64 protein-coding genes and 1 riboswitch (1 of these 65 running past the window's edge) are annotated in these 57284 nt (G+C 38.0%); of the genes, 25 read left to right on the plus strand and 39 right to left on the minus strand.

Annotated elements, in window-relative coordinates:
- Positions 1-322: 322 nt before the first annotated feature.
- From AC4PG0_RS12560 to yugI, 4 genes are all read right to left on the minus strand, one after another.
- Positions 323-1081: a DeoR/GlpR family DNA-binding transcription regulator gene (locus AC4PG0_RS12560; protein WP_003722392.1), complete on the minus strand. Its 759-nt coding sequence runs from the start codon at positions 1079-1081 to the stop codon at positions 323-325.
- Between the two features lie 106 nt (positions 1082-1187).
- Positions 1188-2540: a glucose-6-phosphate isomerase gene (locus AC4PG0_RS12565; protein ID WP_187989126.1), complete on the minus strand. Its 1353-nt coding sequence runs from the start codon at positions 2538-2540 to the stop codon at positions 1188-1190.
- Between the two features lie 102 nt (positions 2541-2642).
- Complete coding sequence (locus tag AC4PG0_RS12570; protein WP_003763729.1) at positions 2643-3050, minus strand: NUDIX hydrolase; 408 nt, start codon at positions 3048-3050, stop codon at positions 2643-2645.
- A gap of 148 nt (positions 3051-3198) precedes the next feature.
- Positions 3199-3552 carry a S1 domain-containing post-transcriptional regulator GSP13 gene (gene yugI, locus AC4PG0_RS12575; RefSeq protein ID WP_003763730.1) on the minus strand — a complete coding sequence of 118 codons (354 nt, stop codon included), beginning with the start codon at positions 3550-3552 and terminating at the stop codon, positions 3199-3201.
- A gap of 153 nt (positions 3553-3705) precedes the next feature.
- Here yugI and AC4PG0_RS12580 point away from each other — a divergent pair, with 153 nt between their 5' ends.
- The 3 genes from AC4PG0_RS12580 to AC4PG0_RS12590 all read left to right on the plus strand — a co-directional run bounded on the left by AC4PG0_RS12580 (position 3706) and on the right by AC4PG0_RS12590 (position 6794).
- Positions 3706-4872: a MalY/PatB family protein gene (locus AC4PG0_RS12580; protein WP_185590637.1), complete on the plus strand. Its 1167-nt coding sequence runs from the start codon at positions 3706-3708 to the stop codon at positions 4870-4872.
- A 138-nt stretch (positions 4873-5010) separates the two neighbouring features.
- On the plus strand, positions 5011-6114 hold the full coding sequence (locus AC4PG0_RS12585) for an ABC transporter permease (RefSeq protein WP_010991210.1): 1104 nt from the start codon (positions 5011-5013) through the stop codon (positions 6112-6114).
- Positions 6114-6794, plus strand: a complete 681-nt coding sequence (locus AC4PG0_RS12590; protein WP_003763734.1) for an ABC transporter ATP-binding protein — start codon at positions 6114-6116, stop codon at positions 6792-6794. Before AC4PG0_RS12585 ends, AC4PG0_RS12590 begins: the two co-directional genes overlap by 1 nt.
- Positions 6795-6836: 42 nt before the next feature.
- Here AC4PG0_RS12590 and AC4PG0_RS12595 read toward each other — a convergent pair whose 3' ends face one another.
- The gene (locus AC4PG0_RS12595) at positions 6837-7151 is read right to left on the minus strand and encodes a PTS sugar transporter subunit IIB (RefSeq protein ID WP_492167754.1); all 315 of its coding nucleotides are present in this window, start codon (positions 7149-7151) and stop codon (positions 6837-6839) included.
- Between the two features lie 243 nt (positions 7152-7394).
- Between AC4PG0_RS12595 and AC4PG0_RS12600 the strand changes: the two genes are divergently transcribed.
- A complete protein-coding gene (locus tag AC4PG0_RS12600) occupies positions 7395-8756 on the plus strand; it encodes an aspartate kinase (protein WP_003763737.1) in 1362 nt (453 codons plus the stop codon).
- 45 nt (positions 8757-8801) lie between these two features.
- Here AC4PG0_RS12600 and AC4PG0_RS12605 read toward each other — a convergent pair whose 3' ends face one another.
- A complete protein-coding gene (locus AC4PG0_RS12605; RefSeq protein WP_492167783.1) occupies positions 8802-9197 on the minus strand; it encodes a hypothetical protein in 396 nt (131 codons plus the stop codon).
- Between the two features lie 156 nt (positions 9198-9353).
- Here AC4PG0_RS12605 and AC4PG0_RS12610 point away from each other — a divergent pair, with 156 nt between their 5' ends.
- On the plus strand, positions 9354-11075 hold the full coding sequence (locus tag AC4PG0_RS12610; RefSeq protein WP_203574803.1) for an ABC transporter substrate-binding protein: 1722 nt from the start codon (positions 9354-9356) through the stop codon (positions 11073-11075).
- Positions 11076-11115: 40 nt separating this feature from the next.
- On the opposite strand, the gene AC4PG0_RS12615 is transcribed toward AC4PG0_RS12610, so the two are convergent.
- Entirely contained in the window at positions 11116-11700 is a 585-nt protein-coding gene (locus tag AC4PG0_RS12615; RefSeq protein ID WP_003726864.1) for a peptidylprolyl isomerase, read from the minus strand.
- Between the two features lie 162 nt (positions 11701-11862).
- Between AC4PG0_RS12615 and AC4PG0_RS12620 the strand changes: the two genes are divergently transcribed.
- The 8 genes from AC4PG0_RS12620 (at position 11863) to mnhG (ending at position 19476) form a co-directional block, all read left to right on the plus strand.
- Positions 11863-13143: a lmo2377 family MFS transporter gene (locus tag AC4PG0_RS12620; RefSeq protein ID WP_481277488.1), complete on the plus strand. Its 1281-nt coding sequence runs from the start codon at positions 11863-11865 to the stop codon at positions 13141-13143.
- Positions 13144-13487: 344 nt separating this feature from the next.
- Positions 13488-15896, plus strand: coding sequence for a Na+/H+ antiporter subunit A (locus tag AC4PG0_RS12625; protein WP_070752536.1), 2409 nt, complete (start codon positions 13488-13490; stop codon positions 15894-15896).
- On the plus strand, positions 15880-16305 hold the full coding sequence (locus tag AC4PG0_RS12630; RefSeq protein ID WP_003769105.1) for a Na(+)/H(+) antiporter subunit B: 426 nt from the start codon (positions 15880-15882) through the stop codon (positions 16303-16305). Before AC4PG0_RS12625 ends, AC4PG0_RS12630 begins: the two co-directional genes overlap by 17 nt.
- Positions 16305-16652, plus strand: coding sequence for a Na(+)/H(+) antiporter subunit C (locus AC4PG0_RS12635; RefSeq protein ID WP_003763750.1), 348 nt, complete (start codon positions 16305-16307; stop codon positions 16650-16652). Before AC4PG0_RS12630 ends, AC4PG0_RS12635 begins: the two co-directional genes overlap by 1 nt.
- Complete coding sequence (locus tag AC4PG0_RS12640; RefSeq protein WP_492167784.1) at positions 16645-18129, plus strand: Na+/H+ antiporter subunit D; 1485 nt, start codon at positions 16645-16647, stop codon at positions 18127-18129. Before AC4PG0_RS12635 ends, AC4PG0_RS12640 begins: the two co-directional genes overlap by 8 nt.
- A gap of 6 nt (positions 18130-18135) precedes the next feature.
- On the plus strand, positions 18136-18615 hold the full coding sequence (locus AC4PG0_RS12645) for a Na+/H+ antiporter subunit E (RefSeq protein WP_003768160.1): 480 nt from the start codon (positions 18136-18138) through the stop codon (positions 18613-18615).
- Complete coding sequence (locus AC4PG0_RS12650; protein ID WP_003722409.1) at positions 18612-18899, plus strand: Na(+)/H(+) antiporter subunit F1; 288 nt, start codon at positions 18612-18614, stop codon at positions 18897-18899. The genes AC4PG0_RS12645 and AC4PG0_RS12650 overlap by 4 nt, the downstream gene beginning before the upstream one ends.
- Positions 18883-19476, plus strand: a complete 594-nt coding sequence (mnhG, locus tag AC4PG0_RS12655) for a monovalent cation/H(+) antiporter subunit G (protein ID WP_010991214.1) — start codon at positions 18883-18885, stop codon at positions 19474-19476. The genes AC4PG0_RS12650 and mnhG overlap by 17 nt, the downstream gene beginning before the upstream one ends.
- Before the next feature lie 44 nt (positions 19477-19520).
- On the opposite strand, the gene menI is transcribed toward mnhG, so the two are convergent.
- Entirely contained in the window at positions 19521-19892 is a 372-nt protein-coding gene (gene menI / locus AC4PG0_RS12660) for a 1,4-dihydroxy-2-naphthoyl-CoA hydrolase MenI (protein ID WP_003763757.1), read from the minus strand.
- Positions 19893-20019: 127 nt separating this feature from the next.
- Here menI and AC4PG0_RS12665 point away from each other — a divergent pair, with 127 nt between their 5' ends.
- Positions 20020-20493 carry a divergent PAP2 family protein gene (locus AC4PG0_RS12665; RefSeq protein WP_003763760.1) on the plus strand — a complete coding sequence of 158 codons (474 nt, stop codon included), beginning with the start codon at positions 20020-20022 and terminating at the stop codon, positions 20491-20493.
- A gap of 33 nt (positions 20494-20526) precedes the next feature.
- On the opposite strand, the gene AC4PG0_RS12670 is transcribed toward AC4PG0_RS12665, so the two are convergent.
- Positions 20527-21345 (minus strand): YwqG family protein, encoded by an 819-nt coding sequence (locus tag AC4PG0_RS12670; RefSeq protein ID WP_194321728.1) that lies wholly within the window; start codon positions 21343-21345, stop codon positions 20527-20529.
- An 84-nt stretch (positions 21346-21429) separates the two neighbouring features.
- Positions 21430-22641: an NAD(P)/FAD-dependent oxidoreductase gene (locus AC4PG0_RS12675; RefSeq protein ID WP_003769108.1), complete on the minus strand. Its 1212-nt coding sequence runs from the start codon at positions 22639-22641 to the stop codon at positions 21430-21432.
- A 450-nt stretch (positions 22642-23091) separates the two neighbouring features.
- Between AC4PG0_RS12675 and AC4PG0_RS12680 the strand changes: the two genes are divergently transcribed.
- Positions 23092-24087: an NAD(P)/FAD-dependent oxidoreductase gene (locus AC4PG0_RS12680; protein ID WP_003763767.1), complete on the plus strand. Its 996-nt coding sequence runs from the start codon at positions 23092-23094 to the stop codon at positions 24085-24087.
- Between the two features lie 87 nt (positions 24088-24174).
- Positions 24175-24804 (plus strand): SDR family oxidoreductase, encoded by a 630-nt coding sequence (locus tag AC4PG0_RS12685; RefSeq protein ID WP_010991218.1) that lies wholly within the window; start codon positions 24175-24177, stop codon positions 24802-24804.
- A gap of 45 nt (positions 24805-24849) precedes the next feature.
- Here the strand turns inward: AC4PG0_RS12685 and AC4PG0_RS12690 are convergent, their stop codons facing one another.
- The 3 genes from AC4PG0_RS12690 to AC4PG0_RS12700 all read right to left on the minus strand — a co-directional run bounded on the left by AC4PG0_RS12690 (position 24850) and on the right by AC4PG0_RS12700 (position 25854).
- Positions 24850-25083: a YuzB family protein gene (locus tag AC4PG0_RS12690; protein WP_270908524.1), complete on the minus strand. Its 234-nt coding sequence runs from the start codon at positions 25081-25083 to the stop codon at positions 24850-24852.
- A 21-nt stretch (positions 25084-25104) separates the two neighbouring features.
- Positions 25105-25431, minus strand: coding sequence for a YuzD family protein (locus AC4PG0_RS12695; RefSeq protein ID WP_003768177.1), 327 nt, complete (start codon positions 25429-25431; stop codon positions 25105-25107).
- 240 nt (positions 25432-25671) lie between these two features.
- Positions 25672-25854, minus strand: a complete 183-nt coding sequence (locus AC4PG0_RS12700) for a hypothetical protein (protein WP_077904849.1) — start codon at positions 25852-25854, stop codon at positions 25672-25674.
- A gap of 592 nt (positions 25855-26446) precedes the next feature.
- Here AC4PG0_RS12700 and AC4PG0_RS12705 point away from each other — a divergent pair.
- The 3 genes from AC4PG0_RS12705 (at position 26447) to AC4PG0_RS12715 (ending at position 30294) form a co-directional block, all read left to right on the plus strand.
- Entirely contained in the window at positions 26447-29269 is a 2823-nt protein-coding gene (locus tag AC4PG0_RS12705) for a MucBP domain-containing protein (protein WP_492167755.1), read from the plus strand.
- Between the two features lie 173 nt (positions 29270-29442).
- Positions 29443-29679, plus strand: coding sequence for a NifU family protein (locus AC4PG0_RS12710; RefSeq protein ID WP_003763779.1), 237 nt, complete (start codon positions 29443-29445; stop codon positions 29677-29679).
- A 114-nt stretch (positions 29680-29793) separates the two neighbouring features.
- Entirely contained in the window at positions 29794-30294 is a 501-nt protein-coding gene (locus AC4PG0_RS12715) for a phosphatidylglycerophosphatase A family protein (RefSeq protein WP_003769113.1), read from the plus strand.
- 23 nt (positions 30295-30317) lie between these two features.
- Here AC4PG0_RS12715 and AC4PG0_RS12720 read toward each other — a convergent pair whose 3' ends face one another.
- Genes AC4PG0_RS12720 through AC4PG0_RS12740 form a run of 5 tightly spaced genes read right to left on the minus strand, consistent with a single transcriptional unit; the run spans position 30318 to position 34607 of the window.
- Entirely contained in the window at positions 30318-31628 is a 1311-nt protein-coding gene (locus tag AC4PG0_RS12720) for a hemolysin family protein (RefSeq protein ID WP_003769115.1), read from the minus strand.
- Between the two features lie 35 nt (positions 31629-31663).
- On the minus strand, positions 31664-32107 hold the full coding sequence (locus AC4PG0_RS12725) for a GNAT family N-acetyltransferase (protein ID WP_003763788.1): 444 nt from the start codon (positions 32105-32107) through the stop codon (positions 31664-31666).
- A 49-nt stretch (positions 32108-32156) separates the two neighbouring features.
- Positions 32157-32924: a TIGR01457 family HAD-type hydrolase gene (locus AC4PG0_RS12730; protein WP_160464758.1), complete on the minus strand. Its 768-nt coding sequence runs from the start codon at positions 32922-32924 to the stop codon at positions 32157-32159.
- A gap of 19 nt (positions 32925-32943) precedes the next feature.
- Positions 32944-33219 (minus strand): YutD family protein, encoded by a 276-nt coding sequence (locus tag AC4PG0_RS12735; RefSeq protein ID WP_003722426.1) that lies wholly within the window; start codon positions 33217-33219, stop codon positions 32944-32946.
- Positions 33216-34607 carry a bifunctional metallophosphatase/5'-nucleotidase gene (locus AC4PG0_RS12740; RefSeq protein WP_492167756.1) on the minus strand — a complete coding sequence of 464 codons (1392 nt, stop codon included), beginning with the start codon at positions 34605-34607 and terminating at the stop codon, positions 33216-33218. The genes AC4PG0_RS12735 and AC4PG0_RS12740 overlap by 4 nt, the downstream gene beginning before the upstream one ends.
- A 132-nt stretch (positions 34608-34739) precedes the next feature.
- Between AC4PG0_RS12740 and AC4PG0_RS12745 the strand changes: the two genes are divergently transcribed.
- Positions 34740-35579 carry a sulfite exporter TauE/SafE family protein gene (locus AC4PG0_RS12745; RefSeq protein ID WP_003722428.1) on the plus strand — a complete coding sequence of 280 codons (840 nt, stop codon included), beginning with the start codon at positions 34740-34742 and terminating at the stop codon, positions 35577-35579.
- Positions 35580-35945, plus strand: coding sequence for a DUF1634 domain-containing protein (locus AC4PG0_RS12750; RefSeq protein ID WP_003763796.1), 366 nt, complete (start codon positions 35580-35582; stop codon positions 35943-35945). It begins immediately after the preceding gene.
- Positions 35946-35976: 31 nt separating this feature from the next.
- Here AC4PG0_RS12750 and AC4PG0_RS12755 read toward each other — a convergent pair whose 3' ends face one another.
- Positions 35977-36819, minus strand: coding sequence for a DUF72 domain-containing protein (locus AC4PG0_RS12755; RefSeq protein ID WP_070752519.1), 843 nt, complete (start codon positions 36817-36819; stop codon positions 35977-35979).
- 136 nt (positions 36820-36955) lie between these two features.
- On the opposite strand from AC4PG0_RS12755, the gene AC4PG0_RS12760 reads away from it, so the two are divergent.
- Positions 36956-37144, plus strand: coding sequence for a peptide ABC transporter permease (locus AC4PG0_RS12760; protein WP_194318591.1), 189 nt, complete (start codon positions 36956-36958; stop codon positions 37142-37144).
- A 50-nt stretch (positions 37145-37194) separates the two neighbouring features.
- Here the strand turns inward: AC4PG0_RS12760 and sufB are convergent, their stop codons facing one another.
- From sufB to sufC, 5 genes are read right to left on the minus strand one after another with little or no spacing between them, the layout of a single operon-like run.
- The gene (sufB, locus tag AC4PG0_RS12765; protein ID WP_003722438.1) at positions 37195-38589 is read right to left on the minus strand and encodes a Fe-S cluster assembly protein SufB; all 1395 of its coding nucleotides are present in this window, start codon (positions 38587-38589) and stop codon (positions 37195-37197) included.
- Positions 38590-38611: 22 nt separating this feature from the next.
- Positions 38612-39055 carry a Fe-S cluster assembly sulfur transfer protein SufU gene (sufU, locus tag AC4PG0_RS12770; RefSeq protein WP_003763799.1) on the minus strand — a complete coding sequence of 148 codons (444 nt, stop codon included), beginning with the start codon at positions 39053-39055 and terminating at the stop codon, positions 38612-38614.
- Positions 39052-40278, minus strand: coding sequence for a cysteine desulfurase (locus tag AC4PG0_RS12775; RefSeq protein WP_492167757.1), 1227 nt, complete (start codon positions 40276-40278; stop codon positions 39052-39054). Before AC4PG0_RS12775 ends, sufU begins: the two co-directional genes overlap by 4 nt.
- On the minus strand, positions 40279-41580 hold the full coding sequence (sufD, locus tag AC4PG0_RS12780; protein WP_492167758.1) for a Fe-S cluster assembly protein SufD: 1302 nt from the start codon (positions 41578-41580) through the stop codon (positions 40279-40281).
- Between the two features lie 18 nt (positions 41581-41598).
- Positions 41599-42384, minus strand: a complete 786-nt coding sequence (gene sufC, locus AC4PG0_RS12785; RefSeq protein ID WP_003768207.1) for a Fe-S cluster assembly ATPase SufC — start codon at positions 42382-42384, stop codon at positions 41599-41601.
- A 339-nt stretch (positions 42385-42723) separates the two neighbouring features.
- Here sufC and AC4PG0_RS12790 point away from each other — a divergent pair, with 339 nt between their 5' ends.
- Positions 42724-43800 (plus strand): Lmo2079 family surface lipoprotein, encoded by a 1077-nt coding sequence (locus tag AC4PG0_RS12790; protein ID WP_010991227.1) that lies wholly within the window; start codon positions 42724-42726, stop codon positions 43798-43800.
- Between the two features lie 40 nt (positions 43801-43840).
- On the opposite strand, the gene AC4PG0_RS12795 is transcribed toward AC4PG0_RS12790, so the two are convergent.
- The 15 genes from AC4PG0_RS12795 to AC4PG0_RS12865 all read right to left on the minus strand — a co-directional run bounded on the left by AC4PG0_RS12795 (position 43841) and on the right by AC4PG0_RS12865 (position 56604).
- Positions 43841-44671, minus strand: coding sequence for a MetQ/NlpA family ABC transporter substrate-binding protein (locus AC4PG0_RS12795; RefSeq protein WP_003763809.1), 831 nt, complete (start codon positions 44669-44671; stop codon positions 43841-43843).
- A 64-nt stretch (positions 44672-44735) separates the two neighbouring features.
- Positions 44736-45410, minus strand: coding sequence for a methionine ABC transporter permease (locus AC4PG0_RS12800; protein ID WP_003763810.1), 675 nt, complete (start codon positions 45408-45410; stop codon positions 44736-44738).
- The gene (locus AC4PG0_RS12805) at positions 45407-46429 is read right to left on the minus strand and encodes a methionine ABC transporter ATP-binding protein (protein WP_003769138.1); all 1023 of its coding nucleotides are present in this window, start codon (positions 46427-46429) and stop codon (positions 45407-45409) included. Before AC4PG0_RS12805 ends, AC4PG0_RS12800 begins: the two co-directional genes overlap by 4 nt.
- Before the next feature lie 89 nt (positions 46430-46518).
- A riboswitch (SAM riboswitch) is annotated at positions 46519-46637 on the minus strand.
- A 108-nt stretch (positions 46638-46745) separates the two neighbouring features.
- Positions 46746-46934 carry a hypothetical protein gene (locus tag AC4PG0_RS12810; RefSeq protein WP_033533612.1) on the minus strand — a complete coding sequence of 63 codons (189 nt, stop codon included), beginning with the start codon at positions 46932-46934 and terminating at the stop codon, positions 46746-46748.
- A gap of 78 nt (positions 46935-47012) precedes the next feature.
- The gene (gene cesK, locus AC4PG0_RS12815; protein ID WP_010991229.1) at positions 47013-48155 is read right to left on the minus strand and encodes a histidine kinase CesK; all 1143 of its coding nucleotides are present in this window, start codon (positions 48153-48155) and stop codon (positions 47013-47015) included.
- Positions 48145-48840 carry a response regulator CesR gene (gene cesR / locus AC4PG0_RS12820; protein WP_003763814.1) on the minus strand — a complete coding sequence of 232 codons (696 nt, stop codon included), beginning with the start codon at positions 48838-48840 and terminating at the stop codon, positions 48145-48147. The genes cesK and cesR overlap by 11 nt, the downstream gene beginning before the upstream one ends.
- 75 nt (positions 48841-48915) lie before the next feature.
- Positions 48916-49791 (minus strand): cation diffusion facilitator family transporter, encoded by an 876-nt coding sequence (locus tag AC4PG0_RS12825; RefSeq protein WP_003768219.1) that lies wholly within the window; start codon positions 49789-49791, stop codon positions 48916-48918.
- A gap of 192 nt (positions 49792-49983) precedes the next feature.
- Positions 49984-50292, minus strand: coding sequence for a thioredoxin family protein (locus AC4PG0_RS12830; protein WP_033533614.1), 309 nt, complete (start codon positions 50290-50292; stop codon positions 49984-49986).
- Between the two features lie 60 nt (positions 50293-50352).
- Complete coding sequence (gcvH, locus tag AC4PG0_RS12835) at positions 50353-50730, minus strand: glycine cleavage system protein GcvH (RefSeq protein ID WP_003769150.1); 378 nt, start codon at positions 50728-50730, stop codon at positions 50353-50355.
- A 39-nt stretch (positions 50731-50769) separates the two neighbouring features.
- Positions 50770-51123, minus strand: coding sequence for an arsenate reductase family protein (locus AC4PG0_RS12840; RefSeq protein ID WP_003763821.1), 354 nt, complete (start codon positions 51121-51123; stop codon positions 50770-50772).
- A 155-nt stretch (positions 51124-51278) separates the two neighbouring features.
- Complete coding sequence (gene rodA, locus AC4PG0_RS12845; RefSeq protein ID WP_003769152.1) at positions 51279-52454, minus strand: rod shape-determining protein RodA; 1176 nt, start codon at positions 52452-52454, stop codon at positions 51279-51281.
- Positions 52455-52524: 70 nt separating this feature from the next.
- The gene (rodA, locus tag AC4PG0_RS12850) at positions 52525-53694 is read right to left on the minus strand and encodes a rod shape-determining protein RodA (protein WP_010991233.1); all 1170 of its coding nucleotides are present in this window, start codon (positions 53692-53694) and stop codon (positions 52525-52527) included.
- Between the two features lie 140 nt (positions 53695-53834).
- Entirely contained in the window at positions 53835-54626 is a 792-nt protein-coding gene (locus AC4PG0_RS12855) for an ABC transporter ATP-binding protein (RefSeq protein WP_010991234.1), read from the minus strand.
- Positions 54623-55633 carry a FecCD family ABC transporter permease gene (locus AC4PG0_RS12860; RefSeq protein ID WP_492167759.1) on the minus strand — a complete coding sequence of 337 codons (1011 nt, stop codon included), beginning with the start codon at positions 55631-55633 and terminating at the stop codon, positions 54623-54625. The genes AC4PG0_RS12855 and AC4PG0_RS12860 overlap by 4 nt, the downstream gene beginning before the upstream one ends.
- A complete protein-coding gene (locus tag AC4PG0_RS12865; protein ID WP_070023934.1) occupies positions 55633-56604 on the minus strand; it encodes an ABC transporter substrate-binding protein in 972 nt (323 codons plus the stop codon). Before AC4PG0_RS12865 ends, AC4PG0_RS12860 begins: the two co-directional genes overlap by 1 nt.
- A 155-nt stretch (positions 56605-56759) precedes the next feature.
- Between AC4PG0_RS12865 and AC4PG0_RS12870 the strand changes: the two genes are divergently transcribed.
- A complete protein-coding gene (locus tag AC4PG0_RS12870) occupies positions 56760-56924 on the plus strand; it encodes a hypothetical protein (protein ID WP_003763827.1) in 165 nt (54 codons plus the stop codon).
- A gap of 132 nt (positions 56925-57056) precedes the next feature.
- Positions 57057-57284, plus strand: the 5' end (the start) of a protein-coding gene (locus AC4PG0_RS12875; protein WP_010991236.1) for an alpha/beta hydrolase. 531 nt of this gene lie beyond the right edge of the window; the window shows 228 of its 759 coding nt (coding positions 1-228); the start codon lies at positions 57057-57059; its stop codon lies beyond the right edge, outside the window.

Below are 57284 nucleotides of genomic sequence, written 5' to 3' on the forward strand. Positions count from 1 at the left end.
GATTCCTTGCGTCAAATTGACTTCGCTAGCAATTAAATTACTAGTTTGTTTTTGTTGAAAACAGCTTTCTGTTTTCTGCCCTGCGATTACCAGTGAGACTTTACGTCTCATTGCTTTTCGTCTTCTTTTTTGTTCAGTTTTCAAAGGTCAGTTTCTTTTGCTGCTAAAGCGTTTGTCCGTATCAGCAACGTTTATAAATATACCAAGATTTTTGCCTTTCGTCAATACTTTTTACAAAGTTTTTTAAATAAAGATGAAAAAAGATTAATTTAGTGTATAAATTGATGTTAGGACAATGTTTTTTAGTCAAAACTAAAAGGCTTTAAGTTGTATAAATTTGCATTCCTTTTTCTTCAAATTGTTCTTTCAAGACTGGATCTATTTCTTTTCCAGTGATGATAGAAGATATTTCATCTAGGGCTGCGTATTTGTACAGGGAGATCCGACCGAACTTGGTGTGATCTGTTACTAGGATGACTTCATCGGCTGAGTGGAGCATTTGTTGCTTAGCTGGGATTAAGTATTCGTCGTAGTGCATTAATCCCTTATCAATATCAAGTGCTGGTGTGGTTACGAAGGCTTTATGTACGTGAATACTCTGTAAGGTTCCGCTCGTTATCATACCGTTAAGAATGAATGTTTCCGGATAAATGACTCCACCTGTCACGATTACTTTGGACGGGGAAAAGCGCATTATGGAAGCTACGTTAATATCATTTGTTATTACGGTTAATTTGGAGCGGTCTTTTAATGCTGTTGCGATATGGCCGGTCGTTGTTCCTGCGTCTAGGATAATTGTATCCCCGTCTTTAACCATTGTTGCTGCTAATGTGGCGATGCGTTGTTTTTCTTCATAGCGCACTTCACTACGTTTTTTCCAGTTAGGTTCAGAAACTACTTTTTCTTCTATCATAACTCCGCCATGGGTTCTTTTTAGTTTTTTGTCTTTTTCAAGTGATGTTAAATCGCGGCGAATGGTTGCTTCGTGAACTTCAAAATGTTTAGCTAGTTCGCTAACGGTTGCTATTTTTCGGCTTTTGACATATTGGACAATGGCGCGTTTTCGTTCGATAGATAGCACTTCTTCCCCTCCTTTTGTTTAACTATATGGTAACTCCAATGGAAGAAAATCGCAAACAAACAAAAAAACCTTGGAGCGGATTGGCCCCAAGGTTTGGAAATGAAAATTAATCGTTTAAGCGTTTTTCTAGTTCTGCTTTTTTGTCTTCGAAGCCTGGTTTGCCAAGTAATGCGAACATGTTGGCTTTATATGCTTCTACTCCTGGTTGGTCAAATGGATTTACGCCATTTAGGTAACCACTGATTGCTACAGCTTTTTCAAAGAAGTATACTAGGTAGCCGAAAGTATAGGCATCTAGTTCTGGTACTTCTACAACAAAGTTTGGAACTTCGCCGTCTGTATGTGCTAAAAGAGTTCCTTCGAATGCTTTTGTATTAACGAAATCAACTGTTTCGCCAGCAAGGTAATTTAAGCCATCTAAATCTACTTCTTCTTTATTGATAGTTAAATTGTGGCGTGGTTTGTCCACTTTGATAACTGTTTCAAAAAGGTTACGACGGCCGTCTTGGATATATTGACCGATAGAATGCAAATCTGTAGAGAAGTTAGCGCTCGATGGGTAAATTCCTTTTTTGTCTTTACCTTCACTTTCGCCGAATAATTGTTTCCACCATTCGTTGAAATATTGTAAACCTGGTTCGTAGCTGATTAGAAGTTCAGTTACTTTTCCTTTACGATAAAGAACATTACGAGCTGCTGCATATTGGTAAGCAATGTTATTTTTAAGCTCTGGTTTGTCGAAATCTTTGCTTGCTGTTGCTGCTCCGTTCATAAGCGCATCAATATCTACGCCACTCACTGCGATTGGAAGTAAACCTACTGCAGTTAAAACAGAGAAACGTCCACCAACGTCATCTGGAACTACAAATGTTTCGTAGCCTTCGTTGTCAGCTAATGTTTTTAGCGCGCCTTTTGCTTTATCAGTTGTAGCATAAATGCGTTTTTTCGCGCCTTCTTCGCCGTATTTTTTGATTAGAAGTTCTTTGAAAACACGGAAAGCGATTGCTGGCTCTGTAGTTGTTCCGGATTTAGAAATAACGTTAACAGAGAAGTCGCGGTCGCCAACTACTTCGATTAAGTCATGTAAGTAAGAGGAACTAATGCTATTTCCTGCAAAGAATACTTGAGGTGTTTTACGAGCACCTTTTTCAAGTACGTTATAGAAGGAATGATTTAAAGTTTCGATTGCAGCACGTGCCCCGAGGTAAGAACCACCGATACCGATAACGATTAATACGTCAGAATCGCTGTGGATTTTTTCTGTTGCTTTTTTGATACGAGCAAATTCTTCTTTGTCGTAATCTGTTGGTAAGTTAATCCAACCAAGCGCGTCACTACCAGCACCTGTACCATTATGTAATGAATCATGAGCTGCTTTTACTGCTGGTTCAAGATAATCAAGTTCGCGTTCTTCAAAAAAACGGAGCGCTTTGGAATAATCAAATTTAATATGTGTCATTGTTTTCCCTCCAAATTTTAAAAAAGTTTCTTTATTAACTTTATATCAATCAATGCTTTTTAGCAAGGATAGACCTTGTGAAATTTAAGCCTTTTTGAAAAATTAGGTATAGTTTTCATATAAGACTCCCTCGCTTCTGACTAGTTCATTTAAAGATAATTGGTCTATAGGTAATAGATCGTCAGCAAGTGGAATTGGTATCCATTTTACTCGGAAGACATTGTCGTCGTTTGAAAAAGTCGCCATCTCACCAACTGGTTTTGCTCGAAAAACAAATGTACAAACGTGTTCCCATGTAGCACGGCGCTCTTTGCAATGTAAAATTGACTCTATTTCTATATCAATATTTGTTTGTTCTTTTACTTTACTTGCGAGTGCTTCTTCCATCGTTTGGTCTGTTTCGACATGTCCTCCTGGAAAAGTCCAAGCTAAATTGCGGTTTCTAACTATTAATATCTCATCTTTCTTCTCGTTGTATACAAATGCTTGCACATGAATAGATCTTTTCACGTAAATCCCCCTTTTTGACTATTTTATACAATTGAATAAATTGAAAATTACTACTAACTATTCCCTTTTTCTAAAATTTTAGTCAATTAAATTTATCAGCCTAGCATTTTATCCCGAAAAGGGCATTATACCAAGCTGATGGAGATTTTTATTTATCTGCTTTTTTAATCCATTCTTCTAATTTATCTCGTAATGTGTTGAAACCTTCATCATTTTCACCAGATGATACGGTTTTTTTCTTAGCTGGTTGTTCTTTTGGTGCTTCTTCAGTCGCTCTAATAGAAAGACTGATTTTGTTTTTTTCTTCATCAATGTCGAGTATTTTTACTTTTACCTCTTGGCCAACTTCTAGAAAATCATGGATATCTTTTACAAAACCATGTGTTATTTCTGAAATATGAACTAAGCCTTGTGTAGAATTATCTAATGCTACAAATGCACCGTAGCTTTGAATTCCGGCAATTTTCCCAGAAACTACTTCTCCCACCTTGAATGTACTCATCCTCATTCCACCTACTTTCAACCTTACAATATTTTATAAATTATAACACTTAGGCGAAACTTTAACAATTATTCTAAATCCTTGTATGGTAAGCTTTAAAGGTGAAATTTATGCTATAATTGAGTCGAATTAAAGAGAAGGAGCGTGACATAATTGAGTCAATTTGATGAAGTCATTCCGCGGATTGGAACTAATTCAGAAAAGTGGGATGGGGCAGAAGAATTATTTGGCAGAAAAGATATTATTCCAATGTGGGTAGCTGACATGGATTTCCGTGCGCCGCAGCCAGTACTCGATGCATTCCAGCGTCAAATCGATCACGGGATTTTTGGTTATTCAACAAAATCAGCGGCACTTGTCGAAGCTGTTATTGATTGGAACAAAGAGCAACACCAATTTGAAATTGATCCGAGCACTTTGTTTTTCAACGGGGCTGTTGTTCCAACTATTTCGCTAGCAATTCGTTCGTTAACAAGTGAAGGTGACGCTGTTCTAATGGTTTCGCCGATTTATCCGCCATTTTTCAACGTAACCAAAGCTACAGAACGAAAAGTAGTTATGTCCCCGCTCATATATGAAAACCACCAATATCGAATGGATTTTAATGATTTGGAAAAACGGATGAAAGAAGAAAATGTAAAATTATTCCTTCTATGTAATCCGCAAAACCCTGGTGGTCGTTGTTTCACGAAAGAAGAACTAGTGGAACTTGCTAATCTGTGTGAAAAATACCAAATTCCGATTGTTTCAGATGAAATTCACGCTGATTTAGTGATGAAAAATCATAAACATGTACCAATGATGGTTGCTGCGCCATTTTATAAAGATCAAATTATCACTTTGATGGCTGCTACAAAAACATTTAATTTAGCTGCTATTAAAGCTTCCTACTATATTATTACGAATAAAGACTACCAAGCAAAATTCGCCGCGGAGCAAAAATATGCTACAACTAATGGGCTTAATGTTTTTGGGATTGTTGGTACTGAAGCTGCCTACCGGGATGGCGCTGCTTGGTTAAACGAACTAAAAGAATATATTTATCGTAATTATGAATATGTAAAGGATGCAATCGAAAAAGAAGTACCAGAAGTTGGCGTAACGGACTTAGAGGCAACTTACTTGATGTGGCTTGATTGCCGCGCGCTTCCTAAAGATGAGAAAACGATTTATACTGATTTAATCGAAGCCGGCGTTGGTGTTCAGATGGGTTCTGGATTTGGTCATTCCGGTAAAGGTTTTGTCCGTCTCAATATTGCTTGTCCAAAAGAAACTTTAGAAAAAGGTGTAAAACTTCTGATTCAAGGCTTAAAAAAATAGCTTATTCTGGGAAACTAAGTAGCAAATACTTAGTTTCTTTTTTTAGGAAATTGAATATAGCTTTGGTATACTATTCTTTGGAAAGTGAAATAGTGTTCATTTTCCGTTTACATAAATTTAAAGGAGTTGGTATAACCGATGTTTTTAGGGCTTCGTGAATTAGTTTATTCTAAGTTGCGCTATATTTTAGTAACAGGCATCATGGTCTTAATTATGTTACTATCACTTATTTTATCTGGGCTGGCAAACGGGCTTGCTTATGATAATGCTTCATCTGTAGCAGATAACGGGGTTCCATATTATGTTCTCAGCAAAGACGCCCAAGACAAATTATCTAGATCTCAGTTCCCAGAATCCAAACTCGCTGACGTGAAAAAAGATGCGAACGTGAAGGATGCTGCGGTTCTCGGACAATCTATGCAAACGTTAAAACGGGAAAGTGACGATAAAAAGTTTAGTGTAGCACTTTTCGGTATTCAACCAGATAGCTTTCTCGCTCCAAAAATTTCTGATGGAGCTAACATACAAGTAACAAAACCTGACGAAATCGTCGTCGATTCTTCCTTGAAATCAGACGGAATCAAAATTGGCGATGTTTTAATGGATGATATTTTAAATAGAGAATTAACGGTTGTCGGCTTTACAGAAAATCAAAAGTATAGCCATGCTCCCGTTGTTTATATTAATATCGCAACTTGGCAAGAGATTAACCCTGTTTTATATCACCAAAAAATCCCACAAACAAGTACTATTGCGATTAAAACAGACAACCCTGATAAAGGTGTAACACTCTCGGATAAAGATTTAACGACAATCGATCACAAAGAGTTTTTAAATCAAATTCCAGGTTATTCCGCGGAACAAATGACGCTTAACATGATGATTTTCTTCCTAATCATTATTGGCGGATTTATTTTAACAGCATTCTTCTATGTAATGACGCTCCAAAAAACAACGCAATTTGGTATTTTGAAAGCACTTGGAACGAAAACTAGTTACTTAGTGAAGAGCATTATTACTCAAGTGGTGATTATTTCGATTATTAGTATTTTAATTAGTGTCGGTGTAACATTGCTGCTTCCAAGTATTATGCCAGCAGCTATGCCGTTTAGATTGAGTCCAATGACGATTGCGCTTTATAGTGGCTTATTCTTCTTAGTTGCTCTATTTGGTGCTCTTTTATCACTTAGACGAATTGCTAAAGTAGATGCATTAGATGCTATTCGAGGAGGTGATGAATAATGGAAACTCTATTATCTTTTGAAAATGTATACAAAGATTACCCGTCTGGCCCTTCAATTATTCATGCACTGAAGGAAACCAATTTCGAAGCGAAAAAAGGAGAATTAATCGCCATCGTTGGTCCAAGTGGTTCTGGCAAAAGTACGCTACTTTCTCTTGCCGGAGCGCTATTAACACCAACTGGCGGAACGATTTCCATAAACGGCAAGTCAGTCGGAAACTTATCTTCTAAAGAACAAACAGCTCTTCGTTTAGAAGAAATTGGCTTTATTTTCCAAGCTGCTCACTTAGTTCCTTATTTACACGTAAAAGATCAAATCAGCTTTATTGGAAAAATGGCAGGAAAAAGCGCGGCGGAACTTGAAAAAGATACTGCTTCACTTCTAAGCCAACTTGGAATTAGCGATCGCGCAAATTTCTATCCAAAAGATCTATCTGGTGGGCAAAAGCAACGTGTCGCTATTGCGCGAGCACTTATCAACCAACCTTCCGTTATTTTAGCCGATGAACCAACTGCGAGCCTTGATACAGAAAGAAGTCGTGAAGTTGTCGAGCTTATCCGGAATGAAGTTGTGCAAACGAGCCGAACAGCAATCATGGTTACACACGATGAACGTATGTTAGATTTAGTGAACCATGTGTATCGTATGGAAGACGGAATACTTACCCAAGAAAGCTAAAAAACCTGCGTGGCTTAACTGCCACACAGGTTTTTTTACTGTTTATTTTTGGAACCCATCAATTAAATCTAATGCTTGACCGAGTACTTTTTCACCGTTCATTGTACCATAAGCTGCCATGTCGATAACATCTACTGGAATTTTCCCATCAGCTAGTTCATCAACTGTTTTTTTCTGATAACGTACTTGTGGTCCTAAAAGTACTACATCTGCATCATCAATTAAGTTACTTACTTCAGCAATGGAGTATGCTTCGATTTCGCATGTTTCTCCACGATCTTCAGCTGCTTTACGCATTTTTGTTACTAAAAGGCTTGTTGACATCCCTGCCGCACATACTAAAACAATATTTTTCATCGTAATCTTTCCTTTCAGATTAAGGCTGCTTTTTTTGTACACTCTTATTATAACTACCTTTAGCTTTTTAAACAAGTAAACTACTGGTGCCAAGATAAAATTATTAAAAATGCGAAAAAACATTGCGATTTCACGTAAAAAGAGCGATAATAGACAATAACTTTATCCGAAAGCTCAGAAAATTTCGCATCATCCAAATACAACAGTTTCGGGAGATAAAAATTCAGATCAGGAGTGTGTTGCATGAAAGTAATTAAATTTGGCGGAAGCTCTTTAGCATCAGGGATTCAATTAAATAAGGTTTTCCAACTTGTAGCGGAGGATTCTGAACGAAAGATCGTCGTTGTTTCTGCACCTGGAAAGCGTTTCAAGGACGATACAAAAGTGACCGATTTACTTATTGATTGTGCGGCAAAAGCACTTCTAGGCGAAGATACGAGTGAACTATTTGAAGCCGTCATTGCGAGATATGCTGGCATTGCCCTTGATACAGGAATGGATGACGCGATTATCACACAAATTCGCGCCGACTTACAAAAGACTATTTCGTCTGATAAAAGCGATCCTGATAAATTTTTAGATCGAATGAAGGCTAGTGGAGAAGACAATAATGCGAAATTAATCGCTGCTTATTTTAAATTCAAAGGCTTAAACGCCAACTATGTTAATCCAAAAGATGCTGGATTATTTGTGACGGATGAACATGCTAGTGCCCAAGTTCTTCCTGAGTCTTATGACCGTTTATTTGCGCTTCGAGAGCGAGAAGGCATTATTGTTTTTCCAGGATTTTTCGGTTATACGAAAGACGGTGAAATCAGTACATTTTCTCGAAGTGGCTCTGATATTACTGGAGCGATTGTCGCAAACGGGGCTCAAGCTGAGTTATACGAGAACTTTACTGATGTTGATGCAGTGTATGCGGTCAATCCCGCTATTGTGAAAAATCCGAAGAAAGTTCTTGAACTGACTTACCGGGAAATGCGCGAACTTTCTTATGCAGGCTTTTCTGTTTTTCATGATGAAGCGCTGATTCCGGCGTTCCATGCGGGTATTCCTGTGCATATTAAAAATACGAACAATCCTGATTCTTGTGGTACGCGTGTCGTTCATGAACGCGAAAACAATAATGGTCCTGTCGTTGGTATTGCTAGTGATGATGGCTTTTGCAGTATTTATATTAGTAAATATTTGATGAACCGGGAAATTGGCTTCGGACGGAAAGTGCTGCAAATTCTGGAAGATGCTGGGTTGAACTATGAACATATGCCGTCTGGGATTGATGATTTAACGATTATTATTCGTGAAAATCAGTTTGGTGAGGATACAGAGCGGACGATTATGACGCGGTTAAAAGAAGAATTAAATGCCGACCAAGTAATTATGCAACATGGTATCTCCCTGATTATGGTCGTTGGTGAAGCTATGCGCCATAATGTTGGAATAACCTCGCGTGCTTCGAAAGCTTTATCCGACGCGAAAGTGAATATTGAAATGATTAATCAAGGTTCTTCTGAGGTAAGTATTATGTTTGGTGTGAAGGAAGAACAGGAAAATACGGCCGTTCGCGCACTATACAATGAATTCTTTTCAGAAGTCTTAGTCTAAAAAAAACAAGTTTTTCATCCTGATCGATGAGAAACTTGTTTTTTGTTATTTATTTGCTTCTTCTAATTGGTGGTCTTTGGCGATTATATCAATAATATAATCATAAGTACTAACGCGGTAATGCTTAAAATCTTGAACGCTATAATCATTTCTAATTTTCACTCGTTCATGAATTAAATTAGACTGCTCGATTATTTCAAAATTGCTCTGACTTGTTAACCAACTCGTACTCCATTTGCTTTTTTCGTAGGTGTCGAGTTCGGTGGATGAGTGGAATATTAATCCAGAGAAAATTAAATTCAGTTGACTGCTTCTATTTTCGAAGTCAATTTCAAGCAAAAGCGTAAGGACATTACCATTTTGTTGTAGACCATTTAACCAAATCTTGTCTCTCCCATAAATTATTTGTTGGTTCATTTTTATAGGTTTAGATTGCTCTATTATTTTGTCCACCTTCTCCATATGATATTCAAATTCTTGTATAAAAGATACCACACCACTCCTATAAAAACAAAGTTCTCCTTAGTAATCATATGTATCAACATTCAAACAAGAGTATAATGAGAGTATTATTTTATAAGTTAGGAAGTGAACTATTTGAGAGATTCGAATTATTTTGAATTAAGATCTATACTTCATGAAAATGAAAAAGAAAATACTGTTCATTTTAGTTTAGGTAAACTCGCTGAAGCTTGGTATTACTCCAAGAAAAATGCTAAAAAAAAGCTACAAAAATATGAAGAAAACAATTTAATAAAGTATATTCCTGGAAATGGCAGAGGTAATTTATCAACTATTATTTTCCATAATGATTTTTATTCAGAAGTTCACGAGGTATTAACTAATTGCATTGAAAATAAAGACATTAAGTTTGCACTTCAACTTTCTCAATTGTCCATACCTCAAGAATGGTTTACTCCTTTCTTAGAGGAAATACACGCCCTTTTTAATCATGGCAGTGAGAATGGAAATAATGTTCTTAGGTTTGTAATTAACAGAAAAATCGAGGTATTAGACCCTAATTTAGTTTCTTTGCACTTTGAAGCTTCCTTAATCAAGCAAATCAGCAATACGTTAGTTGACTACAATGAAGAAGAAAATACATTCACCTCTTCCGTCGCAATTGATTGGTCTCATACTGAGGATTTCACAAAATGGACTTTTAATATTAGAAGAAACATCTTTTTCCATAATGAGAAAAAAGTAACTGGCAGCGATGTTCTTTTTACATTTAAGGAAGCTGCGAAAAGTAGTACCGGTAAATGGCTACTCTCTAATTTAGAAAAAGCTTACTCGGAATCTGAAAATATTGTTCACTTTATCTTTAGGAAACCAGAGCCATCATTTTTAAAGTTGGTAACTCATTATTCGCTTGTAATCAGACCTGCGAATTCAAATAGCAAAAAGCTTATTGGGTGCGGTCCTTTTATGCTTGTGGAAAGTAAGAATAATTATGTTTACTTAAAAAGTTTTTCAAAGTATTTCAAAGAGCATCCATTAATTGATGGAGTAGAATTCTGGCTGATAAATTCAAATTTCAAAAAATGGTTAGTTATTCCCCAAGAAAAATACATTCAGCTCAATAATGATGGAGTTAACCCTATTGAAGTAGCTCGGTCCGGAGCAGCTTATTTAATTTTCAACAAAAATAAACAAAATCCTCCAGATGTACTTCTATTAAATTATTTAAAATTAATCTTTAATGCAGCTGATTTTGTATCTGAATTATATCAAGGTAGTATCTCAGCGGCTAACAGTTATTTTTATGAACTCTCGAAATCACTGGAAACCGTACAAAATAAACCATTAATAACTACTTTCGATGTCTCAAGCTACATAGATAAACCTTTAAATTTAGCAGTTTTCAACCATCCTAGACTCATTCAAGAAGCGTTATGGTTTAAAGAACGTGCGGCGATGTTTAAACTAAAAATAGAAATAATAACATATTCATTTGACGATGATTTTTTCAAAGAAAAGATTTTAGTTGATGCGGATATAGCCTTAGCTACTGATGTGCCCGTTACTGATGTTGAATTAGGTTATCTCGATTTTTTATTAAATAAAACTTTACTCTTTCAGCGATTAATCAATACAGAGCAAACCGCTACTATAGTTTCGCTCACGGAAGAATATAGAGCAGCTGTCTCCTTTGAACAAAAAACAACCTTAATCAATCAAATTGAAGATTATATAAAGCGGGAAAATATACTTATATATCTTTATCATCCTTTAAAGCACTATAATATTCACACTTTCATCAATGGAGTTGAATTTGATAGTAATGGCAATATTGCTTTAGGTAAATTGTGGTGGTGAATACAAAAAGAGCACTTTCATAGAAAGTGCTCTTCATTCATTATTTAATATTAATTTTCTCAATCACAACGTCATTAACTGGTTTGTCTTGCATGCCAGTTGGTAGGTTGGCGATTTCGTCTACTACGTCCATGCCTTCGATTACGTGACCGAAAACAGTGTGGCGGCCGTCTAACCATGGTGTTCCGCCTTGTTTGTAAGCTTCGATAATTTCTACTGGGAAGCCAGCTTGTTCCATTTGACCAAGCATGTCAGCAGGCATATCTGGTTTTTGAACGATGAAGAATTGGCTGCCGTTTGTGTTTGGACCAGCGTTTGCCATTGATAGAGCTCCGCGTAAGTTGAAAGCTTCTGTAGAGAATTCATCTTCAAAAGATTCGCCCCAAATACTTTCGCCACCAGTACCGCGGCCGTCTGGGTCGCCACCTTGGATCATGAATTCAGGAATAACACGGTGGAAAATAAGACCATCATAGTAGCCGTTTTTGGAATGTGTAACAAAGTTTTCTACTGTTTTTGGTGCAATTTCAGGGAACAATTTGATACGGATAGTTCCTCGGTTTGTAATCATTTCTGCTTCGATTTCATTAGGTGCCACTTCTTTTGATAATTGTGGGTATGTCATATTGTAAAAACTCCTTCTTTTGTTTAAATTTATTGTTTACTAACGTAGCCAAATAATAAGCAAATTAACAACGACAGCAATCAGATACAGTACTAGTATAACAGCTGAAACCCAAATAACAATTTTTTTAACCAAAAATGCACATCCTTCACTTTATTTTTCATTCACTATCTTTTATTCTATAATGAAAAGGACAGTTTTAACAATAATACGAATAGAGATGATTCTTTTATGACAACTCGAACACGGAATTTATACATCTTAATGCTGGCCAACCTGCTGATGTCAGCCAGTATGACAATGATTATGCCCTTTTTATCTCTTTACATTGAAACCTTTGGCGATTATAGCAATGCCTACGTCCAAAGGTGGGCCGGTTATATTTTTGGCGTGACATTTTTAGTTGCCTTTATCTTTTCGCCGATTTGGGGTCGTATTGGTGATAAGCACGGTTATAAAGGGATTTTGATTCTGACTTCGGTTGGTTTATCAGTTTGTATTTTTTTGATGGGATTTGCGCATTCTGTCACTTATTTACTGATATTGCGGATTTTCATGGGGGTTGTAACTGGCTTTATTGGCGTTAGTAATGCCTTTATTGCAAGGCAAACTCCTCGTAATGAAGCTGGTAAGATTCTTGGTACGCTGCAACTTGGCGGGGTTACTGGGATGCTTTTTGGGCCACTTATTGGTGGTGCGATGGCGGATTTATTTGGTTTTAAAGACACTTTTACCATTACTGGGATTGCGATGATGGTAGCAGCCTTACTTGTCGCTTTTGGTGTCAAAGAAATTCGGACAGAAGAACAAAAAGAAGCTGCCAAAGTAGTGTATTCTCGTCGTGCGGTGTTAAAACAAATTTTTACGCTACGAGTACTTTTTACTGTGATGGTTATTACTGCTCTTATTCAAATAGCGAATTTTAGTGTGCAACCGCTTCTCGCACTGTATGTTGGAGATATGACGAAATCAGATAATATTGCGTTTTTATCGGGATTAGCGTTTTCTGCGACGGGATTTGGGAACTTGGTGATGACGCGAAAATGGGGACAGCTTGGCGATAAATATGGGTATGAGAAAATTTTAAATATCCTACTGATTATGGCGGCGGTTTTCGTTATTCCACAAGCATTCGCGACAAATCTGTGGGTGTTTATCTTCTTCCGCTTTTTATTCGGTATTGCAATTGGTGGAATGGTTCCTTGTACGACAGCCTATATTCGGCTTGCGGCGCCTGGAGTTATGCAAGGAGAAATGCTTGGATATAACCAGAGCGCTCGCTTCTTAGGAAATGTTATCGGACCTATTCTTGGTGGAACGCTTGCTGGCTTTACTGGGATTCCAAGTGTTTTCTTATTTATGAGTTTTATGTTTCTTGTCGCGTTTTTCATTTTACTTTACGCCCTTCATTCTGACCGAAAACGGCAAGTTAATGTTGATTAATCTTTGCAAACCTAAGTTTTTTCTTAGGTTTGTTTTTTTGTTCTTCCTATTTAATTGTTTTTTAACATTGCGTAAATTGATTTATAAAGTTAAGTTTCCTGCCTTTTTTTCAGATAAAAAAGTATGTTATAATAAAAAATATAAAAAGTACGGCGTTTATTTGGGTACTTCGTGAATAGTAAGGTTGTTGAAATTTGATGAGTTAGCGCAATTTTTTAAAATGTTAGTTAGAGCTATGTTTCATTAAATGTAAGTACTTGCTTAAAAAATAATGATTTCCTGTTCTTATTTTCACATTTCCAGGATGAGTTTCCGTATAAAAATTCTTCGAGGAGGAGCCGATATTGTCATTTCTTCATCTAGCAATTGTTCTGCCATTTATTGTGGCACTGCTAATCCCACTTTTTTACCGGTGGACTAAACAAGTTCATACTGGCTGGTTAGTACTTCCGATTCCAGTGATTTTGTTTATTTACTTCTTAACATTTATTCCCAAAACGATGGACGGGGCAACGATTGTTTCAATGCCTTGGATTCCGCAACTTGGGATTAATTTTACAGTAGTAGTAGATGGGCTAAGTTTACTGTTTGCGCTACTTATTACTGGAATTGGTTCACTCGTTACATTTTACTCTATTTATTATTTAGGGAAAAAGAAAGAACGACTTAGCAATTTCTATACATTTTTATTTATTTTTATGACGGCAATGCTTGGGGTTGTCCTAAGTGATAACTTGATTGTCCTCTATCTTTTCTGGGAATTAACTTCGATTAGTTCGTTCTTATTGATTGGGTACTGGTATCATCGTGAGCGTTCAAGGTACGGTGCTCGTAAATCGATGATGATTACAGTCTTCGGTGGACTAATGATGCTCGGTGGATTTATTTTGCTTCATATTATGAGCGATTCTTACTCCATTCGCGAGATTATTAGTAACGCGGACGTGATTAGTAATAATAGTTTATTCATTCCCGCGATGATTCTTGTATTGCTCGGGGCATTTACGAAATCGGCACAAGTACCATTTCATATTTGGCTACCTGACGCAATGGAAGCACCTACTCCGGTTAGTGCCTACCTCCACTCTGCTACGATGGTCAAAGCAGGGATTTATATTGTAGCTCGCTTTACGCCTCTATTCGCAAGTTCGGGTGTCTGGTTTTGGACGGTATCACTCGTTGGGATTACGACGCTTTTCTGGGGTTCACTTAATGCCACAAAGAAAAACGATTTAAAAGCGATTTTGGCTTACTCAACAATTAGTCAACTTGGACTTATTATGTCACTTCTTGGTGTTGGAGCGGCCTCGCTTCATTTTGACACGCTAAGTGATGATATTTATGTGATGGCGATTGTAGCGGCTGTCTTCCATCTGTTTAATCATGCGACATTTAAAGGAAGCTTGTTTATGATGGTTGGGATTGTCGATCACGAAACCGGCACGCGGGATATTAGACGACTTGGCGGATTGATGCGAATTATGCCTATTACAGCAACGATTGCATTTATTGGAACATTTGCGATGGCTGGTATTCCACCATTTAACGGGTTTCTAAGTAAAGAAATGTTTTTTGAAAGCATGGTAAATATTACGCAATTGCAATTGTTTGACGCAAGTACTTGGGGCGTTCTGCTTCCTGTTGTTGCTTGGGTTGCTAGCGTATTTACGTTTGTTTATAGCATGATTATCTTCTTCAAAACATTTACTGGAAAACTGAAGCCATACTTACTTCCTAAAAAGCCACATGAAGCTCCGTTTGGACTACTGTTGCCACCAATTATTTTATCAATTTTTGTGGTAGGGATTGGGCTTTTCCCTAATTTAATTGCAGAGCCGATTTTGGAACCTGCTGTAAGAGCGATTGTTCCAGGGCTTGCTACTGATTTTTCGATTCATATTGGCTTATGGCACGGATTTACGCCAGCCTTATTGATGACTTTCGGGGTTGTTGCTGTTGGTATTGGCTTGTTCCTTACACATAAATACTGGAAACCTTGGATTACTACTCGGGTTCCAAAAGCACTTCGAATTGGGAAAACGTATGATAATGGGATGTATTATTTAGAACAAGGTTCGTATCGGATGACGATGTTTATTATGACTGGTTGGTTACGAACTTACTTAAATTATATGTTATCGGCCTTTATTTTAATGATGGCTTCGGTCATGATTTTCACGAATGCGCTTGATTTCAACTTTTCGAGTATGACAAAAGTAACGGTGGTTGATTTTGTTTTAGCGGCTGTTATTTTAGTGACTTTGGTTGGGATTGTCTTTTCCAAGTCGCGTATTACTTCGATTATTTTACTTGGAGCGATGGGTTATACAATTAGTATTTTCTTTGTTATTTCAAGAGCTCCTGACCTTGCTTTGACACAGCTTATTATTGAAACTATTTCCGTTGTGCTTTATCTACTTGTGTTCTATCACCTTCCTCAGTTTAGTAATATTGAGGAAAAGCCGAAATGGTTTTCAATGAAGACGATATTGAGTATCGGGGTTGGTGTGATTATTACACTGGTTTCCCTTTCAGCGTATAATACGACTTTTTATGACTCAATTTCGAAATACTATGTCGATAATGCTTACGTGGAAGCGGCGGGACGAAATATTGTTAATGTTATCTTGGTTGATTTCCGTGGTTTTGATACGATGTTCGAAACCGCTGTTCTGTCAATTGCCGCGATTGGTATTTACGCGATGATTAAATTACGACTGACGAAACGAGGTGAGAATGATGAAAACGAATGACGTTCTACTGAGAAATGTAACAAAAGTTGTTGCTTTCATTATTTTCTTATTCTCGCTTCACCTCTTCTTCGCAGGGCATTATAATCCAGGTGGCGGATTTGTGGCCGGGCTTACAACAGCTGGCGCAATTACGTTAACATTACTTGCTTATGATACAAAAACAGTCGCTAGTATGCTTAATATCAATACGATTATGCTCACTGGTGTCGGTCTTGTTTTTGCTCTAGGTACAGGAATGATTGGGATTTTCACGGGTGACCCTTTCTTAACACATAAGTTTGGTCATGTTGATTTGCCCATTTTAGGAGATACTGCGTTACACACGGCGACTTTGTTTGACCTTGGCGTTTACTTAGTTGTTGTCGGTGTAACACTTACGATAATTCAAACGATTGGGGAGAGTGACTGATGGAACTATTAATGTCTATATTAATCGGCTTGATTTTTGCAGCTGCTGTCTACTTAATTCTCTCTAAAAGTTTGTTACGAATTATCATTGGAACAGCTGTCCTAAGTCATGGCGTCAATTTACTTGTACTAACGATGGGTGGACTGAAAAAAGGTCGCGTACCGATTCTTGGTACACCGGGATCCGGAACATATAATGATCCCCTTCCACAAGCACTTATTTTGACTGCGATTGTTATAAGCTTTGGTGTAACTGCCTTTTTCCTTGTTCTTGCTTATAGAGCGTATCAGGAGCTTGATAGCGAGAGTGTATCCAAGACGAGAGGACATGAAGCCGATGATGAATAATATAATTTTAATGCCGATATTGATTCCTTTCCTTGGAGCAATTACGTTAATGCTACTGCCAAAACGGGTCATCGTTCAACGAGTTTTCGCCCTGATATTTAGTGGCATTCTGGTTGTGGCGACACTTGGACTCGTGTTTTACATTCGAGAAAATGGTATCACAACTGTGAATATTGGTAACTGGGCTGCTCCTTTTGGGATTACGATGGTTGGCGATATGCTTGCGATTTTGCTTACGGCAACGACTAGTATTATCCTTTTCTGCGTGATACTTTATTCCTTTTACACGATTGGGAAACCGCGTGAGAAATTTCTTTATTACCCAGCGATTCTCTTTATGATTGTTGGGGTGAATGGTTCGTTTTTAACTGGTGATATTTTCAATATGTTTGTGTTCTTTGAAGTTATGTTGATGGCATCTTATGTACTTCTTGTCATTGGTGGGACCCAAGTTCAACTGAAAGCAACGATTAAATATTTACTGATAAATGTGGTTGGTTCTGGATTTTTCGTTGTAGCGATTGCGCTGCTTTATTCGATGATTGGAACACTCAACATGGCAGATATTTCACAAAAAATTACGGACTTAAATGGTGCGAATACTGGAATGATAAGCGTTGTCGCAGTTTTATTCTTGTTTGTATTCGGACTAAAAGCAGGACTCTTCCCGCTTTATTTCTGGCTTCCGGGATCTTACTTTGCTCCACCAATCCCAGTTCTCGCTTTATTTGGCGGGCTTCTGACAAAGGTTGGGGTTTACGCAATTATTCGAACGTATACACTATTTTTCAGTTCACTAACTGACTTTGTTGTTCCGCTACTTGGAATACTCGCGATTGTGACGATTATCCTTGGCGTTATAGGGGCAATTAGTTATTATGATATGAAAACAATTGTGATTTACAATATTATGATTGCGATTGGCGTAATACTATTTAGTGTTTCGATTATGACACGCGAATCGATGACTGGTGCCGTATTTTACTTGATTCACGATATGATAATCAAAGCCGCACTCTTCCTCATTGTTGGGATTGTGATGGCGATTACTGGTTACTCTAGCGTGAAAAAATTCAGTGGCTTAATGAGCGTGAAGCCGTCACTTGGTTGGATTTTCTTTATTGCCACATTAGGCCTTTCAGGGATTCCACCTCTTAGCGGATTTATCGGAAAACTTTTGATAGTCGAAGGAGCTTTCTCAGCTGGTCAAATTGTTGGCGGGATACTCATTTTATTATCAAGTTTATTCGTCCTTATGTCTTTAATCAAAGTCTTTACAAGAGGTTTTTGGGGCGAGAAAAAAGGCGTATTCAATCTACAAATTCCGTATAAAAAAATGCTCGTACCTGTAGTTATTCTACTTGCGATTTCTATTGGTTATGGCGTGTTTAGTAACGCAATCTATCCGTTTATTGAACAGGCGGTTGACCCACTTGTTGACCCTTCTGTTTATATCGATGCGGTGATAAAGGAGTGATAAAAGATGGCTTTTCAACTTATTCTTAATATAATACTTGCTTGTTTGTGGATGTTTCTTGAGTCATCATTTAGTTTTGCGACATTTATCATTGGCTTTATTATCGGGATATTTTTGCTTTTATTTATGCGACGCTTTCTTGGGTCAAGATTTTACCTTTTCCGGTTATTTGCCCTCGTTAAACTAGTTTTCCGTTTCTTGCATGATTTAATAGTTTCGACGGTTCATGTAAGTCGAATTGTTTTGAAGAAAGATATGAACATTCGTCCAGGGATTTTCAGATACGATACAACACTTGAAACTGACTGGGAAGTAACTATGCTCGCGTTATTAATTACATTAACTCCTGGTACACTTTCGATTGATATTTCGGATGATTATAAAGCAATCTATGTTCATTCACTGCACGTTCCGAATATCGAAGAAGAAATTGCGACGATTCGTAAATCTTATGAAGGTGCGATTATGGAGGTGTTCCACGGATGATTATTCAAATAGCTTTATCCATTGGTTTACTTCTTTATTCGATTTCTACCTTCTTATATCTTTACCGTATTTTAAAAGGACCAACTACTTCTGATAAAGTCGTGGCGCTTGATTCTATTGGCATGAATTTAGTGGCAATTGTTGCCCTCCTTTCAATGTTTTATGACACCCATGCCTTTTTAGATGTTATATTACTTATTGCGCTCCTTGCCTTTATTGGGACGGTTTCCTTTGCTAAATTTATTGAGAAAGGGAAGGTGATTGACCGTGAACGTGATAATTGAGATTATTATTTCTATTATGATTTTAATTGGTGGCTTGCTTAGTATTCTGGCGGCAATTGGTGTTATCAGACTACCGGATGTTTATACAAGAACACATGCTGCTGGGATTAGTAATACATTTGGCGTTAGCTTGCTTCTTTTTGCAACGGTTGGTTATTTTTTCCACTCAGGTGAAGGCTTTAATGCGCGAGTGCTTCTGGCAGTGCTGTTTATTTTCTTAACGACTCCAGTAGCCTCCCACCTTATTAACCGGGCCGCTTATGATACTGGTGTGCCGCTAGCAATTCGAATTCGTGACCAATTGCGTTCGGTGAAAAAAGACGACATCAAGAAGAAGAAAAGCCTTATTATTCGCCAAGAACAAATTGAAAAAGCACGACAAGAACGAGAAGAATTGGAAGAACGAATGGAATGGGAACGACGCGAAGAAAAAATCGATGAGCGTGAAGATCAAGAAGAGCAAGAACGCGAACGCGAGGAACAAACGATTGAGGAACAGTCGGATGATTCCGAGCATGAAATCATCGAACAAGATGAAAGTGAAACTGATTCAGACGAAGATGAATCAGAGAAATAAAATAAGCATGGCGAGAGTTCATCAATTGACCTCTGCCATGCTTTTTATTTTCGTTTCTTTTTAACTGCTATAGTACATCTGCTAATACAAATTAGTTTTTCCGTTTCGTCAGTGATTTTAATTTCCCAGACTTGGGTACTTCTGCCAAGGTGGATTGCTTCCGCGGTTGCTGTCACTAATCCTTCTTGTTTTGAAGCGAGGTGGTTGGCGTTAATTTCTAAACCAAAGACGATTTCATCAGGTTCAATTGATTTCGCAGCACCAATACTCGCAGCATGTTCTGCCAAAACAACAGAAACTCCGCCATGCAAATAGCCAAATGGTTGATGAACTTTTTCTGTTACTTCTAACTGAACGACTGCTTTTCCTTTTTCTACTGAAACAATTTCAATGCCAATAGTTTCTTGGAGTCCCATATGTTCCCTTCTTTCCGAATTTGATTTATACTTTATTATATAAGAGTTAGAAGAAAAATTCTAGAAAAGGTTTTTAATAAGCTCATTGTGGTAAAATAAGAATAGACTTTTTGACAGGAGAGATTTGATGTCGATATTTACGAATACACCATTAATTGCATCTATTATTGCGATAGTGTTTGCTCAAGTGGTAAAAGTGCCGATTCATATATTAGTTTACCGGAAGTTTAACCTCGGACTAATGTTTTCCACTGGAGGTATGCCTAGCTCTCACTCGGCTGCGGTTACTGCACTTATGACAACACTCGCAATTGAATACGGACTAGATTCACCTTATTTCGCGATTGCTGTTGTATTTGGTATTATCGTGATGTTCGATGCGACTGGCGTTAGAAGACAAGCCGGTGAACAAGCAGTTGTTTTAAACAAATTAGTAACGGATTTTCAAGACTTCGTGGAGCATGCAAAAGGGCTTGCGGCACCTGAACAAGAAGAAAAAACGAAGCATTTAAAAGAATTACTCGGGCATAAACCCATGGAAGTTTTCTTTGGGGCTTTGACCGGGATTGCGATTGGATTTATTTTAGAAATATTTATGTAAATAAAAAGCTGACTCATTGTAGTCAGCTTTTTTTCATGAGCAATCCCAGTTATACATAATGTTAGAAAAGTCTCGATTGATTAAATCTTGTTTATTAATGAAGAAGTTCGCAACACCGCAGTCGCCCCACATAATCGCCATTCTGTTATCGTCAAAATCTTCGGAAGCTAATTGGAATAAAAGCGTGTCGTGATGGGGATTTTCTGCATACATACGCGGATCTTCTTGCGTGAAGAACGGATACCCGCCGAGCTGGCTGCCTTCGTTAGCTAGGTTGTATAACTGATCAGCTTTATCTTCCTCGTCAGCGAAAATTTGATCAGCTAATTCATAAAAATTATTACCAAATTCATTTTCAAAATCAAAGCTATCTTGTAGCAAAATTTGATCCGATACTTGACCAGTCATTTTAAATTCTCCATTCACAACTGGATAAAAATCTGTTTTCGCTACATCTGCAAAAAACGCATCTTGTTCTTCTTTGGACAGGCTCTCGCTCCCTAAGTCATCAAAGAAAAACACCCGAAAACCTTCCTGGCTCGTAGGATTTTCAAAATTAAGCCCGTATAAATCATCTTGATAATCTACATAAAAAGCGAGCAAGCCAAATTCTGGATAATTTTCCATTTGCGGCATTTCTGAAAAATTGATTTGTGCCAAAAGAGAAAGCGGCTTCCCTTCTTCCGTTACAGGATAACCTTGTTCTTTAGGCAAATAACCGCGTCCACCAGCTTTACTTTGAAGTAATGATAGCGTGCCCGCTTCTTTAAAATGTATTTCGATGCGCTCTTTTTCTGTTTCCAAAAAGCGTTCGGCCCATTCACTTGGAAGTATATCAAAAAGTTGTTCCATGACTTACCTTCTTTCTTTTTTTCTAATTATACCATGAAAAAAGCGCCATATCTGGCAAAAGCAGATACAGCGCTTCTTGACTTTTTATTTATAGAATTTGAATTTACCTTTACTTGCCAAGACGCCTGAACCACCAATTAGTAATAGCGCACGGTCATCAATAACTTTTTTCATAACGGAAGCTGGATAGCCTTTTAGGTTTTTGCCGAAAACAACACCGATTGCGTCGTTATCACCTAGTGAGCAAACTGTTCCTTTTTCATGATAAACAAAGTCTTGTAGATCTGTTTCGCCTTTAACTAATTTAGCTAAGTTCACTGCAGCCACATCTGCTTGTTGCATTGCAATTTGAGCAGTTGGCGGGAATGGACGGTCGTTTGCAGGGTTGATGATTAGTGAGCAGTCACCAACAATTAAAATTTCTTCATTACCAGGAACGGTTAAATTGTTGTTTACTTTCACACGACCACGACCTGCTTCAAAACCAGACGCTTCAATAACACTGTTACCACGAACTCCGGCTGCCCAAATAATTGTCGCTGCTTTAATTTCGCGTACTTCTGTTTCACTTTCAGCATATTTAACGCCGTCAGCTGTAGCTTCTTTGACTGGTTTACCAACATGGAATTCTACGCCGCGATCTTCTAGTACACCAACACCATAATCAACGAGTTTCGCATCAAATTGTGGTAATACTTTTGGAGCTGCTTCCATACAATAAATGCGCACTTTTTCGCGAGGCACATCGTACTCTTTCACTAGTTCTGGAATGCGATTAGTTAATTCCCCAAGAAACTCAATTCCAGTAAAGCCAGCGCCACCAACGATAATTGTTAATAATTCATCGCGTGGATCTGTTTTCCATTTAGCAAATTGCGCTTCAATGTGCGCACGGATTTTTTTAACGGATTCTACACTTGTAATAGTGAAGGCATATTCTTTCAAACCACTGATTCCAAATGTTTCTGCTTCTGACCCAAGTCCAATTAATAAATAGTCATAGCTGATATCGCCATTTGCATCTAGTGTGACTGTTTTTTCGTCTTTATTAATTTTTACTACAGTATCTTGGATAAATGTAGTTTTCGTATTGTTTACGACTTTATCAAGTGGATACATTAGTTTTTCTGGCTCAATTGTTCCAGCTGCTGCTTCATGTAACCAAGTCGTTTCGTGGTGGTAGTCATTCTTATTCACTAGAACGATTTCGGCATCCAAGTTTCTTTGTTGTAACTTACGTAAAGTTTTTAGTCCCCCGTATCCTGCTCCGAGAATGACAATTTTTGGTTTACTCATCTGTTATCACATCTACTTTCCCTTATATTTTTCTTCACAAAAAAAATTGCATTAAGAATTTCTTACTGCACCTATGTAGATTGCGCTAAAAATCTACTGCAACCAGTGAAAAAAGCGGAACTGGTAAGTACCAATTATATTCCCTCTTTCACAGCTTACAAACTATATCATAGACTTTTTAACTTGCATTTTCAAGGAAGGGAACTCAAGGGTTTATGCTTCTTAGCGGTAAGTTTAGAGTGGTATATGATTTTTTTCACAATAAACCTCTGAGATGACTTGGTTTTCGTAAAAATCTTTTATTTGAGTGGCAATTGGTCTAGTTCATTTTTCCGAATTTTTTAATACCACAATCCCGTAAACATTCTTTTTCAAAAATATATGCTAAAATATGCTTATTGCAACTTTAGCTATTTCATAGGGAAATTAGGAACTAGGGGGTGATGTATTTTGGATGAAAAAACAAAAATTTATGATATCACGATCATTGGTGGCGGACCGGTTGGGCTATTTGCTGCTTTTTATGCCGGAATGCGCAATGCGAGTGTGAAAATAATAGAAAGTTTACCGCAATTAGGTGGACAACTTTCAACGCTTTATCCTGAGAAGTATATTTATGACATTCCAGGCTATCCTTCTGTTCGCGCACAGGAACTCGTTAATAATTTAATACAACAAATGAAACCATTTGATCCGACGGTTGCGCTTGAAGAAGCAGTTCAAAGCGTTGAAAAGCAAGTCGATGGCACATTTGAAATCATCACGAAGAAAGATACACATTATAGTAAAGCAATCATTATTACTGCTGGTAACGGCGCATTTGAACCGAGACGTTTAGATCTTCCGGAAGCTGAACAATATGAAGGAAAAAATATTCATTATTTCATTAATGATCTTAGTCGTTTTTCCGGTCGTCGCGTTGCTGTTTGTGGCGGCGGAGATTCTGCGGTTGACTGGGCGCTAATGCTTGAAAAAGTGGCAAGCTCTGTTTCAATCGTTCATAGACGTAACGCTTTTCGCGCGCACGAACATAGCGTTAACAATTTAGAAAAGTCATCCATTGCGATTAAAACTCCATTCATTCCAACAGAAGTTCTTGGTAATGGTGATAAATTAACGCACATTACGCTTCAAGAAGTCAAAGGTGATACTACAGAAACGTTGGAGATTGACGATTTCATTATTAACTACGGTTTCGTTTCCTCGCTCGGACCTATTAAAAATTGGGGCTTAGAGCTAGAACGTAATTCAATCATCGTCAATTCCAAAATGGAAACAAATATCCCAGGGATTTACTGTGCTGGTGACATTTGTACTTATGATGGTAAAGTAAAACTAATTGCGACAGGATTTGGTGAAGCGCCGACTGCCGTAAATAACGCAATGAATTTCATTGATCCAAAAACCCGAGTGCAACCAATGCATTCCACATCTTTATTTGAATAACAGCAAAAACCACGAGGTAACTTGTGGTTTTATTTTTTACTCACCGGGAAAAGTTCTTTGTAGATATTTTTTAGGAGGAGATTAGCAATGAATGTACTCGTAATTGGCGCAAATGGCAAAATCGGTCGTCTTTTAGTAGAAAAACTCGCAATGGAAAAAGGCTTTTTCGTCCGAGCAATGGTTAGAAAAGCAGAACAAGTAAGTGAACTTGAAAAACTTGGCGCAAAACCAATAATTGCCGATTTAAAAAAAGATTTCCACTATGCCTATGATGAAATTGAAGCGGTTATTTTTACAGCTGGCTCAGGTGGTCATACGCCTGCATCAGAAACAATTAATATTGACCAAAATGGCGCCATTAAAGCAATCGAAACTGCCAAAGAAAAAGGTGTACGTCGTTTTATCATTGTTAGCTCTTACGGCGCAGATGACCCAGAAAGCGGTCCTGAATCTCTCGTCCACTATTTAAAAGCAAAAAAAGCCGCCGATGACGAACTCAAACGAAGCGGTCTAGATTACACCATTGTGCGACCAGTCGGCCTTTCAGACGATCCGGCTACAGGTAAAATCTCAGAAGTCTCAGGAAAACCTAAAACAAACATTCCTCGCGCAGATGTTGCAAACTTTATTAGTGAGGCTTTAACTGAGAAATCCAGCTACTATAAAACCTATACTATCGAAAGCGGCGAAACACCAATCAGCCAATTTTTTGATTAATAAAAAGCGATGAGCCAGATTACGCGCTCATCGCTTTTTTCTATATTAAAACGGATTTTCTTCCAAAAATGTATATATATTCGCAACCAATTCCTCCGCTGTTTCTCCGCGAACCACTTCTCCGTCCACTAGAGCAAACAAACTTGTCGCGCATAAATCACAATATGTCAGACAATCATATTCAATCACGTCTAAACTATCATCCGCATCTAATTTCGCAAACGCCACATCTGCCCCGCTCGCCAAATTATTAACGCAAAATTCCACAATCGGATTCATTTCCACTTGCCTCCTAGACTGTTACATCGTTGCCAAGTAACCACGGTCGGTCATTACTTGATAAATATCTTTCAACCGAGGATTGCCTTCCGCGATAATTTCACCGTCAACCACAATGACTGGATACATATAATCTTCATCAACAATCTTATTCGCCATATCTGCTAAAGCCGCTTCATTTGGCGGATTAAAAATATCTACATATTCCACTACAAAAGGCTGTCCAGAAAACTTCCGACCAATCGCAGCTCGAAGCCATTCCTCTGTTTCTTTCGAGGACGGTGCTCCGACACAACTCGCACAAATAGTCGTTGAACCATATACATATAATTTCGCTTCATTTACCATCATGCTTCACCTCACTATCATTGTACAAAAACCTACCCCAAAAAGCGACTAAGCTGTCTCATTTAGCATAACTATTAAACTTTATGAATTTTTATAAAGATATGAATTGACACAAATTTCTAGATATATTATAATATTTCCAATACATTGCAAATCTTTAAAGCAGTAGTGTATTAGCATGATAAACCATCTCCAGGTTGTACCCGTGATTTCACGGTCAACATATAAGTAACACTCCCTTTAACAATTGGGCGCGCAACCCAATTGTCTTTCAACCTTACCAGTTGAAAGAGCACGTTCCTTTCTGAGCCTTAGGAACGTGTTTTTGTTTGGATCGTTCGAAGCAAAGCGAGTTACGAGCCAAATATGCATGCGAGCAAAGCGAGCATGTAATCCTTCCAGTAAAGTGCGCCCTCCACACAAAAACTTCCCTCCCATCAAAATCCATCCACCATCAATCTAAAACCCTCCATCCCATTCGGCCCGTTCGAAGCAAAGCGAATTACGGCCAAATATGCATACGAGCAAAGCAAGCATGTAATCCTTCCAGTAAAGTGCGCCCTCCACACAAAAAGCCCCACCCATCAAAATCTATCCACCATCAACCTGCCCCCCCCATCCCATTCCACCATTCAAAGCAAACCAAATCACCCCCCAATAAAAAACTAACCATTCAATATTTTTAGAAAAATTTAAAACCTAACAACTAATTTATATGTTATATATATCCAAAAACCCTCCTCCCACACCAACCAACAAGCGAAACCCTTTCTCCCACCTACATCCCCGCCCTAAAAAACAAATATGTCCAATTAATGAAGCTCACTCTACTTTCAATAAATTTCTTTTAGAAAACCCATGATTTATGAAGAGCCCTCATGGTATTATAACTTTGCTTTGAAGTGTATTCGATTGAAACCACTAGATTCTCGACTAATTTTGTTGCTGAAATAGTCAGTTTTAACGAATAACTAATTACGAATACATTCCAAAAAACAAGGAGGAAATTAGACATATGCAAAAAGCAATCAAAATAATATTAGCTTTATTTTTAATCACAACCGTATTTTTACCTTTTAGTAATGTACGGGGAGCATCAACTGATGTAGTAAATATCCCAGATCCGTATTTAAAAGAAGGTCTTAAAACCATCGTAGGTAATCCGTTATTAGACGAATTGACTGAAGCACACCTTGAGACGATTAGTACAGCGGATATTTCCTATATGTTCGGTTCATCTGGATATGCTGTCACTGGATTAGTTAGAGATTTAACTGGACTCGAAAAAGCGGTCAATATGACCAAACTATATTTTTCAAACCAAACAGAAATCACTAATTTAAATCAGATTAAGAATTTACCTAAGCTGAAAAAAATCGTTGGTATTACTACTGGATTAAATGATATTAAAGCTCTTGGCGAAATGCCAGCGCTCGAAGAAGTAGAACTAGGCGGGGATTATATTACTGATTTCACTCCCTTACTTGAAAAAGAAAACTTAAAATCATTTTCTTATAATTCGTATGCTTGGTTAGATCCAGCATATCACCAAATCGATAATGAAGAATTTACAAAATTTGCAAACCTTAAATCACTCGAAACTTTAGATGTAACTTGGAATAATATTTCTGATTTAGCAGCATTAACTGCAGATGATCATATTACACACTTAAATCTAAGTTACAACAAGTTCACTAATGTAGCTCCAATTGCTACGATGAAAAAACTTAAAGTCCTTTATTTAAACAATAACAACCTAACTTCCATTGATTCTTTAAATACACTTAGAGGATTATCTATTGCTTACGCTGATAATAATAGCATTACTGACTTAAGTAAGTTAAAAGACTTTTTTGAAGGCATGGCAGTCGTTGGTGATTATAAAGGTTTACAAGTTAACAACCAAACTATCACACTTCCAACTATTAATATTAAAGAAGGGGCAACAGCTATTTCAAACAACCCTACTTTAGATATTGATGGAGAAAAAATGCCAGTTTCTAGCATTTCTGACGCTGGAACAGTATCGGCTGATAATAAAACAGTCTCTTTCTCAAACTTACCAATTGGAACTAAGACTGTGACTTACAACGCGACATTCACAGCTACTTCTGCTAAAGGAGTACCACTTAGTTACTCCATTAAAGTATCACAACCAATAAAGGTATCTGAAAAAACCAATTCAGCTGTAAACGTATTTTATAAAGATGAAAATGGCGTTGAATTAGCTCCAAGTGAAACAATTTCTGGTAAATCCGGAGAAAATTACCAAACAACAGAAAAAACAATTACTAACTACAAACTAAAAGAAATCGAAGGCCAAGCTTCCGGACAATTTGGCGACAGTGATACAACAGTCACTTATGTTTACGAAAAAGCAGATGGCGCTCCTGTTACCGTTAAATACGTTGATGGTGATGGCAACGAACTTGCTACTTCCGACACACTGAATGGCAAAATCGACGCTCCTTATCAATCAACAGCCAAAAGCATCACAGGCTGGGCAGTTAAAACCACTCCTGCCAATGCTAATGGCGTATTTACAAATGCTAACCAAACTGTCACTTATGTTTATGAAAAAGCAGACGGCGCTCCCGTTACCGTTAAATATGTCGATGGTGATGGCAACGAACTTGCTACTTCCGACACACTGAACGGCAAACTCGACGCTCCTTATCAATCAACAGCCAAAAGCATCACAGGCTGGGCAGTTAAAACTACACCTGCCAACGCTAATGGCGTATTTACAAATGCTAACCAAACTGTCACTTATGTTTACGAAAAAGCAGACGGCTCTCCTGTTACCGTTAAATATGTCGATGAAGACGGCAACGAGCTTGCTACTTCCGACACACTGAACGGCAAAATTGACGCACCTTATCAATCTACAGCCAAAAGCATCACAGGCTGGGCAGTTAAAACTACACCTGCAAACGCTAATGGCGTATTCACAAACGCTAACCAAACTGTCACTTATATTTACGAAAAAGCAAGCGGCGCTCCCGTTACCGTTAAATACGTCGATGAAGACGGCAACGAATTAGCTACTCCTGACACGCTGAACGGCAAAATCGATGCTCCTTACCAATCGACAGCCAAAAGTCTTTCTGGTTGGGCAGTTAAAACTACGCCTGCCAACGCTACAGGAGTATTCACAGACACTAACCAAACTGTCACTTATGTTTACGAAAGAGTAGATGGCGCTCCTGTTACCGTTAAGTACGTCGATGGCGATGGCAATGAACTTGCTACTCCAGACACACTGAACGGCAAAATTGACGCTCCTTACCAATCGACAGCCAAAAGCATCACAGGTTGGACAGTTAAAACTACTCCAGCCAACGCTACAGGAGTATTCACAGACACTAACCAAACTGTCACTTACGTTTACGAAAAAGCAGATGGCGCTCCCGTCACTGTTAAATACGTCGATGGTGATGGCAACGAACTCGCTACTCCTGACACACTGAACGGTAAGCTAGATACTTCTTACGCGGCAACAGCTAAAAACTTGAGCGGTTGGAAGTTAACAGTTACACCAGCCAATGCCACAGGTGTATTTACAACAGATGCTCAAACAGTCACCTTTGTATATGCTAAACAAGAAGATGATCCTAAAAAAGAAGATAAAACACCAAGTAATACACAACCAGATAAAGACAAAACAACTATTAAAATCAATGAAAACAAACCAAAAGCAAGCAAACCAACCACAATCAAAAAACAAACAAAATTACCGAAAACCGGCGATAATCAACAAGAAAGTATATTGTTCGGATTAATTGGTACATGTTTCGTTCTCTTAGGAATTTACTCAATTTCTAAGAAAAACAGCTAAAACAAACAACTAAAACTCTCTTATCCAGCTGATAAGAGAGTTTTTATTTGGAAATTACTCCAAAGTACACTACTTTCCACCTTGGAAAAATCCAATTTAATTTCTTTAATTTTTTCCGTATCCTGTTATAATAGAGAATATGATAGTGCCTCGCGAAAGGAGAACTATATCCTATGGAAGAAATTAGTTATGCCGAAGTTGATAAAGCTTTAAAAAAGTTCCGACCGTTTTTAGTTCGTGATGGCGGGGACTATGAGCTTGTGGAAGTGACCCCAGACGGCATTGTAAAAATCAAATTACTTGGTGCATGCGAAACTTGTCCAAGTTCTGATATGACTTTAAAAATGGGAATCGAATTGACTTTAGCAGAGAAAATTATCGGATTTAAAGAAGTCGTTCAAGTATTTTAAGAACTACTATTTTAGCGACCAAAATAAGCGGTCGCTATTTTTGTATAAATATGTTTAGAAATCCTGTAAACGTCTATCATACAATATACATACAGTTAGAAGGAGGTAAGGACAATGGTAGAAAAACAAAGCGCCCTAGAAGCTAAAGCTCGGAGTTGGCTGATTGAACGTGGCGTAGAAATAGATGACATCGCAGAATTGGTATTATTTTTACAACAAAAGTATCATCCCGGATTAGAATTAGAAATATGCCGTCAAAATGTAGAGCACGTGCTTCGTAAACGCGAAGTTCAAAATGCTGTTTTAACGGGCATCCAGCTTGATGTCATGGCCGAAAAAGGTGAACTCGTCCAACCGCTACAAAACATTATTAGCGCTGATGAGGGGCTTTATGGCGTAGATGAGATATTAGCACTTTCTATTGTTAACGTATATGGTTCGATTGGTTTTACAAATTATGGTTATATCGATAAAGTAAAACCTGGTATTTTGGCAAAACTAAACGAACATGATGGCATTGCTGTTCACACGTTTCTGGATGATATTGTGGGAGCTATCGCAGCGGCTGCAGCAAGTCGTCTTGCCCATAGTTACCATGATGATATTGTTAATTAAACAAAAACCAGTAAAACTAGAGGTCATTCCTCCGTTTTTACTGGTTTTTCTTTGCCACGTTTTACTTCCACTTGCCTGATTGAGTTTTTATTCATCGAACGAACGATAAACCGATAACCTTCATGTTCAATCTCGTCCCCTGTTTCTAAGTCAAAGCGTTCGAGCAGCATCCAACCTGATAGCGTATGGACACCCGGACTTTCAATCGGAACGCCAATTGCTTCCTCTACTTCCAAAAGCGGCTCAGATCCCTCTATAATGAAATGATTTAATGCCACCTTACGTATTCCTTTAGGTCCTTTTGCTTCTTCCATATCGCCGACAATCACTTCCATGACATCTTCAAGAGTCACAATACCTGAAGTCCCGCCATATTCGTCTGTTAAAACGACAAATGGTTCGCTTTCTTGTTGCATTTTTACGAGTAATTCTTCTAAAACCATCCCTTCAAACACTTCTAAAACTGGCGATATAAAGGGTTTGATTGATTGTTCTACAATGGCTTCATCTTTTCCAAGACCGGCCATGACTGCACTGACACGTAACATGCCAATAATATGATCTTTGTCTTCATCTTCTGTTACTGGAAAAATATGATATGTATGCTCGGAAGTTAGTTTAAGCAAATCTCGCACTGTCGCTGTTTGGTCAATGGCAATCATCGACATCCGCGGAATCATGACTTCTTTTGCCGGCACATCCCCAAGCTTGAAAATATTTTTCATATAACGAAATTCTTGTGGATTTAAAAGACCTTGCCGGTAGCTATCTTCAAAAATAATTTTGAGCTCAGTCGGTGTCATTTGATCCGCATCATCAGTACGTTTCACACCGAACATCCGCGTAATTAAATTTGCCGAGTTATTTAAAAGCCAATTGAGCGGAAAAGTTAGGCGATACCAATAAACTAGCGGGCGCGCGATGAATAATGCTACTTTTTCGGTACTTTGAATGGTGAATGTTTTCGGGGCTAGTTCCCCAAGTACCACATTTAAAAAGGTAATTAAAATGAACGATACAAAAATCGAAATCGGTTTTTCCAGTGATTCGGGTAGTGGCAGCATTAAAAAAAGTGGTTCTAGCCAACCGCGCATTGTTGCTTCACCGACCCACCCCATCGCAAGTGCTGCGAGTGTGTTTCCTAGCTGACAAGCAGCCAAATAATCATTCATATTGGAAGTTACTTTTTTAACGTATTTCGCTCGTGGGTTATCTGAGGCAAGTAGTTGTAGGACAGTAGGTTTTCGAATTGCAACAATGGCAAATTCACTCGCTACAAAAAAAGCAGTCGCTGCAATTAAAAATACGACAAAAAAATCATTAAATACGTCCATTCCCAGTCCTCCTTATCCCCATTCTATACCCTTTTTCATCGTTTAAACCACAAGTCAGCAACTGCCTCACCATCGATAATTTCGCCCGTTTTCTCAAACCCATATTTCGCATAAAATTTCTCTGCCACATGGTTATCTGGTTCGTAAGACAAGCGTAGTCTTGCAGGTTTTTCTGGCAAATTTTTCACCATTTCGATGATTTGCTCCAAAGCATCCCCGCCGTAGCCTTTACCTTGGTGCTCTTTTCCAGTCATAAAACGTACTAGCCAAAATTCGCCGTCATCCGTATCCATTCCGTACATTGCATATCCAACTGGCATATTGTCAGCATAAATGACAATAGAATGATACGTTTCTTCAAAACTTGCTTCGATAATCGAGTACCAATTTTCTGCTACAAATGTTTTCTGGTGAGGATGGACTTGTAATTTAGCCGTTTCATGAAAATTATCTTTCGTTAGCTTTTGTATTGAGACCATTTTTCTAACCTCCTAATTATTAAAAAAAGAGCAGAAAAAATCCGCTCTTCTAGTTAAATTTCCAATCAGTTAGCTTCGTTACAGCATATGTTGGCTGAATCTCTTTGGTTGTTAGTGCCTCTTTTGAAGTGAAACCAGTATGAACGATTAAAGTATCCATACCGTAGTTGATTCCCGCCATAATATCTGTTTCGTAGTTATCGCCAACCATAATTGCTTCGTCTTTTTGAACACCGAGTTTTGCGAGTGCTTGCTCCATAATAATTGATTCCGGTTTTCCGATAAAAACAGGCATCGTTTCTGTCGCGACAGAAACAACCGATGTAATCGAACCATTTCCCGGAAGCAAACCGCGTTCAGTTGGGATTGCCGCATCGCCATTTGTGGAGATAAACATTGCGCCACCTCGAACCGCAAGAGCTGCCTTAGCAAATTTTTCGTAATCTACTTCTCGGTCAAGTCCAACAACAACAAAAGCTGGGTTACTAGAAGTTATTTCAAATCCATTATCAGTTAGTTCTTGTTTTATTCCACGTTCACCGATAACATAAACCGATTTCTCACGTTTTTGTTCAAGCATAAATTGCACAGTTGCTTGCGAAGTTGTAAAAACATCATTCGCTTCCGCTTGAATGCCCATGCCAGTTAAATGTTCGGCTACTTGATCTGGTGTCTTTGTAGAATTATTAGTTACAAATAAATACGGAATTCCCGCACGTTTTAAATTTTCGATAAAAATGATTGCCTCGGGAATAACTTCTGCTCCGCGATACATTGTGCCGTCTAAATCAATTAAATACGCTTTATAATTCTTCAATTCCAAATTACCTCATTTACTATTTTACTTTTTTAATAACAAAATAAGCACAGCCAAAGTTGCAGTATTCGTAAATATATTCTTTTAACGTGCTAATCTTGTTGTCGTATGCGGCTTTACGGTTGTCGTCTTCAAAGAAACCTTTCAGTCTAAGTTGATCGTAACCCCAGTCGCCTACTATATAATCATATCGCCCAAGAATATCGCTAAATCGTTCATTCAATTTTTCCTCGTCAAAAGCATCGCGATAATTGGTGATAATTTCGTAGTTTAAATCTTGAATCGTAATCGTCACGTGTCTTCCTCCTGTCCGTACATTTTTTTGAGTTTCCATTTTAAAATATCTCGGAGTAATTCTGGTGTATATACTTCTTTTCGTTTAATTTGCTTCACTATCGGGAAAAATGGCGCGAATACAAACGTATCATGCGTCGCAATCCGGTATTCCCGCGTTTTATCAATCGGTTTATTATCAAAAAGTGCCACTTGATTTTCCGAGTCAAAACTAGCTCTGTCCATCAAAACGGTACCAAAATACTCGCCTCGGAAACCAAAACCTCGAAGCGGAATATCTTGCAGTTCTGCTTTCTTTCGGTAGATTCCGTCAATAAGTATTTCAAGTTCCTCACCAGACATCGTTAAAGCAATCGCATTTAACGGGTGCGGTAACATTTGGTGAATATCAAAATCCGTCACAATCCCTGCTTCAAAATCCGTCATAAAAATGCCCGCGTTCATCACAAACGTTTCCGAACCAGTCCATTCACAAACAGCCTCATTCAAAATGTGCGCAATTTCCGAGTCATCAAACCAATTATGCGCTAACTTCCCGGGAATCGCAACTACTTTTTCAGATAATTCATCTCGTCCTTTATCAAAGAAAGCTTGAATTTCTGCCGTTTCATTTGGAGGAATCGGAAGTTTTTCGGTTGCAAAAGTTACTGCTTTTTTAGAGATAATCTGATTATTTTCATCTAGCTCAATAGTAACTTTCCCTACATGCTCGCCCCATCTTCCGGCAGCAGCCAGTAATGCATTTCCTTCTATTTTTCCATTTTCAAGTAAATGATGGGTATGCCCACCTAATATAATATCAATTTCTGGTAATTCTAAAGCAATTCTTTCGTCTGTCGGCAAACCGAGATGACTCAGTAAAATAACTACAGCTGTGTCCGCGTCCAAGCCAGCAATTTGCTTCTTAATCGCGCTAATTGGTTCTTCTACTCCCCAGCCCATCTCTTCGTAGTACTCTCTAAATGGCGCCGTCGCACCGATAATAGCAATTTTTACTTGTTCTATTTCTTTATACACAATCGATTTCACCCAGTCCGGCTGCTCGGTGCACTCTTTATCCGTGTAAAAATTACAGCAAACTACCGGGAAAGCCGCGTGCTCGTATAAATTATCCAAGTCTTCATGTGCCAAAGTCGTTCCTTCATTATTGCCAAAAGTTACTGCGTCATATGGAAGCTGATTAAGTAAGTCCGTATTCGCAAGTCCATTTGTCCCTTCAGTAAGCGGATGAACCCGGTCTAAAAAATCGCCAATATCAAAAAAGAGCGCCGCCTTATTTTCTTTATCTGCAGCTGTTCTTTTCTCTTTTAAGAAATTAAAAATACGAGGCCAATGCTCCAAGTGACTATGAACATCATTTGTATGCCATAAAGTTAAATGTTTCATCAATCCACCTCACTCCTCACATATAACTATTGTAGCTCAAAATAGCTTTTTTTACACGCAGTAGGACCGTTTGAATCGTTCAACCTTCATTTTATGTTATGATAGGATATATTGTTTTAAAGGGAAGTGATTTTTTTGGATATTACGCAAACAGTCGAAATTCTTCTAATCTCTGTTTTTGCAGGGGTTGTTGGCTCTTTGCTTGGGCTTGGTGGCGGAATTATCGTGACGCCTGCCTTGACTCTTATTTTCGGGATTGATATTCAGTATGCGATTGGTGCGAGTATTATTTCCGTTATCGCAACAAGTAGTGGTTCTGCCATCGCTTATATCAAAGACGGCATCACCAATCTTCGTGTCGGTATGTTTCTCGAAATTGCCACAACAATCGGTGCAATAACCGGGGCTTTCGTCAGTGGACTGCTCTCGGCTACAGCCCTCTACATCATCTTCGGACTTTTACTTCTATATTCTGCTTTCAACATGATTAAAAAGGTCGGTTCAGAATTTCCTACCAATGTGAAACCAGACCCACTCGCAACAAAATTAAACTTACATGATTCTTATTACGATAAATCTTTACGGCAAACAGTTGACTACCAAGTGGCAAATGTTCCTGCTGGTTTTGGTGTAATGTACGGCGCAGGTATCGCTAGTGGCTTACTTGGAATCGGTAGTGGCGCATTTAAAGTAATGGCACTTGATGTCTTTATGAAAATGCCGCTAAAAGTAAGTAGCGCAACGAGTAATTTAATGATGGGTGTAACCGCGGCTGCCAGTGCAACTGTGTATCTTTTCCAAGGTGACATCCAGCCCGCGATTGCAGCTCCTGTTGCGATTGGGGTACTTGTCGGCGCAACACTTGGAACGCGCATCATGCAACGTTTAAAAAGCAAAGTTATTCGGATTATTTTTATTCCCGTCATTTTATATGTTGCCTTCCAAATGATTTTAGAAGGATTGGGGTGGATTTAGATGGCAGAGAAAAAAGAAGAAATGTACCGCGTGGAGCTAATTGTTAGCGCACTGCTACGAATCGGTGTTGTCCTTAGTGCGATCATTATCGTTTTTGGCCTCGTTATGCTATTTATCACCGGCGAAAGTGGCTATCCTGGGGAAACTTATCCGACTTCGCTTACGGCGATTTTCAGCGGGCTAGGGACGCTTAAACCATACGCAATTATGATGTTTGGTCTGTTTTGCTTGATTTTAACGCCCGTCCTTCGTGTCGTTGTATCATTGTTTACTTTTTTGAAGGAAAAAGATTACTTATATGTTGGCGTAACTGGGATTGTACTTATTATTTTAGTTATTAGCTTTTTAATTGGAATTAAGGCATAAAAAAGATGGCGCTACTCACGCGCCATCTTTTTTATTCTGAAAACAAATCCATTTGCATCGGAGCTAAACCTTGAAACTCAACTTGGAGCGCCTTTTGTAAATGTTTCGCATTATCAGCTGCATCCCCGCCGCTGTTATTATTAAATATCACGACAACTTCTTTGGACAATTTTTGTAAATGTTCCACATATTTGGTCCACTCGTTAATTTCTTCCTCATTATAACGATAAAGCGTGCGAACCTCGCGCCATTCCGGACTACTCGCTTTCATCCAACCATACTGATTCCGACCATGCAGTCTTACTAGCGTCATCTCACTATTTGTCTCACGAAGCACAATTGGCACACTTCCAGATCCAACTTGTGGTTCATCAACAACCGTATGAATAAAACCTAATTCGCGCAGTAAATCTAACGTCTTTTCTGTATTTTGTTCGCTATACCATGAGTTATTACGAAATTCAATTGCTACAGGCAAATCACCCATTTTCGAAGCGATATATCTTAAATAAGTCACATTTTCTTTCGTACAATTAAAATACGGTGGAAATTGATATAAAATTGCCTGTAGTTTTCCCGTTTCACTTATCGGCGCAATCATATCCATATAAGCCGTATACATCGCATTTTCGCTATCAAAATACTGCGACCATTCCTTATGTTTTGTCATCGCCGAAAAAGCCTTTATCACAAAACGAAAATCATCCGGAGTTTGCGCCGCCCAGTTTGCCGTTGTTCGCGGAGAAGGAATCGCATAAAAACTCGTATCGACTTCTACCACAGGAAAATGTGCCGCATAATCAGCCAACGTTAATTTTTTTGATTGTAATAAAGAATCATGATCACTCCATCCAGTTAACCCGATTGTAATCATCAACCGCCACCCTCTCTATCGTTTTTGATTTATGTTTATTATAACGCAAAAAGGAGGGAGAATCTTTTAATTTGGTTGTTGCTTTACCTTGGATATTTTATGTCTTATACTTTAATTAAAAAAAAGGAGAAAACAGATGAAAAGACTTATTATAATGACTTCAGTTTTTTTCGGAACGATATTAATCGGTTCAGCCTTTACTGGCAGGAAACCTTTTGATGGATTAAGTATATCTTTAATAGGTGGATTATCTATTTTTATACTATCTTATTTTATTGCTGGCTTTTTAAGTCGAAAAAAAACAGCTAAAATTAAATGTAAATAAAAACCCCCTTCAACCACAAAGCTGCAGTTGAAGGGGATTTTTTTGTTATATTAACCAATCGAGCCTTCCATTTCAAACTTAATCAAACGGTTCATCTCAACGGCATATTCCATTGGTAATTCTTTCGTAAATGGTTCAATGAAGCCCATAACGATCATTTCTGTCGCTTCTTCTTCGCTTAAACCACGGCTCATTAGGTAGAAAAGTTGTTCCTCGGATACTTTGGAAACTTTGGCTTCGTGTTCTAATGAGATGTTGCTGTTTAGGATTTCGTTGTACGGGATTGTGTCCGATGTGGACAGGTTATCCATAATGAGCGTATCACATTCGATATTGGAACGTGCTCCGTCTGCATTACGGCCAAAATGAACAATTCCGCGGTACGTTACGTTTCCGCCTTGTTTCGAAATCGACTTCGATACAATCGTAGAGGACGTATTAGGCGCATAGTGCATCATTTTCGCTCCCGCGTCTTGACGTTGCCCTTTACCGGCAATCGCGATAGAAAGGGTCGTTCCGCGCGCTCCTTCGCCACGTAAATGTACAGCTGGGTATTTCATTGTTAATTTCGAACCAATGTTACCATCAATCCATTCCATTGTCGCATTTTCTTCACAGAAAGTACGTTTTGTTACTAGGTTATAAACGTTATTTGCCCAGTTTTGGATGGTTGTGTAACGGCAGTAAGCGCCTGGTTTTACAATGATTTCCACCACAGCTGAGTGAAGGGAATTTGTTGTATAAACGGGAGCAGTACAGCCTTCTACGTAGTTTACGCTGGCATTTTCGTCGACGATAATTAGTGTCCGTTCAAATTGCCCCATGTTTTCCGAGTTAATGCGGAAATAGGCTTGAAGCGGCGTATCTACTTTGATACCTGGTGGTACGTAGATGAATGAGCCACCTGACCAAACAGCCGAGTTTAATGCTGCGAATTTGTTGTCGCTTGGTGGAATTACTTTTGCGAAGTATTCTTTGAAAATATCTTCGTTTTCTTTTAACGCGGAATCTGTATCTTTGAAGACAATCCCTAAATCTTCTAGGTCTTGCTTCATATTGTGATAAACTACTTCGGATTCATACTGCGCAGATGCACCAGCCAAATATTTTTGTTCGGCTTCAGGAATACCTAATTTATCAAAAGTACGTTTAATTTCTTCAGGAACTTCATCCCAAGAGCGCACTGTTTGTTCAGACGGTTTCACGTAGTAAGTGATGTCTTCAAACTTAAGTTCTGACAGGTCGCCACCCCAAGTCGGCATTGGCATTTTATAAAATTGCTCTAAAGACTTCAAACGGAATTCTAACATCCATTCTGGTTCTTCTTTAATATTCGAAATTTCTCTTACTACTTTTTCTGTTAATCCGCGTTCTGTACGGAACACAGAGGTATCTTTGTCATGGAATCCATATTGGTATTCGCCAATTTCTGGAATTTCAGTCATGTCGTATCCTCCTTTTCGCTACTTATTTTGTTCCTTCTTTTTCAAAAATCGCTCTCTCCATTGCTTTCCAAGAAAGGGTTGCGCATTTGATTCTTGCTGGGAATTTCGCAACCCCTGCAAGTGCCTCAACGTCGCCGTATTCATCAATCGTTTCGTGGTCGTGACCTTGCACCATTTCTGAAAATTCACGGGACATTTTTAATGCTTCTTTCTCGGTTTTCCCAATAATGCTTTGCGTCATCATCGAAGCAGAGGCCATCGAAATCGAACAGCCGCTACCAGTGAATTTTGCCGCAACGATTGTATCACCGTCCATTTTTAAATGAAGATGAATTTGATCACCGCATGTTGGGTTGTTGAGGTCGATTGTTACATCGCTATCTGGGAGCTCTCCATTATTGCGCGGATTTTTATAGTGATCCATAATGACTTGTCTATAAAGCTGATCTAATTTCCGGCTTGTCATAATCCAAAATACTCCTTTGTTAACTTGAGGCCATCTATAAGCGCATCAATTTCTTCTTTTGTATTATAAATATAAAAGCTTGCGCGAGCTGTAGAAGAGACATCTAGCCATTTCATCAACGGTTGTGCACAGTGATGACCAGCTCGAATCGCAATCCCGTCTTCGTCCAAAATAGTCGCAATATCATGTGGGTGAGCGCCTTCTAAATTGAAAGTCACTAAGCCACAACGTTTACTCGCATCTTTTGGTCCGTAAATGGTAATGCCTTCGATTTTGCTCATTTCTTCTATCGCGTAGCTGGCTAATGCTTGTTCATGTGCGTGAATATTTGCGAGTCCGACTTCTGCCAAGTAATCAATCGCCGCACCTAGCGCAATCGCTCCGCCAATAATCGGTGTTCCGGCTTCAAATTTCCACGGCAGTTCTTTCCACGTCGAATCGTATAATTCAACAAAATCAATCATTTCTCCGCCAAATTCGGTAGGTTCCATCGCATCAAGCAATTCACGTTTGCCATACAAGGCGCCAATGCCAGTAGGAGCCATCATTTTGTGCCCTGAAAAAGCATAAAAGTCAGCATCTAAATCTACTACATTTACTTCCATATGAGGCACAGCTTGCGCACCATCAACGAGAATGACTGCTCCAAATTGATGAGCAATTGCTGCGATTTCTTTAATTGGCGTGATAGTTCCGAGTACATTAGAAACATGAGCTAATGCAACGATTTTCGTTTTTTTGCCAATCGTTTTTTTGGCTTGTTCAACAGAAATCGTGCCATCTTCTTCTAGTTCGATATATTTCAAAACCGCGCCTTTGCGTTTAGCTAGCTGTTGCCATGGAATCAAATTAGAATGGTGCTCTAGATAAGAAATAACAATCTCATCGCCCGCTTCAATATTTGCTTCCGCGTAACTATCAACAACTAAATTAATCGCTGAAGTAGTACCTCTTGTGAAAATAATTTCTGCTACTTCACGCGCATGAATAAACTTGGCTACTTTACCTCGAGCTGATTCATAAGCATCCGTCGCTCTTGCTGCAAGTGTATGCACACCGCGGTGAACGTTCGCATTATCAAACTCATAGTAATGTGTTAAAGCTTCAATAACTTGTTTTGGCTTTTGTGAAGTGGCAGCATTATCTAAATAAGCTAGCGGTTTTTCATTTATTTCTTGAGCTAAAATTGGAAAATCCGCCCGAATTTTTTGGATATCAATCATTTAGCGCACTTTCCCTTCGATTACTTCACGAAGCATCGTTTTTACACTTTCGATTGGTAACTGACGAACAACAGGATCCAAGAAGCCATGAATAACTAATCTTTCTGCTTCCTTTTGAGAAATCCCACGGCTCATCAAATAGAATAATTGTAGTGGATCAACGCGTCCAACAGAAGCCGCATGTCCTGCTACTACGTCATTTTCATCAATTAATAAAATTGGGTTCGCATCACCGCGCGCTTCAGGACTAAGCATAAGTACACGTGATTCTTGTTGTGCATCTGACTTAGAAGCGCCATGTTTAATGTGACCAATTCCGTTGAAAATAGTTGTCGCTCTTTCTTTCATAACACCATGGGATAAAATTGTACCATTAGAAGCTTTTCCGTAATGTGTCACGCGAGTTGTCACGTTTTGCGTTTGCTTCCCGCGTCCAACTGTCACAGTTTTCACATCAGCAGAAGATCCGTCACCCATTAGGTTCGTTACGTTCTCGTTGATAGTATCGCCATCATTCATCAGACCAAGTGCCCATTCAATTTGGCTGTCTGTTCCAATGTGTCCACGACGGTTCACATATGTCGTAACGCCACTTGCAAGATTGTCTACACCACCAAAAGTAATACGCGCATTTTTCTCAGCGATTACTTCTTCAACAATGCTAACAATCCCTTTAGGTGCGTTATCTACCGTTACGTAGTTTTCCACATAAGTGACTGCGCTATTGTCATCCGCCACAAGCAACACATGGTTAACAAGTGGAGATTCTGCTTTTTCTTGTACAAAAACAGCTTGAATTGGCGCTTTCACTTCAACATTTTTAGGAACGTAAAGGAAAATCCCGCCGTTCACTAGTGCCGCATGAAAAGCAGTCAGTTTATGTTCATCCACTTGAACTGCATCTGTCATGAAGTATTTTTTCACAAGTTCAGGATGATTTTTCACAGCCGAAATAATATCTGTAAAAATAACGCCTTGGTCAACTAGTTCTTGTTGCAACTGAAGTCTCGCAGGTCTTTCATCCATTTGAACGTAAAAATTGGCTTCTTTATTATCTAAATCAACTAAATTCGCTACTTTTTCCGGTAAAGTTTCATTCGTTACGCCTTCTTTAAAAGGTATAAACGTCTCAAACTTTGTGAAATTCCAGCGAGTAATTTTTGTTTTATCCACAAAAGGCAAGTCCAGTTCCCCGTAGGCTTTAAAAGCATTGCGACGGATGTCTAAAAACCAATCCGGTTCATTCGCATTACTTGAAAAAGCGTGGATAAAATCATCTTTAATTGTCATATTTTCTGCCATGATTTTAACCTCACTTCCTTATTGTTGGTCTACTGCTTCTTCTTCCTCAAGTTCAATACCAAGTTCTTGTTTAATCCAGTCATAACCTTCAGCTTCTAAACGTTTAGCAAGCTCAGGTCCGCCTTCTTTAACTACTTTACCTTGCATCATTACGTGCACAAAATCTGGTGTAATGTAGTTAAGTAAACGTTGATAATGGGTAATGATTAAGCAGCCGAAACCTTCGCCGCGCATTTCATTTACACCTTTAGAGACAACTTTAAGTGCATCAATATCAAGACCAGAGTCAATTTCATCTAAAATCGCTAATTTTGGCTCAATCATTAATAATTGCAAGATTTCATTACGTTTTTTCTCTCCGCCTGAAAATCCTTCATTTAAATAACGTTCTGCCATTTCTTCGTCCATATCTAAAATGTCCATTTTGGCATCTAATTTACGGATGAATTGCATTACTGGAATTTCGTCGCCTTCTTCGCGTCGGCTATTGATAGCTGCACGAATGAACTCAGCGTTTGTTACACCACTAATTTCACTTGGATATTGCATCGCTAAGAAAAGGCCAGCACGAGCGCGTTCATCTACTTCCATCTCAAGTACATCTTCTCCGTCAAGCGTGATTGATCCTTGTGTTACTTCATATTTCGGGTGCCCCATAATTGCTGAGGACAACGTAGATTTACCTGTTCCGTTTGGTCCCATGATAGCATGGATTTCGCCAGTTGAAATTTCAAGGTTAACGCCCTTCAAAATTTCTTTTCCTTCTATTTCAACATGTAAATCTTGAATCTTTAAAGTTGCCATAAAAAAGTCCTCCCTAGTGTAAAATTTGCATAATCCTAGTTTAGTATAATTCTAATCTGATTACAACTATAAAAACCAGCACTCTTCGCATTCTCCCCTTCATTCTACTATTAATAGCCGTTTTTTACCAGTTTTCGTGCATTATCACTATTTCCATTTTATTTGAGAATCCATGACATAAAAGGAAGAGCGCTCTATATCAATAGAAGAAAGGTTCTTTTTTACTATAAAAAAGGATTGTATATCTTATTTAGATATGGTATTGTTGTAACGTAACAAATTTGCAACATAATAACTTATTTGTAATAAACGATTATTTATTGAAGGAGAATTTAAAATATGAAGAAAGCAATAATGGCTCTGACCATCTTTGTATTGCTTTTAGCCACATTATCCGGGTGCAGCTCCCCTAAGTCCGACTTCACATCTACTTTAAAGAAAACAGCTGAAAATAAACAATTTACAACGAACGTCACATTCCAAGTAAACAACCTATCTGATAACTACATTAAAAAACTTGGCTCTGATATTGACTTAAATCAACTTAAAAAATCTAACATTCAATATAAAATTTCTGTAGATAGTGATTCTTCCTCTTCCTATAGCGCCTATTCGCTTCACTGGAAAGGCAAAGAACCACTTGATTTAACTCTACATGCGCTCCAAAACAGTGAGGACGGGAAAGCTTATATCCCTGTAGCTGATATTTATGACGCAGCAGACAGTTTTTCAAGCCTACTATCCGATTCAGCAGCTCAGATTTTCAACAAAGTACTCGCGCAAAATAAAGACTTAGAATCTAAATATCTCAACGTATTCGAAACATTCCAAAACTTCTCCAATCAAACAATTGATTCAGAAACCGTTGATCGTCAAGCGGAAGAATTGAAAAAAATTGAAGAAGCCAGTGGTATCGCAATTTACAGCTATTTAAATAACTTAGATGACAAACATTTCACTTCCAAAGATAATGGAGATATTGTTTTAAACCTATCCAAAAACGAAATAAAAGATTTAGTCAATGACGTCTTTACAGCACTTGATAATGACGGAAACATCATCACACTTCTTTCAGAAATTGATGGTAGCTCGCAAAAAGAAGCTCAAAAAAAATGGAATTCCGGTGAAAAAAGTGTTCGTTCTTCACTAAAAAACCTTACTTCCAATAAAAATCAAACACTCGATTTCAAATTAACGTTAACACCAGATAGTAAGAAAGGTTTCAGTAAAGCCGTTATTACTACAAACTTTGAAGATAGCAAAACAAAAGATTTAATCAACTTAACAACAACCGTCGATATGCTTGATTATGAAAAAGTTCCTCCAATGCCAGAAGGTAAAGACATTGTTTCTAAAAAAGAACTTGATAAAGCCATTTCTGATGGACTGAAACTATATTTAAGTAGTGCTAATTAAAAAAAATCCTTTTACCAAATCGGTAAAAGGATTTTTTTGTTTACTTATCGACTGGAACAACTGCTCCGTCCCATTCTTTCGTAATGTAATCTTGAATTTCTTTTGAATGTAACACTTTAACTAGTTCTTTAATGTTTTTGTCGTCTTTTTTCTTGTCCGTAGTTACAACAATATTAGCGTAAGGAGAATCTTTGCTTTCGATTGCAATAGCATCTTTAGAAGGATTTAAGCCTTGGTCTACAACAAAGTTTGAGTTAATAGCGACAACATCGCCTTCTTCATTATTATATGCAGTCATCAAGTAAGCTGGGTCAAAATCATATTTGAATTTCAAGTTTTTCGGATTGTCTTTAATGTCGTCAAATGTTGCATCTTGTGGTTTCACGCCATCTTTAAGTGTTAAAAGTCCATTGTCTACAAAAATCCCAATAACACGCGGCCAGTCAGATTTTGAGTTAGAAAGTAAAACTTGCGCGCCGTCTTTTAAATCTTTAATATCTTTTACTTTTTTAGAATAAATGCCCATTGGTTCGATGTGAATAGCACCGACATCAGCAAATTTGTAACCTTTTTCTTTTTCTTCTAATTCAAGATATGGTTTATGTTGGAAGTAGTTAGCATCTAAATCGCCTTCTTCTAGGGCTTTATTAGGCATAACGTAGTCTGTATATTTAACAATTTTCAAGTCAATCCCTTTATCTTTTAAGATAGGTTTTGCTTGTTCTAAGATTTGAGCATGGGGTGTATTTGACGCACCCACTACCAATTTATTATCGTCTTTACTAGATGAAGCTTTATCTGAGGAGCCACCGCAAGCTGTAAGTACTAAAACTAAACTTAATGTGAAAATTAAACCAAGAACCTTTTTCATGAAATTCTCTCCTTTTTTGCGGGGATTCCGCGTTTTTTTATATAAATTTCTTCATATACATTGATTAGCGTTTATCGGTTCGTTTTGTTAGGAAGTCGCCGATAAATTGGAAAATAAAGACGATAATTAAAATAATAATTGTCGCAAGTACCGTTACATCAGGTTGTCCACGTTGGAATCCTTCAAGATAAGCTGTATTTCCAAGCCCACCTGCACCAATGACGCCGGCCATCGCTGTGAATCCAACAAGTGAAATTGCTGTCACTGTAATACCAGAAATAATCGCTGGTAAGGCTTCTGGGATGAGCACTTTACCAATAATAGTAAACATATTCGCACCCATGGATTTAGCGGCTTCAATAACGCCTTTGTCTACTTCGCGAAAAGCAATTTCTACCATCCGACCATAGAACGGAGCTGCTGAGATAATTAAAGCTGGAAGTGCTGCTTTCGGTCCAATTACGGTTCCGACTAACGATTTTGTCATCGGTAAAAGTAACACGATTAAAATAATAAAAGGAATGGAACGGAACACATTAACAAGGATTGCTGTTATCCAGTATAAAATGCGCGCTCCGGCATGTTTTTTATTATTGGTTAAAAATAGTAATAATCCTAGCACGATTCCTAGCAAAAAAACTGCAAATAATGAAGTAAGTGTCATATATAGCGTTTCTTGTGTGGCAACCCACATCATTTGAAAATCAACATTTGGAAATAACTCTTGTAATTTCGTCATCGTTCTAACACTTCCGTTTCTACTTTAAGTTGACGTAGCTGTGTTAGACTGGCATCTATCGCTTCTTCTGTGCCTAAAACTTGGACATACAATGTTCCGTATGCACCGTTTTGCGTTTGAGTTAAGTTCCCATGAAGGACATTTAGCATAACATCATTTTCTTTTGCTACTTGAGAGATAACTGGTTGAGTTGCATTTTCACTCATGAAGAGTAGTTTAACGATTTTACCTTCTGCGTAATTATCGAGTAATAGATGGATTAGTTCTTCCGTTTCGTCTGAATCAGTTACTTGGCGGACGAAACGCTGCGTTACTTTTTCTTTAGGATGGCGGAACACATCTAGTACGTCACCGAGTTCAGCAACTTTCCCGTTTTCCATGACTGCCACGCGATTACAGATTTTCCGAATAACGTGCATTTCGTGGGTGATAACGATGATAGTTAGGTTGAGGCGTTTATTTATGTCTAGCAATAATTCTAGAACTTCATCGGTCGTTTGTGGATCTAGTGCGGATGTAGCCTCATCACAAAGCAATACTTTAGGATTATTGGCGAGCGCTCTTGCAATACCTACGCGCTGTTTTTGCCCACCACTTAGTTCAGCTGGATAGGCGTTTTCTTTTCCTTCTAAGCCAACGAGTCGGATTAGTTCATTGACCCGAAAACGTCTTTTTTCACCGCGAACACCAGCAATTTCTAATGGAAACGCGATATTCTCTGCAACAGTTCTAGACCATAATAAATTAAAATGTTGAAATATCATTCCGATTTGTTGGCGCGCTTTTCTTAATTTACTACCACGAATTTGGCTAATTAGTAGGTTATCTACTTCAACAGACCCTTCTGTTGGTAGTTCTAATCCATTGAACATTCGGATTAGTGTACTTTTACCAGCCCCTGAATAACCAACTACTCCGAAAATCTCACCTTGTTCAATTTCTAAATCGACATGGTCGACAGCGAGAACTTTGTTATTTCTGGACGTATATTCTTTTACGACGTTCTGTAACGTAATCATCTCTATCACCTTTTCTACATTCTGATATACAAAAAAGCCTTCCTGCTAATGAGCAGAAAGGCAGCATTTTTTCAAATGGGCTAACTTCCTTCTCATCTTTCAGAACAAATCGTTGTTCTGCATGACTTAGCACCTTAAACACATAATGAATTATTGTTTAGGTTGCTGGGTTTCACAGGGCATTTCCCTCCACCACTCTGGATAAGATTTCTACATATTATTATATCACTTCATTTGTGACTATAGTGACGTTTCTTGTTTTTTCATATTACCTTTTCCGTCACACTTTGTCAATAACTTTTTTATTTATACGCATCTATTTGTAATTTACTTCACTAATAATACTATTTTCTCCCGAATCTTCCTGGCTAGCTAACTGAGAGGCTATTTTAATCTGAGCTCTATTTTGATATTTAAGTTCGCTACTATTGACTTGAATTATGTACATAAATACCGCAATGACCGTGATACAAGCAACAACAATTAAAACAATATGTTTTTTCATTTTTCTCTCCTCCGTGATTTATATTCTACTGAAAGAACATAAATCACAAGGAAAGAAACATTTAAGAATTTTTAAAGATTAAATGAGCGGCAATTTGACGATAAAACTTGTTTTGCGATGTTTGCTTTCTGCGGTAACAATTCCGCCGTGTTTTTCAACGATAGACTTAGCGATTGCAAGGCCTAAGCCAGTACCCGTTGTTGTCCGATTTTTATCTACTTTGTAAAAACGTTCAAATAGATAAGGTAAATCAACGGTTGGAATCTCTTCACCATAGTTAGTGACCCGCACAACAGCCATATTATCTTCTTTTTTCGCGCTTACATCAATTTGTTTATTTCCTTCTCCGTATCTAAGCGCATTGGAAAATAAATTCTCAAACAAACGCATAATTTGGTTACCATCGCCACCAATGATGAGTTTATTGGCATCAAAATGTTCGATTATCTGCATATTTCGTTCTGCAGCTCGTCCGTCATATTCTGCTACTAATTGTCTGAGTAATTCAATGATGTCTAGTTCATCTTTTTTTAATTGGTAATCAACACTATCAAGCCTAGTATAAGAGAATAAATCATCAATCAGTTTATGCAGATGACGCGCTTTTCCGTAAACAAGTTCCGTATAATAACGCAGCTCAATCTCATCACGATAACGATCCTCATGAATATAACTTAAATATCCTAAAATCGACGTTAAAGGCGTCCGCAAATCATGTGAGACATTCGTAATTAAGTCATTCCTAGCTTGCTGCGCCTGTTCTTCCTTTTTCATTAATTTATTTTGTCGTTCACGCATATTTTCAATGTTTCGCTCAAGTTCTTGAATTTCCGGGACAAAACTTTCTGTATCAACCGGCTTTCCATCATTTAAAGCAAAATTAATCGTTCGTAGTTGTTTTTTTAATATCCGCTGACGCATCAATCGATAAAAGAATGCAAAGAATAAACAAGCAATCAAAAAGATAATTAAAAACTTCAGCGATAACATCCAAAACGACTGCATTATCCGAGTATATTTATTCGGCCCAAAAAGTTGAACCATAGATTGCGTCACTTCACGTAAAAACAAAGAATCATCACGAATAGAAATACTCCACAAATAAATAGTTTGGACAGTAATCAAAGCAAAAACCCAAGACACTATTGCAAAAAAAGTCGCCTGCCAAACATTCATCACATGGCTAATTTTCGTAAACAACACTTCCAGCCTAGATTTCAATTTTGTACCCTACTCCCCATATTGTCTTAATCACATTTTCTCCGCCCATAGCATCTCTCAATTTATCGCGCAAGTTGCTAATATGGACCATGACCGTTTTACTCGCTCCGAGTGCTTTCTCCTGCCAAATTTTCTCAAAAATATATTCTGAACTGAAAACACGACCTGGTTCACTCGCTAGTAAAAATAAAATATCAAATTCTGAAGTAGTTAGATGAAGTTCTTTTTCTCCAACAGTTACAACATGAAGCCCGCGATCAACTACAATTGGCCCAATAATGACCTTATCTTGACTAACTGGCTCTGCTTGACTCATTTGTTGCATACGTCTTAAAATCGCTTTAACGCGAACAGAGAGCTCTAAAGGATTAAACGGTTTGACCATATAATCATCCGCTCCAGTTAATAGTCCCATAATTTTATCATTATCTTCTGCCTTTGCACTAAGCATTAAAATTGGCGTTAAAATACCATTTTTCCGCATTAATCGGCATACTTCAAGGCCATTCATTTCTGGCATCATTATATCTAAAATCACTAATGTTGGCTGCTTTTCTTGCACTAAACGCCATACTTCCGCACCATCATAAGCTTGATAAATTGTGTATCCTTCATTTTGTAAATATAATTTTACTAAATCAACAATTTCTTTATCATCATCGGCAATCAAAATAGATGTTGTCATACTCATTGTCCTTTCCATTCTTATTTCTACCTATTGTAACACTTTAGAAACAAATCGAATAGAAAGAGCTGATTTTTAATTTCTAGTTAGCACTCGCTCTTCTTCAGGTTCTAAGTGAATCAAAACTTCTGCTTTCGCGTAGAAATTCATAATCTCTGCTTCAATTTCATCACAAAGCGAATGAGCACTTTCAATTGTCATCGTGGAAGATACTACTAAATGAAAATCAATATATTCTTCCGCTCCTGCTCGCCTAGAGCGAAAATCATGAAATTCAATAAATTTATTTTTATGCGCTAAAATAATCTTTTTAATCGCCTCTTCTTCATTATCTGAAAGACGTTTATCCATTAATGGTGGAAAAGATTCTTTTAAAAGCTTAAATGCTTCGTACATAATATAAAATGCCGTTAAAATAGCGATAACTGGGTCTAACCACAACCAGCCAGTTATGTATACTAAAAATAAACTAAGCGCAATACCAAGCGATGTGAAAACATCTGTATATAAATGTAGCGCATTGGATTTCATTGCAACTGAATTGGCTTTAATTGCCGCTCTTTTAATAATTCGTGACACAATAATATTAACAATCGCCCCAAAAAGCATGACAGCAATACCGAGCGCTGGAAATCTAATTTCATGCGGATTTAAAAGTTTATTAACAGATTCAACAATAATCCAAATACCCGCTACAAAAATCAATAAAGTTTCAATAGTCCCCGCGATATTTTCCGCTTTCCCGTGCCCATATGGATGGTCCTCGTCTGCAGGCTGATTCGAAATTCGAATAGAAAAGAAAGTAATGACTGATGCAAATAAATCCATTGAAGAGTGAATTCCTTCTGAAATCACAGCTACCGATCCCGTGAAAAAGCCGACAATTAATTTAAGTACGACGATAACAAAATTACTACACACCGATAAAATAGTAAGGTTAGAATTGTTCATAGAAAAGCCTCCGATATGTTTATGTTTCACTAAAAATCTCTCTTTATAAAACACTATTTTAACAACTCGAATTATCTTACCACGAGTAGCCAAATTGTGTCTATAGCAATGTTTTTAGCTAAATGCAGTTCTATATCAGAAACGAAACTTTTTTGCGCACGGGCAAAAATTAACACAGAAAAAATCCCTGTATCACTCACTATACAGGAATTCAAAAATAGCTGTTGCATCATGTAATTTATACGTTAAATCCTTTGGTTCGCCGTTCTTAAATTTCACTAACGCGGGGACTGACGTGATTTCCAAGCTTTGAGCAATATCTGGCACATAGTTCAAGTCTACTTTTGCGACGTTGCTATGAATACTGTCTGCTTCTAAAACCACGTCTACTAAGCGGCTTGCTATCTGACAGCTGCCACACATTGGTGTAAAAAAGAAAACGACAAAATCCGCGCCATCGTTTTGCGCCTCACTAAAAGTCTCTTTTTCCCAAGTTTCCAGAAAAAACGCCTCCTATCAAAAAAAGCCAGCTTCGGTTATCCCAAGCCGGCTTCTAATAAATTAATCTAATCCTTTTTCGTAATCATCACTTGATAAAAGAGCAGTTACATCCGCTTCTTCTACTTCAGTAAGTTTTAAAATCCAACCAGTGTCATACGGGTTGCTATTAATTAGTTCTGGCTCATCTTCTAATGTTTCATTAACAGCAACTACTTTACCAGTTACTGGCGCATAAAAATCAGATACTGTTTTAACGGATTCAATGCTACCGATTGAATCACCTTTTGTTACGGTATCGCCAACTTCTGGCAATTCAACAAATACAATATCCCCTAATTGATCTTGGGCAAAGTCAGTAATCCCAATAATATAACTACCGTCTTCTGCTTTCACCCATTCATGTTCTTCTGTGTACAATAAGTCTTTTGGTAAACTCATTTTAAAACTCCTCCTTTTACTTGCAATTATCTATATTGACTATTTCCAAGTTGCTTCAAATTCTTCTTCTTTGAAACCAAGCGTTACTTCTTTACCGTTAGTTGTAAGTGGGCGTTTGATTAACATGCCATCTGAAGCAAGCAAATTATAAGCCTCTTCCGGTGAAAGTGTATCAAGCTTATCTTTTAGTCCAAGTTCGCGGTATTTAATACCACTTGTATTAAAGAAACGACGGATTGGAAGCCCGCTAGCTTCATGCCATTTTTGTAATTCTTCGGCAGTTGGGGTTTCAGTCTTAATGTCTACTTCGTTAAAATCAACATGCTCATTTTCAAGCCATGCTTTTGCTTTCTTGCAGGTGCTACATTTTGGATACCAATAAAAATTAATCATTTTGCCTCTCCCTCCGATTGCATTCTATTACTATCATAGTGCATTTTTTCTTAAAGTACAAATAGCAACCCTTAGAAAAAAACAGAGATTTTGAAAGCGTATTCATATCAGTTCAAAAAAAATACAAAAGCCACTTCGACTTCTGTATTTTTCTTTTAAGATGCGTGATTTTCTTCTTTTACTTCAAACATCGATTTCTTAAAGTTAAACCTTATCCCGAGAACGAGCCCGACTGCCATCATATTCCCGAGCAGAGCACTACCACCGTAACTAATAAACGGAAGCGGAATACCTGTGATTGGTAATAAACCAATATTCATGCCAACATTTTCTAGCACGTGGAACATTAACATCATTACAACACCCGTACAGATATATGAATAAAATGGAACGCCCACATCAAGCGCCACTCGAATAATTTGATAAATTAGTAAGAAATAAATCGCCAGTAGAATACTCGCTCCAATAAAGCCATAGTCTCCAGCTACAATCGTAAAGATAAAGTCATTATGATTTTCAGGAATTGCGATGGCATCATATCCCGCCCCGTTTCCAGAAATCTGACCAGAACCAATTGCCGTCATCGCTCGCAGCACTTGATAGCCCCCGCCTTGAGGGTCATTTTCCGGATTTATCCAAGTCGTAATCCGGTCAAATTGATATGGTTTAAAACCAAGACTCGTTAGCCAATTCTGATGATAAATAACCATCCAAATAAGCGTAGTACCGATTGCTGCTATCGAGCCAAAAAGCGGTACGATAATTTTCCAAGTAATACCTGAAATAAGAATCATCCCCGACATAATGGCGATAAATACAAGTGCTGTCCCTAAATCGGGTTGTAGCATAATTAAAATAAGTGGCATTAATGTAAATAAGCCGATTTTCAGCAGTAACCAAGCGTCATAACTAAAGCGATGAACCTTATACGTTCTATTATGATCCCAGATTACTTTTGCCAATACGATAATTAATATTACTTTTACAACCTCAGAAGGCTGAATATTACCTAAAAATGGAATAACTATCCAACTCTTCGCTCCTTTTACTTCTTTCCCAAAAAGTAAAACAAACACGAGTAAAAACAGACCTAACCCATAAAAGTAATAAGCCCATCTCGTGAGTCGATCATAATCCAATTGCATCACGACAATAATTGCAAATGTCGAAACCACAAACCACATAGCTTGTTTTACAACAAAGTTTGCATCATATTGATTATTTGTTAATTGCGCACTATAAATGGACACCAAACTGATTATCATAAGTAACATCATTGATAAAACAATCCCGTAATCAATGCGTCCAGCTAGTTTATTTTGTTGATTCATTATTTAATTACTCCTTACTGGTTGGTTTGTGTATACTAACGCTTTCTCCCAAACAGTTTAAAAAAGAAAATCATACGCGATTCCCTTTTCCTAAGTTAACTTCTGGGGCATTATATCTCGCAGATAACACGAGTCCAAGTGCCATAAATGCGCCAAGAAGAGAGCTTCCCCCATAACTGACAAAAAGAAGTGGAATACCGGTAATTGGAAGAAGACCAATTGTCATCCCGATATTTTCTAAAACGTGAAATAAAATCATCGAGCAAACACCCGTACAAATATACGAATAAAAAGGAATGCCAATGTCTAATGCCACTCGAATAATTTGGTAAATCAGTAAAAAGTATAACATAATAAGTACGCAGCCACCAATAAAACCGAAATTCCCACCAATAATAGAAAAAATAAAATCATTGTGGTTTTCTGGAATAGCGATTGCCTGGTTGCCAATACCATTTCCTTGTAACTGACCAGAACCAATCGCCTGCATTGAACGGAGCAGTTGCATACCGTCCCCAAGCGGATCTTCCTCAGGTCTAAGCCAAGAAGTAATTCGTTTAAATTGATATGGTTTAAATCCTAGTTTTTGTAAAAAATCTTGATTGTACATAACTAAATAAATTAACGTCCCGCCTAGTAAAGCGACCGAACTAAATACTGGCACTAAGATTTTCCATGTAACACCACTAATAAAAATCATTCCGATGATAATAGCAATAAACACTAAAATTGTACCTAGGTCTGGCTGAAGTCTAACTAACCCAAGTGGAATAATAGAAACGATGCCTATTTTAAGCAATAATTGTATATCTAATTTTACCGTGTGCAGTTGATATTTTTTGTTATGGTCCCAAATTACTTTAGCAAGCGCGAGAATTAAGAAGCTCTTCATTAACTCTGAAGGTTGCAAACTTCCAAGTGAGCCAATACTAATCCAGCTTTTAGAACCTTTACGCTCATCGCCGACAATTAATACAAGCACTAGAAGTAAATTCCCAATACCATACAAGTAATATGCCGCCCATTGAAGCCGATCATAATCGAAAAAAAGTACAATAACAACGACTATTCCAGTAGAAATAACAATCCAAATAGACTGCTGCAGTAAGAAATTATTTGTGTACTGGTCATTAACAAGTCCTGCGACATAAATAGCCATTAAACCAATAGTACAAAGCAACATCATCAAGAATATAATCGCGTAGTCAACTCGAACTGCCTTTTTTCTATTTCTAGCCATTGCTTTCCGTCCTTTATGTTTAGATTTAAATGTAAAAAAGCTGCTATTCTTAAAAAGAGCAACAGCCTTCATCTATTATAATAAAGTTTACCTTGGATAGGAAGCTTTTTCACCAAATTCTAATCTTCTTTCTGTTTTCTTTAATATTCAAATCTAGTCGAAGCAAGCGGATGAATGTGCTGTTTTCCATCTTTTTCAGTAATATCTGCTGTAATATGAAAGACATTTCGCAAAAGCTCCGTTGTAAAAACTTCTTGAGGCGTACCATTTTTGACTAATCCACCATTTTCGCAAACAAAAACATAATCACTGTAGATTGCAGCTTGATTTAAATCATGTAACACTAACACAATCGTTAAATTATATTCTTTATTTAAATGAACTAACAAATCTAAAAGCTCAAGTTGATGGGCAATATCTAGATATGTCGTTGGTTCATCAAGTAGTAAAATAGGTGTTTTTTGCGCAAGAGCCATTGCAAGCCACGCACGTTGACGTTCACCACCCGATAACGAGTGAAGTGGTCGATACGCCAGATTTTCTAAGTTACACACTTTAATTGCCCACTGAATAACCGCCTCATCATCTTCTTGTAAAGTAGAAAGCCAACTTCTGTGCGGCAAACGTCCATAAGCCACCAAGTCATGCACCATAACATCAACTAAACCTTCAGGGGCTTGAGATAACATCGTCATTTTCTTCGCTAAATCTTTAGAAGGAATATCCTTAATATTTTTTTCATCAAGCAAAACTTCTCCACTATCAGGTGTCAAAAGGCGCATCATCAAACGAAGCATAGTTGATTTACCTGAACCATTTGGACCGATAAGTGTCGTGATTTTACCTTCTGGAATGCGTGCGCTCACGTCTTTCATTTCAAAATCTCTTTTACGTGAGAAAGAAATATTTTTTAGTTCTAATGCAGGTTTCATGAAGCAACCCTCCCTCTTTGAAGTAGGAATAAGAAGAATGGTGCGCCAATCATCGCAAGCAAAATCCCAACCGGAAGCTCAATCGACCCAAACCAACTTCTAGCCGCCGTATCAGCAAAACCAACTAATAGTGCGCCACCTAAGGTAGATAATGGCAATAAATATTTGTAGTCATTGCCGATAATCAAACGGAAAATATGTGGCACAACCAGCCCAACAAAGCCAATTAATCCAGCTACACTCACTGCGACCCCACTTAAAAATGCCGCTAACATGATAATGAAAAAACGATGTCGTTCGACGGAAAAACCAAGTAATTTTGCAGCATCGTCCCCAAGTAGCAACACATTGGAAGAGCGAATAGCAAAACCACTTAAAACAAAACCAACCAACATATAAGGCCAAATCATATCCAAGTGATACCAACTTTTCCCAGAAAGCGTTCCTGTCATCCAAGAAATAACACTTTGAACCCGGTTACTATAAAGCACCATAACTCCAGAAGTCATTGCGCCAATAAAAGCATTAATAGCAACACCAGATAAAATGACACGTAATGGAGAAACGCCACGATCCCACGCTAATAAATAAATTAAAATTGCCGTACCAAAAGCTCCTAAAAATGCGCCAATTGGAACAAAAGAAGCCAAAGCAGGAAATGCTAACGTCATTAAAATTGCTACAAATCCGCCGCCCGCTGAAACCCCGATTACACCTGGGTCAGCTAATGGATTTCGCATTACGCCTTGGAGCAAGCAACCTGCTATTGCAAGTGCAGCGCCTACTAAGAAGGCAATCAATAGTCGTGGCAAACGCAAATTCCATATCAATTGATTCGCAAGGTCACTCCCGCCGCCAGTCAAAGTTTGCCAAGCGTCACTATATGTAACTTTCACGGACCCAGTAGTCAGCCCGTAGAAAAAAGCTAAAATAAGTAAAACGATTACTACAATAAAAGTTATCCGTCTACGTTTTCGCCGCGGATCATGCGCCTTCACAGTTGTCATTAGTTAGCCACCTTATTTATTTCATCTGTCATATAATCCAATGCTTGATCAATTTTCATTCCGGGATTTGTTCCGAAAAGTTCTGCTGGAAGTACGACAATATGATCATTTTTAACGGCGCTTGTTGAATTCCAAGCTTCATTTTGTTTCATTTCTTTTTTAAAGGCTGTTTCTGTTTCTTTTTCATCTCCGCCGTGAATCATTAAGAAAATCACTTCTGGATCAGCAGCAACAATTTTTTCAACGTTCATCGAAGCATATTGCGGAAAGTTTTCCACACCTTTAAAATCTTTCGCCACGTTTTCTCCACCAGCGATTTCTAAAACATTTCCGCTTAACGAGGATGGTAACGCCGCGTAGTTACTTCCTGGAGCCCCAAGTACTAGTAAAGCGCGTACTTTTTTACCTTGCTGTTTTTGCTTCACTTCTGCTACTTTTTTGTCAATATTTGCCTCTAGTTCTTCTGCTTTTGTTTCTTTACCTAAAAGCTTGCCAAGAACGGCTGTCTGTTTTTTTATTTCATCGATTGAATTCGCCCCAGTTAGCACAACTTTCGGTCCTACGCCTTCCATTGCAGGCACGTCTTTTAAGTTTTGTTCTGAACTTGCTACAATAGCATCAGCCCCAAGAGAAGCAATTTTCTCTAAGTTTAAATCATGCGTATTGCCCACTTCTGTTGCTTTTTTTGCGCCATCTGGAACACCACTCGCATCTGTTGTTTGACGACCAACGACTGTCCCACCAAGCGCATAAATAATGTTCATATCTGCATTTGTAAGTGCGATGATTCGTTCTGGTTTTTTATCAAAAGAAACATCACGACCAGCCATATCCGTTACCGTTAAGGCTGCTTGCGATTTATTTTCTGTTTTTACTTTTTCGTTATTCGTATCAGTTGCAGTATCATTTCCACACGAAGCAAGGAGTAGTGCGGCTGTTATACTTAACGTCAATATAGTTATTTTCTTCATAATTCCCCTCCACAATACTGTCCTTTTCATTTTACTAAATTATACCACGATATTCAAAAAGTCGGACCCCTAATTGAGAATTATTTTCATCTATATCCAATTAGTCGATATTTTCACGTTAATACTTTATAATTAAATCAAGGAGGCGATGAAAAATGACTGATAATCTTTTTCCTAATCTAGCGCATGAAAATTGCAAAGAACCGATGCCCCCAGTCACAACAGAACAATTCAAAGAAGCAGCCATTCTAGAAAAGAATCGCAAGCTTGAAGAAATTTTGAACATCGTGGATAAAAAGAAACCTAGTATAAAAAAATAACGAGGACCTGTTCGCGCAGGTTCTTTCTTTAAACTTTAATTCCGAGTTAACTCATAAGATAAGTTATATTTATTTTATTTCACTAAAAAATCATGTATACTAGAAAAAAAGATAGGTCAGGAGGCCCTTACATTGGCTATTTTAGAACTAAATTTCAAATCAGAATGTTTAGCCATGCAAACAAGTGTAACGGTGATTTTACCCGAAACAGAAACACTTTACCATGGTTCAATTCCTAAATATAAAACATTATATATTCTGCACGGCTTGTCTAACAACCACACTACTTATGTGCGCAATACAAATATTGAACGTTACGCTACCGAAAAAGGACTCGCTGTCATCATGCCCGCAGCAGAC

Source organism: Listeria sp. MAN/IMW/UF464, from assembly GCF_058683955.1.

Excerpts from the sequence above, each read along its gene's own strand:
- AC4PG0_RS12565 (WP_187989126.1), bottom strand. The coding sequence starts at position 2,540 with ATGACACATATTAAATTTGATTATTCCAAAGCGCTCCGTTTTTTTGAA.
- yugI (WP_003763730.1), bottom strand. The coding sequence starts at position 3,552 with ATGAGTACATTCAAGGTGGGAGAAGTAGTTTCTGGGAAAATTGCCGGA.
- AC4PG0_RS12585 (WP_010991210.1), top strand. The coding sequence starts at position 5,011 with ATGTTTTTAGGGCTTCGTGAATTAGTTTATTCTAAGTTGCGCTATATT.
- AC4PG0_RS12590 (WP_003763734.1), top strand. The coding sequence starts at position 6,114 with ATGGAAACTCTATTATCTTTTGAAAATGTATACAAAGATTACCCGTCT.
- AC4PG0_RS12595 (WP_492167754.1), bottom strand. The coding sequence starts at position 7,151 with ATGAAAAATATTGTTTTAGTATGTGCGGCAGGGATGTCAACAAGCCTT.
- AC4PG0_RS12600 (WP_003763737.1), top strand. The coding sequence starts at position 7,395 with ATGAAAGTAATTAAATTTGGCGGAAGCTCTTTAGCATCAGGGATTCAA.
- AC4PG0_RS12615 (WP_003726864.1), bottom strand. The coding sequence starts at position 11,700 with ATGACATACCCACAATTATCAAAAGAAGTGGCACCTAATGAAATCGAA.
- AC4PG0_RS12630 (WP_003769105.1), top strand. The coding sequence starts at position 15,880 with ATGATGAAAACGAATGACGTTCTACTGAGAAATGTAACAAAAGTTGTT.
- AC4PG0_RS12635 (WP_003763750.1), top strand. The coding sequence starts at position 16,305 with ATGGAACTATTAATGTCTATATTAATCGGCTTGATTTTTGCAGCTGCT.
- AC4PG0_RS12640 (WP_492167784.1), top strand. The coding sequence starts at position 16,645 with ATGAATAATATAATTTTAATGCCGATATTGATTCCTTTCCTTGGAGCA.
- AC4PG0_RS12645 (WP_003768160.1), top strand. The coding sequence starts at position 18,136 with ATGGCTTTTCAACTTATTCTTAATATAATACTTGCTTGTTTGTGGATG.
- AC4PG0_RS12650 (WP_003722409.1), top strand. The coding sequence starts at position 18,612 with ATGATTATTCAAATAGCTTTATCCATTGGTTTACTTCTTTATTCGATT.
- menI (WP_003763757.1), bottom strand. The coding sequence starts at position 19,892 with ATGGGACTCCAAGAAACTATTGGCATTGAAATTGTTTCAGTAGAAAAA.
- AC4PG0_RS12665 (WP_003763760.1), top strand. The coding sequence starts at position 20,020 with ATGTCGATATTTACGAATACACCATTAATTGCATCTATTATTGCGATA.
- AC4PG0_RS12670 (WP_194321728.1), bottom strand. The coding sequence starts at position 21,345 with ATGGAACAACTTTTTGATATACTTCCAAGTGAATGGGCCGAACGCTTT.
- AC4PG0_RS12675 (WP_003769108.1), bottom strand. The coding sequence starts at position 22,641 with ATGAGTAAACCAAAAATTGTCATTCTCGGAGCAGGATACGGGGGACTA.
- AC4PG0_RS12685 (WP_010991218.1), top strand. The coding sequence starts at position 24,175 with ATGAATGTACTCGTAATTGGCGCAAATGGCAAAATCGGTCGTCTTTTA.
- AC4PG0_RS12690 (WP_270908524.1), bottom strand. The coding sequence starts at position 25,083 with ATGAATCCGATTGTGGAATTTTGCGTTAATAATTTGGCGAGCGGGGCA.
- AC4PG0_RS12695 (WP_003768177.1), bottom strand. The coding sequence starts at position 25,431 with ATGGTAAATGAAGCGAAATTATATGTATATGGTTCAACGACTATTTGT.
- AC4PG0_RS12705 (WP_492167755.1), top strand. The coding sequence starts at position 26,447 with ATGCAAAAAGCAATCAAAATAATATTAGCTTTATTTTTAATCACAACC.
- AC4PG0_RS12710 (WP_003763779.1), top strand. The coding sequence starts at position 29,443 with ATGGAAGAAATTAGTTATGCCGAAGTTGATAAAGCTTTAAAAAAGTTC.
- AC4PG0_RS12715 (WP_003769113.1), top strand. The coding sequence starts at position 29,794 with ATGGTAGAAAAACAAAGCGCCCTAGAAGCTAAAGCTCGGAGTTGGCTG.
- AC4PG0_RS12720 (WP_003769115.1), bottom strand. The coding sequence starts at position 31,628 with ATGGACGTATTTAATGATTTTTTTGTCGTATTTTTAATTGCAGCGACT.
- AC4PG0_RS12725 (WP_003763788.1), bottom strand. The coding sequence starts at position 32,107 with ATGGTCTCAATACAAAAGCTAACGAAAGATAATTTTCATGAAACGGCT.
- AC4PG0_RS12750 (WP_003763796.1), top strand. The coding sequence starts at position 35,580 with ATGGCAGAGAAAAAAGAAGAAATGTACCGCGTGGAGCTAATTGTTAGC.
- AC4PG0_RS12755 (WP_070752519.1), bottom strand. The coding sequence starts at position 36,819 with ATGATTACAATCGGGTTAACTGGATGGAGTGATCATGATTCTTTATTA.
- AC4PG0_RS12760 (WP_194318591.1), top strand. The coding sequence starts at position 36,956 with ATGAAAAGACTTATTATAATGACTTCAGTTTTTTTCGGAACGATATTA.
- sufB (WP_003722438.1), bottom strand. The coding sequence starts at position 38,589 with ATGACTGAAATTCCAGAAATTGGCGAATACCAATATGGATTCCATGAC.
- sufU (WP_003763799.1), bottom strand. The coding sequence starts at position 39,055 with ATGACAAGCCGGAAATTAGATCAGCTTTATAGACAAGTCATTATGGAT.
- AC4PG0_RS12775 (WP_492167757.1), bottom strand. The coding sequence starts at position 40,278 with ATGATTGATATCCAAAAAATTCGGGCGGATTTTCCAATTTTAGCTCAA.
- sufD (WP_492167758.1), bottom strand. The coding sequence starts at position 41,580 with ATGGCAGAAAATATGACAATTAAAGATGATTTTATCCACGCTTTTTCA.
- sufC (WP_003768207.1), bottom strand. The coding sequence starts at position 42,384 with ATGGCAACTTTAAAGATTCAAGATTTACATGTTGAAATAGAAGGAAAA.
- AC4PG0_RS12790 (WP_010991227.1), top strand. The coding sequence starts at position 42,724 with ATGAAGAAAGCAATAATGGCTCTGACCATCTTTGTATTGCTTTTAGCC.
- AC4PG0_RS12795 (WP_003763809.1), bottom strand. The coding sequence starts at position 44,671 with ATGAAAAAGGTTCTTGGTTTAATTTTCACATTAAGTTTAGTTTTAGTA.
- AC4PG0_RS12800 (WP_003763810.1), bottom strand. The coding sequence starts at position 45,410 with ATGACGAAATTACAAGAGTTATTTCCAAATGTTGATTTTCAAATGATG.
- AC4PG0_RS12805 (WP_003769138.1), bottom strand. The coding sequence starts at position 46,429 with ATGATTACGTTACAGAACGTCGTAAAAGAATATACGTCCAGAAATAAC.
- AC4PG0_RS12810 (WP_033533612.1), bottom strand. The coding sequence starts at position 46,934 with ATGAAAAAACATATTGTTTTAATTGTTGTTGCTTGTATCACGGTCATT.
- cesR (WP_003763814.1), bottom strand. The coding sequence starts at position 48,840 with ATGACAACATCTATTTTGATTGCCGATGATGATAAAGAAATTGTTGAT.
- AC4PG0_RS12825 (WP_003768219.1), bottom strand. The coding sequence starts at position 49,791 with ATGAACAATTCTAACCTTACTATTTTATCGGTGTGTAGTAATTTTGTT.
- gcvH (WP_003769150.1), bottom strand. The coding sequence starts at position 50,730 with ATGAGTTTACCAAAAGACTTATTGTACACAGAAGAACATGAATGGGTG.
- AC4PG0_RS12840 (WP_003763821.1), bottom strand. The coding sequence starts at position 51,123 with ATGATTAATTTTTATTGGTATCCAAAATGTAGCACCTGCAAGAAAGCA.
- rodA (WP_003769152.1), bottom strand. The coding sequence starts at position 52,454 with ATGAATCAACAAAATAAACTAGCTGGACGCATTGATTACGGGATTGTT.
- rodA (WP_010991233.1), bottom strand. The coding sequence starts at position 53,694 with ATGGCTAGAAATAGAAAAAAGGCAGTTCGAGTTGACTACGCGATTATA.
- AC4PG0_RS12855 (WP_010991234.1), bottom strand. The coding sequence starts at position 54,626 with ATGAAACCTGCATTAGAACTAAAAAATATTTCTTTCTCACGTAAAAGA.
- AC4PG0_RS12860 (WP_492167759.1), bottom strand. The coding sequence starts at position 55,633 with ATGACAACTGTGAAGGCGCATGATCCGCGGCGAAAACGTAGACGGATA.
- AC4PG0_RS12865 (WP_070023934.1), bottom strand. The coding sequence starts at position 56,604 with ATGAAGAAAATAACTATATTGACGTTAAGTATAACAGCCGCACTACTC.
- AC4PG0_RS12870 (WP_003763827.1), top strand. The coding sequence starts at position 56,760 with ATGACTGATAATCTTTTTCCTAATCTAGCGCATGAAAATTGCAAAGAA.